At 41.8% G+C, this 48,609-nt stretch carries 41 protein-coding genes and 1 pseudogene; 17 read left to right on the forward strand and 25 right to left on the reverse strand.

From position 1 onward, the window contains the following. The 7 genes from A5875_RS18630 to A5875_RS18660 all read left to right on the forward strand — a co-directional run. Window positions 1-1,420 (forward strand): BglG family transcription antiterminator (locus tag A5875_RS18630; RefSeq protein ID WP_217809355.1); only part of this gene is annotated, 1,420 nt, incomplete at its 5' end. 21 nt (window positions 1,421-1,441) lie between these two features. Further along, window positions 1,442-2,062, forward strand: a complete 621-nt coding sequence (locus A5875_RS18635; RefSeq protein WP_088935077.1) for a bifunctional 4-hydroxy-2-oxoglutarate aldolase/2-dehydro-3-deoxy-phosphogluconate aldolase — start codon at window positions 1,442-1,444, stop codon at window positions 2,060-2,062. A gap of 20 nt (window positions 2,063-2,082) precedes the next feature. After that, the gene (locus A5875_RS18640; protein WP_176244752.1) at window positions 2,083-2,535 is read left to right on the forward strand and encodes a PTS sugar transporter subunit IIA; all 453 of its coding nucleotides are present in this window, start codon (window positions 2,083-2,085) and stop codon (window positions 2,533-2,535) included. A 19-nt stretch (window positions 2,536-2,554) separates the two neighbouring features. Next, a complete protein-coding gene (locus tag A5875_RS18645; RefSeq protein WP_176244753.1) occupies window positions 2,555-2,857 on the forward strand; it encodes a PTS lactose transporter subunit IIB in 303 nt (100 codons plus the stop codon). 19 nt (window positions 2,858-2,876) lie between these two features. Next, window positions 2,877-4,154, forward strand: coding sequence for a PTS galactitol transporter subunit IIC (locus tag A5875_RS18650; protein WP_088935080.1), 1,278 nt, complete (start codon window positions 2,877-2,879; stop codon window positions 4,152-4,154). Between the two features lie 20 nt (window positions 4,155-4,174). Continuing rightward, on the forward strand, window positions 4,175-5,320 hold the full coding sequence (dgoD, locus tag A5875_RS18655; protein ID WP_088935081.1) for a galactonate dehydratase: 1,146 nt from the start codon (window positions 4,175-4,177) through the stop codon (window positions 5,318-5,320). Between the two features lie 12 nt (window positions 5,321-5,332). Then, window positions 5,333-6,244, forward strand: a complete 912-nt coding sequence (locus A5875_RS18660) for a phosphotriesterase family protein (RefSeq protein ID WP_088935082.1) — start codon at window positions 5,333-5,335, stop codon at window positions 6,242-6,244. Between the two features lie 55 nt (window positions 6,245-6,299). On the opposite strand, the gene xerS (A5875_RS18665) is transcribed toward A5875_RS18660, so the two are convergent. Further along, window positions 6,300-7,409, reverse strand: coding sequence for a tyrosine recombinase XerS (xerS, locus tag A5875_RS18665; protein ID WP_088935083.1), 1,110 nt, complete (start codon window positions 7,407-7,409; stop codon window positions 6,300-6,302). A 217-nt stretch (window positions 7,410-7,626) separates the two neighbouring features. On the opposite strand from xerS (A5875_RS18665), the gene A5875_RS18670 reads away from it, so the two are divergent. From A5875_RS18670 to A5875_RS18700, 7 genes are all read left to right on the forward strand, one after another. Next, window positions 7,627-8,676 carry a bifunctional transcriptional activator/DNA repair enzyme AdaA gene (locus tag A5875_RS18670; RefSeq protein WP_088935084.1) on the forward strand — a complete coding sequence of 350 codons (1,050 nt, stop codon included), beginning with the start codon at window positions 7,627-7,629 and terminating at the stop codon, window positions 8,674-8,676. 204 nt (window positions 8,677-8,880) lie between these two features. Next, entirely contained in the window at window positions 8,881-11,106 is a 2,226-nt protein-coding gene (locus tag A5875_RS18675; protein WP_088935085.1) for a hypothetical protein, read from the forward strand. Window positions 11,107-11,360: 254 nt separating this feature from the next. Then, entirely contained in the window at window positions 11,361-12,002 is a 642-nt protein-coding gene (locus tag A5875_RS18680) for a TetR/AcrR family transcriptional regulator (protein WP_088935086.1), read from the forward strand. A 115-nt stretch (window positions 12,003-12,117) separates the two neighbouring features. After that, window positions 12,118-13,356: an MFS transporter gene (locus tag A5875_RS18685; RefSeq protein ID WP_088935087.1), complete on the forward strand. Its 1,239-nt coding sequence runs from the start codon at window positions 12,118-12,120 to the stop codon at window positions 13,354-13,356. A 139-nt stretch (window positions 13,357-13,495) separates the two neighbouring features. Further along, window positions 13,496-14,251: an alpha/beta fold hydrolase gene (locus A5875_RS18690; RefSeq protein ID WP_088935088.1), complete on the forward strand. Its 756-nt coding sequence runs from the start codon at window positions 13,496-13,498 to the stop codon at window positions 14,249-14,251. Window positions 14,252-14,498: 247 nt separating this feature from the next. After that, on the forward strand, window positions 14,499-15,083 hold the full coding sequence (locus tag A5875_RS18695; protein WP_088935089.1) for a type IV toxin-antitoxin system AbiEi family antitoxin domain-containing protein: 585 nt from the start codon (window positions 14,499-14,501) through the stop codon (window positions 15,081-15,083). Then, complete coding sequence (locus A5875_RS18700; RefSeq protein WP_088935090.1) at window positions 15,080-15,922, forward strand: nucleotidyl transferase AbiEii/AbiGii toxin family protein; 843 nt, start codon at window positions 15,080-15,082, stop codon at window positions 15,920-15,922. Before A5875_RS18695 ends, A5875_RS18700 begins: the two co-directional genes overlap by 4 nt. 154 nt (window positions 15,923-16,076) lie before the next feature. On the opposite strand, the gene xerS (A5875_RS18705) is transcribed toward A5875_RS18700, so the two are convergent. The 11 genes from xerS (A5875_RS18705) to A5875_RS18755 form a co-directional block, all read right to left on the reverse strand. Beyond that, window positions 16,077-17,219 (reverse strand): tyrosine recombinase XerS, encoded by a 1,143-nt coding sequence (gene xerS / locus A5875_RS18705; RefSeq protein WP_088935091.1) that lies wholly within the window; start codon window positions 17,217-17,219, stop codon window positions 16,077-16,079. Between the two features lie 1,102 nt (window positions 17,220-18,321). Next, window positions 18,322-20,895, reverse strand: a complete 2,574-nt coding sequence (locus tag A5875_RS24380; RefSeq protein WP_088935092.1) for a LuxR C-terminal-related transcriptional regulator — start codon at window positions 20,893-20,895, stop codon at window positions 18,322-18,324. A gap of 47 nt (window positions 20,896-20,942) precedes the next feature. Continuing rightward, window positions 20,943-21,908, reverse strand: coding sequence for an ABC transporter permease (locus A5875_RS18715; protein WP_088935093.1), 966 nt, complete (start codon window positions 21,906-21,908; stop codon window positions 20,943-20,945). Next, window positions 21,905-22,648 (reverse strand): ABC transporter permease, encoded by a 744-nt coding sequence (locus A5875_RS18720; RefSeq protein ID WP_088935094.1) that lies wholly within the window; start codon window positions 22,646-22,648, stop codon window positions 21,905-21,907. Before A5875_RS18720 ends, A5875_RS18715 begins: the two co-directional genes overlap by 4 nt. A gap of 22 nt (window positions 22,649-22,670) precedes the next feature. Then, window positions 22,671-23,606 carry an ABC transporter ATP-binding protein gene (locus tag A5875_RS18725; protein ID WP_088935095.1) on the reverse strand — a complete coding sequence of 312 codons (936 nt, stop codon included), beginning with the start codon at window positions 23,604-23,606 and terminating at the stop codon, window positions 22,671-22,673. 161 nt (window positions 23,607-23,767) lie between these two features. Next, window positions 23,768-24,184 carry a DUF3788 family protein gene (locus A5875_RS18730; RefSeq protein ID WP_088935096.1) on the reverse strand — a complete coding sequence of 139 codons (417 nt, stop codon included), beginning with the start codon at window positions 24,182-24,184 and terminating at the stop codon, window positions 23,768-23,770. Between the two features lie 51 nt (window positions 24,185-24,235). Further along, window positions 24,236-25,129 (reverse strand): helix-turn-helix transcriptional regulator, encoded by an 894-nt coding sequence (locus A5875_RS18735; protein ID WP_088935097.1) that lies wholly within the window; start codon window positions 25,127-25,129, stop codon window positions 24,236-24,238. Between the two features lie 110 nt (window positions 25,130-25,239). Then, entirely contained in the window at window positions 25,240-25,986 is a 747-nt protein-coding gene (locus A5875_RS18740; protein ID WP_088935098.1) for an ABC transporter ATP-binding protein, read from the reverse strand. 5 nt (window positions 25,987-25,991) lie between these two features. Further along, a complete protein-coding gene (locus A5875_RS18745; protein WP_088935099.1) occupies window positions 25,992-28,310 on the reverse strand; it encodes an ABC transporter permease in 2,319 nt (772 codons plus the stop codon). Window positions 28,311-28,343: 33 nt separating this feature from the next. Further along, window positions 28,344-28,976, reverse strand: coding sequence for a TetR/AcrR family transcriptional regulator (locus A5875_RS18750; protein ID WP_088935100.1), 633 nt, complete (start codon window positions 28,974-28,976; stop codon window positions 28,344-28,346). A gap of 177 nt (window positions 28,977-29,153) precedes the next feature. Beyond that, complete coding sequence (locus A5875_RS18755) at window positions 29,154-30,527, reverse strand: M24 family metallopeptidase (protein WP_088935101.1); 1,374 nt, start codon at window positions 30,525-30,527, stop codon at window positions 29,154-29,156. 174 nt (window positions 30,528-30,701) lie between these two features. Here A5875_RS18755 and A5875_RS18760 point away from each other — a divergent pair, with 174 nt between their 5' ends. Then, window positions 30,702-32,255, forward strand: coding sequence for a helix-turn-helix domain-containing protein (locus A5875_RS18760; RefSeq protein WP_088935102.1), 1,554 nt, complete (start codon window positions 30,702-30,704; stop codon window positions 32,253-32,255). 47 nt (window positions 32,256-32,302) lie between these two features. Here the strand turns inward: A5875_RS18760 and A5875_RS18765 are convergent, their stop codons facing one another. The 3 genes from A5875_RS18765 to A5875_RS18775 all read right to left on the reverse strand — a co-directional run bounded on the left by A5875_RS18765 (window position 32,303) and on the right by A5875_RS18775 (window position 34,982). After that, entirely contained in the window at window positions 32,303-33,121 is an 819-nt protein-coding gene (locus A5875_RS18765; protein ID WP_088935103.1) for a class F sortase, read from the reverse strand. A gap of 242 nt (window positions 33,122-33,363) precedes the next feature. Then, entirely contained in the window at window positions 33,364-34,554 is a 1,191-nt protein-coding gene (locus tag A5875_RS18770) for a DUF6179 domain-containing protein (protein WP_088935104.1), read from the reverse strand. Next, entirely contained in the window at window positions 34,551-34,982 is a 432-nt protein-coding gene (locus A5875_RS18775; protein WP_088935105.1) for a DUF6323 family protein, read from the reverse strand. The genes A5875_RS18770 and A5875_RS18775 overlap by 4 nt, the downstream gene beginning before the upstream one ends. Window positions 34,983-35,174: 192 nt before the next feature. Here A5875_RS18775 and A5875_RS23845 point away from each other — a divergent pair, with 192 nt between their 5' ends. Next, window positions 35,175-35,321: a hypothetical protein gene (locus A5875_RS23845; RefSeq protein WP_176244754.1), complete on the forward strand. Its 147-nt coding sequence runs from the start codon at window positions 35,175-35,177 to the stop codon at window positions 35,319-35,321. A gap of 43 nt (window positions 35,322-35,364) precedes the next feature. Here the strand turns inward: A5875_RS23845 and A5875_RS18780 are convergent, their stop codons facing one another. The 9 genes from A5875_RS18780 to A5875_RS18825 form a co-directional block, all read right to left on the reverse strand. Continuing rightward, a complete protein-coding gene (locus tag A5875_RS18780) occupies window positions 35,365-36,408 on the reverse strand; it encodes a peptidylprolyl isomerase (RefSeq protein WP_088935106.1) in 1,044 nt (347 codons plus the stop codon). A 167-nt stretch (window positions 36,409-36,575) separates the two neighbouring features. Next, window positions 36,576-37,106: a ClbS/DfsB family four-helix bundle protein gene (locus A5875_RS18785; RefSeq protein WP_088935107.1), complete on the reverse strand. Its 531-nt coding sequence runs from the start codon at window positions 37,104-37,106 to the stop codon at window positions 36,576-36,578. A gap of 138 nt (window positions 37,107-37,244) precedes the next feature. Beyond that, window positions 37,245-38,993: a thiol reductant ABC exporter subunit CydC gene (gene cydC, locus A5875_RS18790; RefSeq protein WP_088935108.1), complete on the reverse strand. Its 1,749-nt coding sequence runs from the start codon at window positions 38,991-38,993 to the stop codon at window positions 37,245-37,247. Then, a complete protein-coding gene (gene cydD, locus A5875_RS18795) occupies window positions 38,990-40,702 on the reverse strand; it encodes a thiol reductant ABC exporter subunit CydD (protein WP_088935109.1) in 1,713 nt (570 codons plus the stop codon). Before cydD ends, cydC begins: the two co-directional genes overlap by 4 nt. A 636-nt stretch (window positions 40,703-41,338) precedes the next feature. Further along, a complete protein-coding gene (gene cydB, locus A5875_RS18805; RefSeq protein WP_088935111.1) occupies window positions 41,339-42,361 on the reverse strand; it encodes a cytochrome d ubiquinol oxidase subunit II in 1,023 nt (340 codons plus the stop codon). Then, complete coding sequence (locus A5875_RS18810; RefSeq protein WP_088935112.1) at window positions 42,354-43,769, reverse strand: cytochrome ubiquinol oxidase subunit I; 1,416 nt, start codon at window positions 43,767-43,769, stop codon at window positions 42,354-42,356. The genes cydB and A5875_RS18810 overlap by 8 nt, the downstream gene beginning before the upstream one ends. Before the next feature lie 322 nt (window positions 43,770-44,091). Continuing rightward, window positions 44,092-44,985, reverse strand: coding sequence for a diacylglycerol/lipid kinase family protein (locus tag A5875_RS18815; RefSeq protein WP_088935113.1), 894 nt, complete (start codon window positions 44,983-44,985; stop codon window positions 44,092-44,094). 253 nt (window positions 44,986-45,238) lie between these two features. Beyond that, window positions 45,239-45,889 carry a DUF2922 domain-containing protein gene (locus A5875_RS18820; protein ID WP_088935114.1) on the reverse strand — a complete coding sequence of 217 codons (651 nt, stop codon included), beginning with the start codon at window positions 45,887-45,889 and terminating at the stop codon, window positions 45,239-45,241. A 51-nt stretch (window positions 45,890-45,940) separates the two neighbouring features. Then, window positions 45,941-46,324, reverse strand: coding sequence for a hypothetical protein (locus tag A5875_RS18825; RefSeq protein WP_088935115.1), 384 nt, complete (start codon window positions 46,322-46,324; stop codon window positions 45,941-45,943). Window positions 46,325-46,573: 249 nt separating this feature from the next. On the opposite strand from A5875_RS18825, the gene A5875_RS18830 reads away from it, so the two are divergent. After that, window positions 46,574-47,632, forward strand: coding sequence for a nucleotidyltransferase domain-containing protein (locus A5875_RS18830; RefSeq protein ID WP_088935116.1), 1,059 nt, complete (start codon window positions 46,574-46,576; stop codon window positions 47,630-47,632). A gap of 133 nt (window positions 47,633-47,765) precedes the next feature. Here the strand turns inward: A5875_RS18830 and tnpA are convergent. Beyond that, window positions 47,766-48,239, reverse strand: a pseudogene (gene tnpA, locus A5875_RS18835) (IS200/IS605 family transposase). Window positions 48,240-48,609: the final 370 nt, after the last annotated feature.

Consider the following 48,609-nt stretch of genomic DNA (forward strand, 5'->3'; position numbering starts at 1 on the left):
GCTCTATTTCTTGATTAATATTTTTGGACTTCGTTTTCAGATGAAAAAAGAGGATAAGGAAACAGACAAGATCATCCATTCTTTTGAAAATGATTTTGTTGGTCAAGTGATCGAACAGGTAGAGTTTCCGATTCGCGATCAATCAGATGTTTCCTGGATAACCTTAGCGCTTCTTTCAGCTAACACGATCTTTAACAAATCTAATATGACTGATACGAAAATATTCGAAGCGATCCATGAGACGATTACCATTTTTGAAAACAAATCTACCTTGAATCTCTTGAATAAGACCGCGCTGGCTCATCGCTTATTTTTCCATTTAAAACCAGCGTTTTATCGTATTAAATATGGAGTACCATTCGATGATGTGGATTTGGAAAGTATTTCAACGAGCAATTTAGAGATTCGAACAGTCTATGAAATTTTGAAAGATTGCATTGCACCGATTGAAGAATACTTAGGCAGAGAAATGCCGGATAATGAATTGCGCTTAATTTCATTTTATTTCGGCGGAGAAATATTGAATACGCCAATGGTCGGTAATAAAGCTCGTAAACGGGCAGTAGTCGTGTGCAGCAATGGGATGATCGTCGCTAATTTAATGAAGCAAAATTTAGAGGAGCTTTTTCCAGAGATTCAGTTTTTAACGACCTCGTCAATTCGGGATCTAAATAAGTTCTCGCAAGAGTTTGATCTTATTTTCAGCAATATTCCAATAGGAGATGATATTCCTAATTATGTCGTTCAACCATTGATGAGTGACACAGAAAAATCTAGGTTGCGAATCAAAGTGTTAAGAGATTTTTCATTGAACAATGTTGTAAAACAAACAACCGATATTATCTCAATCATGAAGAAATATTCCCAAATAATGAATGAAGAAAATCTGTTCAACGAGCTTTCAAAATATTTGTTCAGTACTTCTAACGCTTTGGAGACAATAGAAAAGCCGAAAGTATCGACGAATTATTTGCCTCTCTCAAGCTACATTACTAAGGAAAATATTATTCATTCTGTGGAAATGACGGACAGTCTTTCTTGGCAGGAAGCACTAAAAAAAGCCTGCAAACCACTTTTAGATCAAAAAATAGTCGTTGAAGAGTATGTCGAGTTTTTATTAGAACAAATGTCAGATGAAGATGCTCACTATTTTATCAACGAAGCCATTGCTATTCCGCATACGTTGCCGGAAAACGGAGTAATTAGTCAAGGTGCGAGTTTGCTAGTTAGTCCAATCCCGATCGAATTTCCGGGAAATCATTCGGTTCACTTTATTATTCCGTTTGCTCTTACAAATTCAGATCAGCATATTTTGGCGATAAACCAAGTAGTAAAACTAGCAAAAGATTCAGCACTTCAGCACGAGTTGCTTCAAGCTCAATCTATCGACCAGATCCATCAGATAATTAAAGAGCTATAAATGTTTCAAAAGGAGGTAAAAATGAAAACAGAAGAATACCCAAAGATAACGGTCATATTGAGAGGCTACTCTTACGAAGAAGCTATGATGATTATTGAAATGTTGAGTAGCTTTGATAAACAAGTTGGCGTAGAGGTGACGACGAACAATCCTGATTATCTAAAAATTATTTCAGAGGGAACTAAAAAGTTTGGCGATCAAATTTTTATAGGTGTGGGTACAGTCTTGGACTATGAAGAAGCTAAAGAAGCAATTGAACATGGAGCGCGCTTCATGCTGGCTCCAGAAAAAATGGATCAAGAAACGCTGGCCCTTGCAAAACAGCACAATGTCATCACCGTTCCAGCAGCATTCACTCCGTCTGAAGTTAGTGACCTGTTCATGAAGGGAGCCGATATTGTGAAGATCTTTCCAGCAACCGTTGTGGGGCCAGATTTTTTTAAGCAGCTGCAGGGTCCTTATGGCAAGCAGCGCCTAATGGCTGTTGGCGGAATCACTATCGAAAATGCTGCAGAATATTTAAACAATGGGGCTGCTTATTTAGGAATCGGTTCTTCTATGTTTCGAAAGGAAGATATAAAGAATAGAGATGTAGAAGCTTTAAAAGATTCTGTAAAGAACTTTTTAGAGTCCATTAAATAAGAAGGAAACGGGGTATGACAATGTTGCCGATTAAACTAGAAAATATCAAGCTTAATCAACAATACAAAAATAGAGAAGACTATTTAAAAAAAATGGGGGAACAGCTTTTGTCAGCTGGGTTGGTAAATGAGGGCTATTCGACTTCTATTATAAACAGAGAAGAAATTTATCCTACAGGTTTAGCAACTGGCGAGATTAATATCGCTATTCCTCACACAGATTATCAGTTTTCGCGAACAACCGATATTTTTATCACTGTATTAAAGACTCCGATTGCTTTTTTTAGAATGGATGAGCCGGAGAAAACAGTCGAAGTAAGCATTATTGTCCAAATTCTTTTTGATAATCCTGAAAAACAACCAGATATCTTAAAAGAATTAATGGAAATCATCACCAATCAAAGAGTTCTAAAAGAAATGATCGCAGCCCAAGAACCAAAAGAAGTCCTACAGCACTTTCAAATAAACAATTAAAATTTAGGAGGAATTAATTATGTCTCAAAAAACTGTTATCGTAGCATGTGCTTCATCAATGATCACTTCAACAATGGCGACAAATAAGATCAAAGAAATTGCCCAAAAAAATGGATTGCCAGAACCTCGTGTCCTGCAAATAAAATTTTCGGAAGTCCAAGGAGCTTTGGCAACGAATGATGTGGACTTCATTGTACCAACAGGGAAACTGCAAGAAAATGTCACTCAAGGGGTAAAAGTCATCTCTGGAACACCTTTTGTTACTGGCGTAAATGAAGAAAAGGCAGCGAATTTAGTTTTGGAGGCTTTAAAAGCAGACTAACTATTGAGGAGGAGAGAAAATGAATGTTGTTGTAGATGGATTGAATTGGATAGCCCAATTGGGTCCAATGGTAATGATGCCCATCATTATTTTTATCTTAGGTTTGATTTTTAGAATCAAAATGAATATATTGCTAAAATCTGCGCTGACAATCGGAGTAGGCTTTGCGGGAGTCAATATTGTAATTAATTGGTTTGTCGCTCAAGTTGGTCCGTCGGTTCAATCTATGGTAACTAATTGGGGAATTCAAACAAGTATCATGGATGTTGGTTGGCCAGCTCGTGCGGCAGCCACATGGGCCTTTCCCTTGGCAGCAGTAATGGTTTTCATTGTATTAGGAATTAATGTTTTGATGCTAGTAACCAAAACGACTAATACCGTAATGGTCGATTTTTGGAGTTACAACCATTATATTTTTGTAGCAGCACTTGTTTATTATGCGACAGGAAAAAATGTTGCATTCGCATTAGTTGCAGGTGGAGTCGATGCAATTATTAGTTTCAAATTAGCAGATTGGACGACACCATTAGTGGAAGATTATTTTGAGCTTGAAGGGGTGAACTTTCCAACGGCCAATTCAGTCGGGTGGGCACCTATAGCATGGCTGCTAAACAAAGTTTGGGATGTTATTCCAGGAATAAATAAAATTGATGCTCGTCCAGAAAAAATTCAAAGTCGTTTTGGTTTTGTTGGTGAACCATTGTTTATGGGTTTTATTATTGGTTTGATCATTGGTATTTTGGCAGGAGAAGATGTTGGGCAGATTCTAATTGTTGGTATGAGTACCGCAGCAACAATGCTTTTAACACCAAAAATGATGCAGATTTTAATGGAGGGTCTATTACCATTCGCAAATTCAGTGAAGGAATTATTAAATAAAAAATTTCCTAACAACAATTTTACAATGGGGGTGGACGCAGCATTGACTGTAGCAAATTCAAGTGCTATTGCCACAGGAATCATTATGGTACCAATAACGCTGGTTCTAGCTGCTGTTTTACCAGGAAATAAACTTCTCCCTATTTCGGATATTGCTTACCAAGCAATGTGGTTATCGGCCTGGCCAGTAGCATTTTCAAAAGGAAACATTTTTAGAGGAATTTTATCGACGACAGTCATTACCGCTTGCGTTCTATTGATTGCGACCAATTTGGCAGATATTCATACCCAATTAGCGATTTCTGGAGGGTTTCAAATGCCAGAAGGAATGACAGCGATTTCGACTGAAGATGCAGGAGGTCATATCATTGGGTTCATTTTGATGAAAATCTCAGAATTCCTTAGTAATTTATTTTAATCAGAAAAAGGTGAATTTCATTGAAAATATCAGCAATTACTGTTTATAAAGTTAAGCCAAGATGGGTTTTTGTCAAGATTTCGACAGATGAGGGAATAGATGGTTGGGGCGAAATGATCTCTGGTACGAAAACAGAAACTGTCGTTGCCGGTGCTTATGAAATCGGGAATCGTTTATTAGGAAGAAATCCATTCCAAATCGAGCGATTATTTCAAGAATTGCATCGTTCATTTTTTAGAGGCGGTCCTATTAACGGAACGATTGTTTCAGGATTAGAAATGGCCTTATGGGATATCAAAGGTAAAGCCTTAAATTTACCGATATATGAATTCCTTGGAGGAGCTGCCAGAGATAAGATCAAGGTATACTCGTGGATCGGAGGAGATCGTCCTCAAGACGTTTTAGAACAAGCACAAGATCGTGTTGATCGAGGGTTCACCGCTGTTAAAATGAACGGAACAAGTGAACTACATTATATTGATTCCTTTAAAAAAATAAACGAAGTTGTGGACAGAGTGGCTTCTATCAGGAATAAATTTGGTGACGCGTTGGAAATCGGCATCGATTTTCATGGCAGAGTGCATAAGCCGATGGCGAAGGTACTGGCTAAAGCTTTAGAAGAATACCATCCGATGTTTTTAGAAGAAGTTGTATTACCAGAAAATGAAGAATATTTTAAAGAAATCGCTGATTCCATCTCAGTTCCATTGGCCACAGGAGAAAGATTATATACGAGATGGCAATTTAAGAATATTTTCAAACAAGGTGCTATCAGCATTATTCAACCTGACGTAGCACTTTGCGGTGGAATTCTAGAAGCAAGAAAAATCGCGGCTATGGCTGAAGCTTACGATATGGCGGTTGCTCCCCATGCACCATATGGGCCAATTGCATTAGCGGCAACTTTACAGCTTGACACTTGTGTACCAAATGTTTTCATCCAGGAACAAAGTCTAGGAATCCATTACAATAAGGGGTTTGATTTATTAGACTTTGTAAAAAATAAAGAAATCTTTCAATTTAAAGATGGCTTCGTAGATATTCCAGAAAAACCAGGACTGGGTTTAGAAATGGACGAAGATCGAATTAAAGAAATTGCACGAGAGGGACTCGTTTGGACAAATCCATCATGGAAAAACTATGATGGAACGATTGCTGAATGGTAGAAGGTAAATAGTATGTATCGAACAGTTTTAGGCTTAGTTGAAGAAATAGGGACCACATACATTCATGAACATCTTTATGTAGTGCCTAATGAGTTACCTAAATATCAGGACTATACTCTTGATGACATTGACAGAACGATTGAAGAGGTAGGGCGTTTTACCAAAGCAGGAGGACATACATTGGTAGATTTAACTCCTGTTAATTACGGACGCAACCCGATTGCATTAGAAAAAATTGCTCGTGAAACGGGAACTAACATCTTGTTTGTGACTGGATTTCATAAAGAGGAGTTTTTACCAACTTGGGTGGACGAACTTTCTAATCAAGAAATTTATGATTTTCTGATTCAAGAAATTGTTAATGGGGTTTCATCGCATGAACTTCTTCCGTCAGCTATGAAGATTGGTACCAGCTTAAATCAGGTGACAAATAAGGAAAAACGGATCATCGAAATTGTTGGAGAGGTTCAAAGGGACACGCGTATTCCAATGATTACTCATTGTGATCAAGGATCAATGGGGTTGGAACAGCTTCAATTACTCCGAAAAAGTGGTGCTGATATTGAACAGATTTGTTTAAGTCATTGTGACCTAATGAATGACGTGGAATATTTAAAAAGACTTTGTGATCAAGGAGCAAGTCTAAGTTTTGATCATGTTGGACGTGATTTAGAGAATAAAGATGAAATTCATGCGAATTTACTTACTGAATTAGTGAAATCAGGATATGAAGACTTTATTTGTTTAGCAGGGGACATGGGTAGAAAAAAATATCACAAGTCCTATCATGGAAGCCCCGGACTAGATTACATCCTAACTGATTTTAAAGAAATCATGTTAGATATGATACCTGAGAAGAGCTTTGAAAAAATGATTACTCTAAATCCGCAAAGGCAATTAAATTGGAGTTTTGACTGCGTGTAAAAAAAGGATCAGCTGACTTCTATAGCCAGCTGATCCTTTTCATTTTCTTTCAACTTCACGTCCATAAATCATTCATCGCATCGCGTTTTTGCTTACCTGCGATATGTGTGTAGACGGTCGTCGCCGAAGTGCCGGATTGTCCCAGCTGTTCTGCGACTTGAACGAGCGAGTTGGTTTTGCTGTATAACTGGGTCGCTACTGAGTGGCGCAATTTATGGGGCGAGATTTTGATTTTGAAGGCTTCTGAATATTTGCCCACCATGGCCTCGACGGCACCACTGGCAATTCGTTTGGCCTTGCCGCGATAGCGAGTCAGAAAAAGCGCCGTTTCATTCTCGTCTGGCTGATAAAGCTGATTCCGTTGTGTCAGATAATCGGTCAAATATTCGATAGCGATGGAGGAAATGACTACCATATCCCACTTTCCGCCTTTACGATAGACTCGCGCTTCTCCGGCATTCAGATCAAGATCCGACACATTCATGTTCACCAGTTCAGATAGACGCATGCCGGTTCCCAGAAAAAGCCCGATAATCGCCAGATCCCTCACTTGGTTTTTCTTAAAAGCAGTGATCGCTTGTCGAGATTCCAAGGTATCGATATAACGCTTTTCGACAAAATCCAGAAAATCCAAGGCTTCTTCATCCAAGAAGAGTTTTTTCTCAATTGCCGCCCCGCGTTCGGCCATCGTTTTATTATCCTTGACATTTGCGACTTTTCCCATCATATTGTGTTCAAGATAAGGTTTGCCGGTCTTGCGGTCAATCGCTTCACTTAGATAGCTGAAAAGTGAGCGCAAAGCAGTAACGCCTCGTTGAACGGTAGCATTTTGCCGCAAGGGGAGAGCCTGTTCGCTTTCTTCCAGTCTTTTTTTGGTGGATTCCTTTAAGATTTTCGGCGCCTTCACCAGATGGGCTTTATAAAATTCCAAATCTTCCGGCCAAAGTGCCGCAAATTCTGCCAAAGTAATCTCGGACAGCTTTTCGGCTGAGGAAAAGCCTTCTTGGATCAGCCAAGTTAAAAAGCGCCGGTATTCCTTGGCGTATTCATATAAGGTGATGGAAGAATATTGATCACCGCTCTTTTTTCGAAAATAATTTTGGACGAACCAGGGGAAAAATTGGATTTCCTCCTCCATCCGTCGATTGGCTTCTTGTTGATTCATGGCTGCCAACTCCTTTATAACTAAAAGTATAAGACAGCGACGAACCGTTGTCAAACGACAGTTATTTTATGGATGCCAATTATCCATGAAACAATCCGATAAATCTATTGTTCGTTATTTAATGCATACTGGAAATAAAAATAGTTGTTCATTTTTCGAAAGATATTCTAAAAAACCAGACGTATACTTTAAGAGTAAAGCAGGGGAGGGAGTACTCATGATTACTTCAAAGAAAAAACAGGAAGAGTACTATCAGGCATTAAAGGAAAAGGACCGAAATTATGATGGCATTTTCTTTGCCGGCATTAAAACGACCGGGATTTTCTGTCATCCTACATGTCGTGCCAGAAAACCAAAGTTCGAAAATTGCGAATTTTATCCGACAGCAGAGGAGGCCTTGTTAGCAGGCTATCGGCCATGTAAAATTTGCCAGCCGCTCTCGTTTCCGCAGGCGATCCCGGAAGAGGTCCAATTATTGGTCAATGCAGTGGAGGAACATCCGGAAAAGCGTTGGAAGGAAACTGATTTTTCTGCGATTGGTTTGAACTCGGCGACGGCCCGCCGAAAATTTAAAGAGGTCTACAATATGACCTTTGTTCAATACGCACGAGCTCGCCGGATGGGCTTGGCCTTCAAAGAGATTAGCCGCGGCAGCAAAGTGATCGACCAACAGCTTGAATTAGGTTATGAATCTTCCAGCGGATTTAATGATGCTTTTACCCAGATTATGGGAAATCCCGCGAAAAAAGTCGCGGCACGACCATTGAACGCGTCGTTTATTTCGACACCGATTGGACGAATGCTGAGCCTGAGCGATGATGAATACTTATATTTATTGGAGTTTGAGGATCGTCGCGGTTTGGAACGAGAGATCGAGCAGCTGCGGGTAAAATATAATTTTCGGATCATCTATGGTCAAACGATTATCAACCAGCAAGTGGAACAACAATTGGACGAGTATTTTAGAGGTGAGCGAACAGAATTCTCATTGCCGCTGTTTTATGATGGTTCACCTTTCCAAAAAGAGGTCTGGAAAATCTTAGAAACGATCCCCAGCGGTGAGACTTTGAGTTATCGTGACATCGCGCTGCGTTTAGGTGATAAAAATAAGGTACGGGCAGTTGGACGTGCGAATGGCACGAACAAAATCGCGATTGTCATTCCTTGTCATCGCGTCATCGGCAGTGACGGAAATCTGACCGGCTATGCGGGCGGCTTGGAACGGAAACAATATTTGCTGGAGCTGGAAAAGAAAAGTAGAAAATAGGAATATCGTTGGAAGAAAGATGGGCGCTCAGACTGTCTTTTCTTTCAACTTTTTTTATGGCTGATCCTCGAATCTTTACTTAAGATTTCTTTAAGGGAAGTTGGTTAAGTTGAGTTTAGAAAAAGTAACGCGAACAACCAACGTATCATCGCTTGTGAACTCAGATACGATTTTCTGCGATGATCATCCTGAGGAGGAGAAGTAATGAATAAAAAAATAGCTTTAATAGGTATCACGGTTATCGCAAGCGTCTTATTGCTGGGAGGCTGCAACAGCGCCGATACGACCACGGTAAGTACCAGTGAAGAAGAAGCAAAGACAGAAGAAAAAGAAGAAACAAAGGCGAGCACGACCGAATTGAAGGATGCGGCAAGCAAAACGAGCATTGAAGAAGCCTTGAATTTGAAAAACAATGAAGGGCAGGAGTGGAGGTATACGAAGGATGATGATGCCTGGGTCTTGACTTCGGTCACTTCGGTCACTACGGTCACGAATCCTGAGATTGAAGATCAGCAAGGCGTGTCAGTCTGCATTCCGGGTGCTTACGTTACAGGGATCGACACGAATGATGATGGAACCGCCGATGTTACTAATGACAGCTATTCCGAAGCGGTCAAAGGCTCATTGGTGATCGACTATGACGCTAAAGTCACCAGTACCAATGGACAAGTCTACACTGCCAAGACAGCTCCGGTCATTTTAAATACTGGGGCAGCCGGCTACAGCTCGTCCACCAACTCTGACGCCGCGACTACCTATGCCAGTGACGGCTACATTAATGTAGCCTGTGGGAATCGTGGAAAACAGGATACTGCCACAGATGAAGCGGGCGAAACGTATTATACTGGTGATGCGCCATTATGTTTAGTGGATCAGAAAAATGCGGCTCGCTATGTCAAATACAATATTTTGCTGGGAAATCTGCCCGGCAGCGCTGACTATCTCGTTTCTACTGGGGGATCGGGCGGCGGCGCTCATGCGACAATGTTTGCGGCGACTTCGAACAATTCTGATTATTACGATTACGAGATTGAAGCGGGAGCAGTCGGCGTTTACGAAAACACGGACGGCACTTATTCCACCACAGTCAGTATCGATGGAAAAGATCAAGAACTGTCAGACGGGGCTTGGGGCTGTATCGCATACAGTGCTATCACGCCTTTAGCTGAGGCTGATGCTGCGATGGGCTTTGAATATTTCTTAGATAGTACGTATGAGTTCGGCAGCACCTTCCAAAGTCAATTAGCCGAATATCTGTCAACAAGTTATATGGATTATATCAATGATCAAAACCTCTCTGTGTCAGAAGCTGAGATCGGCTTTGATCTAAATGGTGACGGTGATAAGAAAGATACTGTGAAATTATCGATAAAATATGACTTAGAAAAATACCCTGAAACAAATGGCTATTACGGGACTTATTTGGATCTGTATCTGGCGGAATTCACGGAAAATCTTCAATGGTATTTAGACAATCTTGATTATTCGGAGGGCTGGACTTGGTTCAACGAAGATGGAACAGCGCTAAGCGATGAAGAAGTCGCGGCCATGAGTTCTGAGGATCGATCAACGGCGTTTATTGAAGGACGCTATGCGAAGAGTACAAGTACCGAAAACGGACCTGGCGGAATGGGCGGGCCTACAGGCGGCGGACCAACTGGAGGAATGCCTGGTGGAGCTGGCATGCCGAACATGCAAGGTGGGGCAGGTGCAGTCGGAACACCCGATGCAGGCACTTCACAATCCGCAACAGGCGGTGTTGATTCTGCTAACTATGAGACCTTTGAAGAAATGCTGGAAGCTTATAAAACCGATATTGCAGAAATCAAAGCAGGGGACAAATATGGAAACAATCTTGTCGATCTGTACAATCCGCTGAATTATATTGACGCAGAGGACACTGAAAATCCAACATGGTCGAAGATTGTCATGGGCGCTGCTGAGGGCGATATGTCAATGTTTACATCCTTGAATTTGCAAATTGCTTGGTTGAACGCAGGAGTGGATGCGACGATTGAATGGCAATGGGACGGCGGGCACGTACCATCTGAGGTGCTAGGTAATTCCTTCAGTCTCTACGTTGATCAAATGTATGGAGAATATGTCGACGGCGCAGCTGAAATTAAAAAAGCTCAAGCAGAACCGCAAACCGAAAATGGCACCGATACAGAAGCAACAGGCACTGATATCAGCAGTTGGGTCAAGTATAGCGATACGAGCAACATTTCCTTCTCATTAGCCGATGCCGCTAACTATCGAACGGAAAACGCTAAAAAAGCCATTCCAGGTTTTGATGCGATTGATTATGGTCAAGAAGATTATGTATTTGGCAGCTCAACCAAGGATGCGCGCCACTGGAATAAAACCCTATTAGATATTTTCACTGAAAATAGTGAACAGCTTTCTCCTTTATTTAATAAGAGTGAATAATAGAAAGATTCCTCAATAATTATTTAGGTAAGAAAGTAGAGCTAGTTGAAGGATCACTGTTCAGCTAGCTCTTTTTCATGTAAATCTGCACGGGGAATGAAAGGGACAGTAGAAGGTTCCTGCAAGAGATAAACGGACTATTAATATCGCAAACAAGATATTTCAAAAAACAATTATTAAAAACCGTTTGACAATTAGCCCAAACCAGTCTATAGTCTTAAATAGATACCAGTGGTATGTTAGGAGTTGAGAAAATGCCGCGAGGGAAAAATCCGGAAGAAACCAGACAGAAAATCTTAGACGTTTCGAAAAAACTATTTTTAGAAAAGGGCTACGACAATACCTCCATCCAAGACATTGTGAATGGTTTAGGGGGAATGACCAAAGGAGCGATCTATCAGCATTTCAAATCCAAATTTGAGATTTTTGAAACGATCATTGAGCCGGCCGAAACTGCCGAAGAAAGCTTGAGGAAGCATAAGGGGAACACCGGGATGGAAAGGCTGCAAAGTGCGATCTTAGATGCCTTTACAGATTATTCCCGCATGAAGCTGAATTATTCAGCCGCTGTGACACTGCGCAGTCCGCGTTTTATCGGTGAACAGTTTATCGAAATGTTTCAAGTAGTGATTCCTGAAATCAAGAAAATCGTGGAAGAGGGAATAGCAGACGGTTCGATTGAGACAGAATATCCTGAAGAGGTTGCAGATGTTTTGATGATGAATCTGAATTCCTGGATTGGGCTGCATCTCACCGTTTTTACCGAGGAACAGCTTAAACGAAAGGTTCTTTTCACCAAGAAATTGTTCGACGGTGTCGGTATTCCGATTTTTAATGAAGAGATTATGACAGAAGCCTACAAAATGTTTGAGTATATTAAAAAAGATAGCAAATAATCAGCTATTTTTTTTAAATAAATAGATACCAACGGTAGGTATGTAAATGTATTATTTGAAATATCACTAGTTTTTGAGGTTGTCGCTTAAGTATCAGGAAAGCAGGGAGTTTATTATGAGAAAAAATAAAAATTTTAATTTACTAATCGGGAGTCAATTATTTTCTGTTTTAGGAACGACGATCGTTCAGTTTGTCATTTCTTTGTATGTATTAGATATTACGAAATCGGCTTTGACATTTAGCGTGATTGCTTCACTATCGATCATCGGACGACTGATTTGTTTACCATTTTGCGGAGTATTAGCAGATCGTCTGCCAAAAAGAAATTTAATGCTGCTGATGGATTGTCTGTATCTAGTTTTATCCGTAGGGCTGTTTTTAGTCACTCGACTAGCTGACCCAGTGACAGCGATTGGCATTCTGACTGTCATCATCGGTATGGTTTCGGCTTTCGAAACACCGGTTGTACAATCGGCTATCCCAGTGATTTGTTCAGAAGAAGAAATTCCGCGTGCTAATGGCATTATTAGTTCAATCGGAACGTTAGGGACTGTATTGGGGCCAATCATTGCCGGAATTATTTATCGATTTGATGCTGTTTATCAAATTTTCGCAATTACTGGGGGGCTATTTTTGATAGCAATTCTTTGTGAAGTCGTATTAAATATCCCTAAGCAAACGCAGGCTGCTATGAACGGTACGCTTTTGCAGGTCGTGGTTGGGGATTTAAAAGAAGTGACTCATTATTTAAAAGCCCAAAAGGTCATTGTTAAAGTAGCCATCGTGGCTTTTCTGTTAAACTTTTTCTTAGCTTCATTCATTCAAGTAATCATTCCATATGTTTCACGAATCCAGCTGGGAGTCAGCGACGCGCAGTTTGGTTTAATGAATACCATCTTAGCTATCGGAAGCTTGCTGGGGACTGTCATTTACGGCATCATTGCCAATCGACTAAATGAAACAAGTATTTCTAAAAATTTGATTTTAGTCGCGATCCTATTTGGCTTATTAGTGATTCCATTTGGTTTGATTCAAGATCCGACAGTAGCTTTTTGGATCATGACGATCATCGTCGCAAGTGCAATGGGTGTGGTCACAGTCGCTTCAGTCCAATTGATCGTTTATATTCAATTAGTTTCTGATAAGGCGTTGCTGGGCCGCATCATGTCATTGGTCATGATCGTAACAACATTGGCAATTCCTTTAGGGCAGGTCATGTACGGTGGTTTTGCGGCCGCGGCTTCGACAGAAATGCTGCTGGTTTTGATTGTTGCCACTTCACTTGTCACTGTTTTGATCGCAATCTTTTCAATCAGAATCTTCAAACAAATGCGGGTAGAAAACGAAGTGTAATGGGACTCGCAGCAAGAAAAAATCTTTAATTCATTTTTTTAATATTTCCTAAGAATTATTACTGAAGCCAATGATCCTTATCGTTGGCTTTTCTTGCTATACTAAAAATGAATGGATTAAGCTTTAAGGAGGGATTGTAATGAGTTTCTTTAGCTACAAAGGAAAGAAAATTTTTTACGAGACAATCGGAGAAGGAAAGCCGCTTGTATTTTTGCATGGAAATACCTCGTCTTCAAAGTTATTTACTCCTATGCTGCCTCTTTATAAGAACTTTCAAGTGATTTTGATTGATTTTTTAGGCTATGGCCAGTCCGATCGGTTGGATAAATTCCCCACAGAACTTTGGAAAGATGAAGCCCGTCAGACGATTGCTTTACTGGAACATTTAAACCTGCGTGATGCCAATTTAGTCGGAACTAGCGGCGGCGCTTGGGTAGCCATCAACACAGCTTTTCTAAGACCCGATCTTATTGCGACCGTCACCGCCGACAGCTTCGACGGGCGAACATTTCATGACGGCTTTGACGAAGCATTATTAGCCGAACGTTCATCAACAATGGCCGACCCTGAAGCCTCAAAATTTTACCATTGGTGCATTGGGGAGGACTGGAAGGAAGTGGTCGAAAGAGACACAGACTCTATGTGGCGCTTGATCATTTCCCGAAGAGAGCTGTTCTTTGATTCCCTGCAAATTTTACAAGCACCATTACTTCTGACCGCTACAAAAAGAGATGAGATGATTCGGCCCAATATCGAAAGGGAGTACCAAGCCATCGTTGGCGAAGTTGTTCAAGGACAATTCAAAATCTTTGAAAAACCAGGGCACCCAGCCATCGGCTCCAGTGCCGAAGAAGTTGCAGCGACCATCAATCAATTTATCGCGGAATATAGTTGATTAACAAGCATTAAAATAAAAGTTCCAATTTTACTATATATAATAGTAGAATTGGAACTTTTTTTATTCAAAAATTACTGTCAACCTTGTGTCTGGTCGTTGAGCCAGCCAATCAATTTTTGATGATTATAACATTAAAAATCTTCTAAAATTATGTATCGAATTTTATAAAGAAAAGTAACAAAACACTAACCCTACTTTTATGCTATAATATCAGCATGAATATAGCACGAAAGTAGGGTTTGCTATGACCAAAAAAGAAATGGTTTTAAGAATGGCTGCTGACAATAACGGTATTATATTAACAAAGCAGCTGACTGAGGCGGGAATTTACCGAAGTGTATTGAAAGACCTTGAAGATGAGGGTAAATTGACCAAAGTACAACATGGCGTTTATGTTACCGAAGACGGATACGTTGATGACTTCTTCCTCTTGCAACATCGTTTTCCAAGCGGTATCTATTCGCACGAAACCGCATTGTATCTATTAGGCTATTCTGACAGAGCACCGATTAGGATCACAATGACTTTCCCGCAAGGAACATCATCGAAGCGTATCAAAGATGAAGACATTCGTCCAATCTTGATATCGAAAAATCTTGATGTTGGAAAAACAGCGTTGTATCGTAATGGGAATGAAATTATCGTTTATGAAATAGAACGCACCTTAGTTGATCTGATCAAGCCAAGATATGAAGCCGATATGGAACAACTAATCCCAGCTTTAAAACGTTATGCCAGGAATAAAAACGATATCAATAAACTGTTTGAATATGCCAAACTTTTTGGTGTTGAACAAAAAATGCACGATTACATGGGAGTTTTGCTATGATCTTTAAAAATGCAATGAGCTATAAAGCGAAAATTAAGCAACTTGCCAAGGAAAAGGGAGTATCTGCTCGGCAGGTTCAACAAAATTACCTAATCGAAATTTTTTTAGAAAAAATTGCAGCTTCGAAATACAAGGACAACTTTATAATTAAAGGTGGTTACTTGATCGGCAGCTTGATTGGTCTGGATCTGCGAGCTACTATGGATTTAGATGCAACTATAAAAGGATTTGAACTGACACCAGAAAAGCTACTTGAGATCGCACACCAAATCGTGAACATACCTACAGAAGTCTCCTTTAAGCTTTCTGTCATTGGGGTTGAAGAGATTCGAGAAACAGATGATTATCCTGGTTTTAAACTAAAATTAGCAGCTGATTTTGAACGCATACATGAGATCATAACAATTGACGTTACAACGGGAGATGCTATTACTCCAAAGGAAATCGATTTTCGCTTCAGACGACTTTTCGATGATCAACGTATTGAATTATGGTCGTATCCTGTCGAAAATGTTCTTGCGGAAAAGCTTGAAACAATTCTTTCCCGTGGCGTAGCAACAACTCGTCCTCGTGACTTTTATGATGTATTTATCCTAAGTAAAATGAAAGCAGATCAGATTGACTACACTATTTTAACAACTGCGCTCATCAATACGAAAAACAAACGAGGTTCCGTGTTCGATATCAAGCAGTCCTTAGAAATTTTAACCGAAATCAGTCTGTCAGGATTCCAGCAAAAACTATGGGCGAATTATCAATCCCAATATCACTATGCCACTGACATTTCCCATAAAACTGTTCTTAAGGCAGTCAGTGAGCTTGTAGCAATCATAATTTAGAACTATAAGAAGAAATATATTAGCAACATTTTTTAAAGGCAAAGCAAGGTCTTCTCGATCTTACTTTGCTTTTTTATGATGAGAGAAAATAGGCTTTTACGTGTAATCTCGACAATAAACGAAGGACATTCCGGGTGGAATGTCCTCTTTGCTTTTACGTCCACAAATCATCAATGACTGAACGTTTTTCTTTTTTGACGATATGGGTATAGATTTCTGTCGCGGATGTGCCGCGCTGGCCTAAGATTTCGCTGACGGTTTTGAGATTTTTCGTCTTTCGGAAGGCCATCGTGCCGACACTGTGGCGAAGCTTATGGGGAGTCGTGCGTTTGCCAAAAGCGGTGGAGTACTTGTCGATCATTTTTTCGATTGAGCCGCCTTCCATTCGTTTAGCGACATTTTTGTGTTTGGTTAGAAAAAGGACCGGCACGGAATCATCTGCATTGTATAGATTTTTTCGCTGATCGATATATTCCTGAATATAATCGATAAAAATCGGTGAGATCATCGCATGGTCCATAGTATCGCCTTTGCGCTGAACCTGAATATACAAGCCATCGTAATTGAGATCACTGACGTTGGTATTGACTAATTCAGACAAACGGATGCCTGATCCAAGAAACAGTGCTAGAATCGCCGTGTCTCGGATGCGATTTTTTTCATAAGCAGTCTTAGCTTGACGTGAGGTCAAGGTGTTGCCGTAGCCTGAATAAACGTAGTCGACAAAATCGATCGCATCAGAATCTAGGTAGAGCATTTTTTCTATTTTGTCTTTTCTCACAGCATCAGAAGCATCCACACCGCCATTTTCAATATTAACCATGATATTTCTTCGAAGCATTGGCCGAATAATATATTCACCGGTCCTTTCATCAAATTCTTCGATCTCTTCATTTGCTAAATATTTAAAAAGGGAACGAAGGGCAGTGATACTTCTTTGCACAGTAACCTTCAAACGATGAGTATTTCTTTCGCTCAAGGGAGATTGAGAGACATCATTTTCTGACTTTCCTTCAAACGTTCGTTTAGGGGATTGATTTAAAAAGGACTTGTACAAAACAATTTTATCTTTATTCAGTCTTTCAAAATCTTCTAAGCAAATCTCTGAAATATCATTCACACAAATTATATTTTCGGAAGAAAGCCAACTGAGAAAGCGCCGATATTCTTTGGAGTATTCATACAACGTATTGGTTGAACGAGGGATGGCTTCCAAATACAAAAGGTATTTTTGGATGAAGTCGGGGAGCTTTTCGAATTCTTTTTCATATCGTTCTCTTAATAGTTCACGACTCATGGGATTCAGTCCTTTCGATTTTTTTAGTAGGAGAGAGGTGAAACTCTCTATCTATACTATAATAGGTATATACCAATTTGTCAATTATAAAATAACTTAAATTGAAAGAAGGTTAGGCGATAGGCATTAAACAACAGTTTATATATTGCTGAAAAATGGTTCTTTTTATAAAGCATAAAGAACATTCAAAAAACATAAAATAACTAATAACCAATAAAAGGAGAGGCGCAGCGAAAAAAAAATCGATTGATAGCAAATTTAAAATTGGCTTTGCTCGATACATTTTTATGAATTAAGCGATTGATTTGATTGGAATTTTCGCCAAAAAGCATTGATTTAACAGCAAATTTTATGAAATGAATGATTAATAATCGTTGAACTAAGGTTGATTTACTTAATGATTAAGGAATTTCGTGCATTCAACAAAAGCATTTATCAGTCCTTAAAAAGCGTATTTAAGCCATATTTGGCTCAGCTAGACAAATAAAAATCTATGCTTTCGGGAAAATAGATATTGTTACGAAAACATGATTTCTCATTAACACCGGCTTCAACCGCTGAATCCAGGATAACTTGCTGCGTTTCATCTAAGGTTGCTTCCTTTATTACAGTCCGATTATTGACGGCCGTCAGATGTATTTTCGACCTTAGTCAGTCTCGATTTGCTGTCAAACGTCGTTCTGTGATCAGCTGATACGCGCACGATCGTACAACCAATCAACTGAACTCGTGTTAGATTGCTCGTGTCGATACGTCATTGATATTGCTGCCGCTTAACGTTTTAAAATTGATTTGGACTTTATGTTTCATCGATCTCAGCTAAAAAATAAACTGCTGAAGCTTTTTTGTAATACACAAAATATATTTCATAAAAACTATGATCATTGATTTAATCGAATCCGCGGTTTAATCAGCTCTTCTATTTTACTTAGTTTATGGTTTGAGAAAAACTAACATTATTCTCAAACCATAAACAAGCACTATCATCTCTTCATAACCAATCAACTAACCGAATTAGCTGGTAAAACTTTTTAATCCGTAAATGCAGAAAAAAAAAACAATCCATAAAAACATAATGAAGCTTACGTTCTTATGGATTATTTTAAAGTATTTGCAGTTGTTTAGCTTTATCGACTGCGGTGACTCGTGAGTTGACTTCTAATTTGCGATAAATGTTCAAGATATGTGTTTTGACGGTTGCTACCGAAATAAACAGCTTATCAGCGATTGCTTTGTTCGTAAGTCCTTTTGCCATTTCAGCTAGAATCTCGATTTCTCGTTCGGTTAACAGCGAATGCGAACTGGTACAGCATAAGTCGATTATCTTATGATGAAATGCTCGTTCTCTTGGTTCTAGATTGGCTTCAATCTCCGTCTTCATGCGCTTTATAAGCTCCTCGATTTCTTGCCGGAAGAGAAAAAAGTCATTAAGGATCTGATTTTCACTACTATAATAGAGGCATTCATAATAAATATTGAGCAGCTGTCTGGAATGATTCCCCTTCAGCTTTAATAAGACTGAAAGTTTTAACAGATTTGCTTCAATTATTTTTGAATAGATCCGCTGCTTTCGACTTTTTTCCAAAATTTGATCCGTTATTTGCAGACAATCTTGATAGTCCCCTCTTTTTAACAAGATCATGGCATAGAATAATTGATAAGCCATATTGTGAAGCTCGGGATGCTGTTGGAAGGTCTCGATAAAATTTTCCTCATAATAACCAGGCAGCTGACCTGCTTTTAAGGCATATTTCATAATCCCAGATTGCGTAAATGGATTACTATAGCTTCCGGTTGCACCAAATTCCATTTCTTTAAAGGTTTTCCAGCCCTGTTCTTCATCGCCGGAAAGATAATATAGTTCTGCCAAATTATACAAATAAGACGCGCGCACATGGGGATGTTTGTTCGTATTCGCCTTTTTCAAGGTTTCTGCTGCGGCGTCTAAATTAAGCTGCTTCAAATGAATGCCTGTGATGGTGATATAAAAACTGACTTGATAGTTCTCCCTCATCTTTGAATTAAAGCCCATGCCGTCTAATTTCTGGTGAACCTTTGTCAGGATCGCCAAGCCCTTGTCCAACTCCCCCGTCTCTTCGTAAATTTGAGCGAGCAGGGTTTGATTGAAGTACATTAAGAAATTATTTTTGCTTTTCTGATTCAGTTTTGCACTCGCCTCAATAAATTGTTTGGCTTGCTGATAGTTTTCTTTAAAAAAGAGAATCATCGCACTTTTCAAAAAAATCAATGCCTTGGAAACATCATCCAATTTCAATTGCTCGATTTCCTGAATCGTATTCGGAGTTTGCGACGTGGTGGTATAATCAGAACCCAGCATTAATTTAATCCCGCTCAACGCCCGAATTTCTTTTTGATCTGGATATTTCGTTTCCAGCTCATCGATCAATTCATAGCAGTTGTCATATTCAAGATTCGAATAGTAATAAACGAACTTTTGAAAAGCAAAATCAATGTTCGTCAAGGCGACTTCTTTAGGGATCTGCTCGATATAATAGATTCGCCGAAAGGATTGTTCGTTTTCCACGATCAATTTCATCAACGGCTGATATTCCCCCAGTTCAAATAATAAGGCCACGCCTTCATCTAAATAACCATCCGTGATAAACACTGACGCGGTTTGTTTTTTTACGGCGGTCCGCTGTTGAATAGGCAGTGACTGGAATTCTTTCACCAGATACTCTTTAAGGATCGGATGAAAAGTATAGCGCTGCTCTTCATTATCAATACAGGTGATCATTAGATTCTTTTCCTGCAGGCTCTCGATCATTGACGAGAAATCAGTCGTTGGAAAAATTTGCTGACTTAGATTGGGATAGATAAAGGGAAAATAGCCGGAGATTACTAAAAATTCCTGTTCTTCCTCCGATAAATCCCCTAATATCTCTTTTGCTAAATAATCCGAAAGAATTTTATTTTCAAAGCTGATCTTTTGCGCTTGCGGCTGATTGATTTTTTTAATGGCGATCAACAGCTTTAAGCCGCCGATCCAGCCCTTCGCCGTTTCAAGTAAATAGCGGGTGGTTTCCTGCGAAAGCTTTTCACGCGAATTTTGCTGAATAAAGGACCGGCCTTCGTCATCAGATAAAAGAAAATCTTCTTCGCGAATATACTGAAGCTGCTCCGCCAACAAAAATTTCGTTAAGTATACATCTGGCTGATATCTGGTGGTTATGACCACATGTAAATTTTCGGGCAGCTCTTCTAGGAATAGCTCGAATGAACGAAGAACTTCCTTGTTTTGGATCGTATGAAAATCATCCAAGACGAGATGATCGCTTGTCTCCAGCGTCAAACTATTCACTAAATAAGAAACAAATTCTTCGATATTTTCAGGATTCATACTGGTTTGAAAATAGACCATCAGTTCTTCTCTCATTGAACCTAATTGCTTCTTCAACGCTTCAATCAGGTAGCTCCAAAAAACGACAAGGTGGTTGCAATCCTCATTAAGTGTCAGCCATTGCCAGTGATCCGCCGGCAATTGGTTAAGTGCTTCTCGAATAGCGGTGGTTTTTCCGTGCCCTGCTCCGGCCTCTAAAATCATCAGCTTTTTTTGCAGTCCTGTTTGGATTTTATCGGCCAAGATTTTTCTAGTAACAGATTTTTCAAGCGTTTCTGGTGCTTTCACGCGATTAGCTGATAAGTGTTTTCCCATAAAGGTTTTCCTTCCACGAATAAATTACCCTTAGTATATCAGTTAATTTAGCTGCGAACATATTCTTTTCTGGTTTTAAAGACTGCAATACTCATCAATACCAGACTGAAACCAACCAAATAAAACAGCCGCTGAATGTTCCCGCTATAGCTTTGCCCAGCTTCAATATTATGGACAAGCTCCAAAAATTGTTTTTGCGGCAGCCAATGAATCAAGCTGTTAAAGAATTTATTGCCGTTATCTAGTGAAAAGAAGCTGCCCGATAAGATGGTGGTGATCATCATGATCATCGACCCCAGCATGCTTGCGCTATCGGCTACTTGGAAAAACGAAGCGTTGCAAATCGAAAAAGCTGTCGCAAATAATGCAATCACGCCGAGCAAAATCGCGTAATTCACTATGGAGAGCCCGATATCAGTCAAGCCAAAGAGGGAAATCCCTCCAATGATCAAGAGATTCGGAATGAAAAGCAGCAGCCAAGAAAACAATGAATAGTTCACGAACAATTTAGTAAAACTGATCGGTGTGGTAGTGATTCGTTCCATAATATGCTTTTCTTTATCCTCACTGAACAGCAGCATATTAGTCACGCTGGACATCAGCACAAACATCAGCATATAGCCGATGATCTTACTGCCGATCCCCTCCCCGCTTTTTTCACTGGTTTGGACAGCTTGCGGATTTTTGAGATACTCTGCTAACTCTTTTTTATATTTCTCACCCTTGAATGTTGAGATTATCGGTGTGCCGCTCCGCATGTCAACGACCGCATCATAGGTACCTAAAGCGAGAGCGGACTTTTCAGGTTCTTTGGATAGGTGCTCGATTTTGACGGTATCGGAAACAAGCTCCTGCTTTTCGGCACCAATCATTCCGATTTTTGTCGAAAAATTCCCTTTACTGCTGACAAAAACGGCTAGAAAAATCGAGACTAAAACCAGCCCTAGCATGACGAATAGCCGTGCTTTGTTTTGCCAAATTCTGGCCCAATCATTTTTCAGCATCGCGATCATACATATTCCTCCCCTCTAAAAAGAATGATTGACAGCCCTAAAATCAAAATAGAACCAATCAGCAGCAGTGAAAATACTGGAAAAAAGCTTGCTGTGTTTTGATCGTAAATCATTTCAAAGACAGCTTGTGCGACTTTTGCGGTAGGCAGCCACCTGCTGATTTTGACAAATGTCTCTCCCAAATTGGCGATGGGAAAGATAAAGCCTGAGAGCATTGCCAACGCCGCAGTCAAAGTGCTGAGAATTTGATTGGCAACTCCTTCACTTTTAAAGATGCAGCACATCAAAACACCGATGCAGCTGAACAGCAGATTCATTCCTATAAATAAAAGCCAGATTTGCAGCAGGTTTTCCGAACCAAATCTGATATGAAACAGCAAATGACAAATCACAGCGGCGATAGTATAAAAGATCGTCGTGAAAATAAAGGTCGCCACAACCTTAGAAAAGGGAATAAACCAATTGAGAATGGGTGAATAAACGATGCGCAGGTTCGCCTGCTTGATTTTTTCTTCCATAAAACTGTTCGCAGAAAAAGTCGCCGCATACATTGCCGAAAACAACATAAAAGTGACACCGTAATAATCATAACTCGTAAAATAGTCGCCATATAAGCCTTCCGTTAGAAATCCTAAGATGGCCACCAGTAATAATGGGAACATCAAGCTGAAGAATATCCACATTGGATTTGTTAATAGATTGAGCGTGTCACGCTGAATAATTCTAACTAGTCGATACATCAATTTTTCCTCCTTCAACCACTTAATCTCTTAAGGAGCGTCCCGTTAAATCCAAGAAGATCGTTTCCAGATTGGCTTCTTGCACAACGATGTTTTGGATTTTCTGCTGCAGCCTGATCAGCTTAGCGATGATATGATCGAGATTCTCAATTCCCTTGATCGAAGTAATCATCAGCTCGTCCTCATTCAAGGAGACCTCTTTTACTCCTTCAATTTGATAAAAGGCATCTGCTGAAATTTCTTTTGAATCACTGATCTCAATCGTGATTTTTCGTTCATCATTTTTTTCCTTTAATGCTTCCTTGGTTCCTTCTGCAATGATTCGGCCGTGATCCATAATAATGATCCGAGAAGATATTTCCTCTACCTCTTCCATATAATGGGTGGTATAAAGGACGGTCATTCCCTTCAGCTGCATTTTTTTGATTGCATTCAAGATGTGATTTCTGGATTGAGGATCAATTCCTACCGTTGGTTCATCCATAATCAGCAGCGCCGGCCGGTGAGCGATCGCACAGGCGATGTTCAATCTTCGCTTCATCCCGCCGGAAAAAGTCGCGACCTTTTCCTTCCGATGTTCATTTAGTCCGACTGATGTTAAGGCAAACGCAACGCCCGCCTCCAGCTCTTTTCCCTTTAGCCCATACAAAGATGCAAAAAACTGCACATTCTTTTCAGCCGTCAAGTCTTCATACAGAGCTAAGTCTTGCGGAACAACCCCCAGCTGTTGCTTAAAGCCTTGCAAATTTTGATCGATCGGTACACCATTACAGGTCACTTCTCCGGCATCATACCCAAGCGCGCCGCACAAAATATTGATCGTTGTACTTTTTGATGCGCCATTCGGTCCTAAAAGACAAAGAATTTCCCCTTCATATATCGCAAAGGATATTCCGTGAATAACCTGCTTATCTTTGTAGCTCTTTGCTAAATTTTTAACTTCTATTAATGATTTCATAGACGCTCTCCTCCTTACATACCTATTGTAGAAAAAGCACCTCTTTAATCCTATCCACCAGGTGGTTGATATTTGAACATGATTTCGGTCTTTGTCTAAAAAAATGCAAAAAAGTGCTGGAGGGTCGATGACTCAAGCTCTCCAGCACTTCCAATTTATGCTTATTTTAGTTTTTTCTTGAAATTCACTAATTCAACGGCTGTTTGCAAACTGGCTTGATCTTGGATCGGGATCAACACCGTGTTTAACTTGCCATTTTTTTGAATGGACGCCTCGTTGGCTTCGAGCTTAGCGAATAATTCATTTGCGACCAGCAGTGGCCACACGCGTTCACTGAAAAAAACGTTGACCTTTACACCAGTCTCCCAGATCGAGATCCAGCCGAGATTTTTCTTTTTGAATAGTATTTTGCTTAACCAGTTATGTCCATCTTTGTAGTAGTTCCAGTCTTCCATATAGGAATTTTCGTGCAGCACCGTTAAAAGCTGCTGGTAAAGACTAAGATTTTCCTTCGATAGGTGCTTGGCTAAGTTCTCAACGGTGGGAAATTCAGCTTGATTCTTTAATATTGGTTTCATTAAAATGCCTCCTTTAATGTCAGTTTAGCAAGTGAAACTCGTCAGCGAATGTCAAGTTCGGTATTTGTTCAACAGCTTTTCAATCCGTTCAGCCATTTTATTGCGATACGTTTGCGGTTCTAATATTTCTAAATGATCGCCAAATGAAAAGAGATAGTTCATGGTTGATTCGTCATCCGCAAATTTAATGACTACGACCGAGCTTCCGTCTTCGTTTTGCACGATGTCATTAAATTCTTCTTGTACTCGATACGCCGCTCCGGCATCAAATAAAAGTGTCAGCTCGACCACCTTTTTCGGCGGTGTTGGTTTTTGTGAGAATACTTTAGCAGGCACGGTTCGTTTGAATGTTTCGTCTAGGAGGTTTAATTCCCGTATTCGGGAAATTTTGAAGAGTCGGTCATTTTCTCTCAAACGACAAAACGCGTAGAGGTACCAAGCCTTATCGCGAAAAACTAATTTCAGCGGCTCCAATTCTCGTTCAGTGAGTTGTCCCTGACTGCTTAAATAATTTATTTGGATCACTTTTTGAGACAGGATTGCTTCTTGAAGCTCGTCGAAGAAATGATTGCGCAAGCCGGTCCAATCGGAAAAATCGATCTCCAGCCAATCAAGTCGTTCCTTTTGAAAAAGTGTGCTTAGTTTTTCAACTAATGAACTCGTGGCAGCGCCCTCAGTCAGATTCAGATTTTGGAGAGCGATCAGGATCGCCTTTTGTTCTTCATCAGAAAATAGCGTCTTGTCCATAACATAGTTTTCCTGAATAAAAATGCCGCCGCCCTTGCCTCTGACTGCATAAACCGGAACACCTGCCGCACTCAGCGCGTCAATATCACGATAAATCGTGCGGGCAGATACTTCGAATTTTTCAGCCAGCTCCGGTGCCGTCACCGACCCATTTTCCAATAGAATAAAAAGAATCTGCAATAGTCTGCTTTCGATCATGTGATGCCCTCCTCTCGTTAACTAGCATATCATGCAGAAGGTAGTTGATAAATGACAAAAAAGAACTGCGTTAGGTGCTTCAACGCAGTCCCTTCTTACTAATCAAAGATTTAAATCTCGATTTCCCGCATTTTCTCGGTAACCTTTACCATTCGTTCCTCCAGATTTTGTTTGTCATCTGGTGAAAAATGGAGTTCGCTCACGATCTGACCGTCGCTCATGAACAGAACACGTTGGGTTTGAGCAGCGACTTTCGCGTCATGGGTCACTAAGCAGACTGCTGTTTCCTGTTGATTGATCTCAGCTAGGATGTCCATGATTTCTTGTGCTGACTTGGAGTTCAAGGCTCCTGTCGGCTCATCCCCGAAAATAATTTGCGGATCGCCCATCAGTGCGCGGCAGATACCGGCCCGCTGCAACTGACCGCCGGAGACTTGCGTAATATCTCTTTGCTCTAAGCCGGCGATGCCCATTCTCTTCATTAATTCTTGTCCTTTTTCCTTCAAGGCCTTGGCTTGCTTTTCATTGCCTTTTTGGGCGGGTAAAACGATATTGTCTAATACATTTAGATTTTTTAACAGCGTCGGCTGCTGAAAAACAAAGCCCATTTGTTTTCTTCGCAGGTCGGCTAAGGCATTTTCAGAAAGAGCGGCTAATTCTTTGCCGTCAAACTGAACGCTGCCGGCATCGATCTCATCCATCCCGCTTAAAGCAAACATCAAGGTAGTTTTTCCTGAGCCGGAAGGTCCCATGATGGAGACAAATTCACCGGGAGCGATCTCCACAGAAACATTGCGCAGGACTTTTTCTTGTCCAAAAGATTTTTCAATATTGGTTCCAACAATCATTTTTTTCATCGTCATCATTCCTTTATATTATCGCTGATTTTTATTTTTTGTAATGAAGCGGTCGCTAGCGTCGTTGCCAGCAAGGTTACCAGCAGCATGCCTAACGGACATAAGACAAAGCTGACCAGCGGATTAATCGTAAAGCGGAAGGTGGTGACACCCATCATAGACATGGCGATACCCGCTACCTGTCCTCCCAATGTACTTGCCAGCAGGGTTCCAATAATCGTCCCTAATACGACGATCACCAAGGAACGCATAAAATATTGCTGGCGAATATCGCGGCTGGTAAAGCCTAGCGCCTGTAAAACGGCGATCTCATGGCGATCTTTTGCCAGCAGCATCTTGATAAACAATAATACGATCAAGGCGGTGATGACTAATGCCACGATCACTGCCACTTTCGCAGCGGTCGCGACTGTTTGAATCGTTGAACCAAACGTCTGCTGCATGTAATGCTTGATATCTGAAACCTTGGCATAGTTGAATTTCGAACTGTATTCTTTGGCTTTTTCACTTGGTGTAACGCTGCCCTTCACATTTCCGCTGATCGTACACCACATTGTCGCAGCTTTTTGATCAGTGAACATGGCTTTGGCGGTCTTGCCGCCATTGGTAACGTCGGAATAAATGCCGCAAACCTTCAGCTTGCGATCGCCTTTTGAGGTTCGTACCGTTAATGTACTATTTAAGGGTTTCTCCAGGTCATCAGACAGCGAACTGGATAAAGCGATCTGATTGGTTTTCTGCGGTGCTTCACCTTCGGCATACTCGACTGGAAAAATCGTGTGATCGCCGAGTTCGATCTTCAACTGATCCTCGGCCTTGCCATTTTTGATCAGCGAGAAGGCTTTGGTAGTCAAAGCAACAGAATTACTTATTTGTTTGTCCTGATTCAGCGTATCCATGATTTCTGCTGTTTTCTCAGGAATATTTTTTGTTTGCTGGATATCTAAACGCAGATCAGATTGTCCGATTCCCATGTAACGCGAGAAGCTTTGAGACGAAACTGTACTATATAGATTCTGCGGCAAAATCAAAATAAACGAAGACAGCAGCAGCACTGTAAACAACGTCACATACAATTTTTTCCGCGACAATACATCCTTGATCCCTAACAGACCATTCACTTTCGGGAAGGAACGTCCAGCAATTTTCAGCCCTTTGCCGCCGCGAACCTTCTCTTGCGAAACGCCAAAACGAATCGCCGATGCGGCTGAAATTTTGCGGAAGCGGCGCAGCACTAGATTGACATACAATAAAACGCCGAAGAAAATCAAAACCGTCCCTAAAAGACCAACAAGCATAGACAATCCCTGATTCCCGCTCTTACCCATATACAGCTGGATGTTTTCCAGCAGAATACCGCGAAAAGCAAACGAAAGCAGATAGCCCAATAAACAGCCGACCAACCCGATCGCCGTATATTTCGCTAAATATAAACGCTTGATATCTGAATTTCTTAACCCGATCGCTTTTAACACACCAATCTCTGGATAGTCGTCCTCAATTTTTGATAAAAGCGTAAAACGAATGCATAAAAAAGCCACCGCTAACATCAATAAGCTGACAAGTAAAATAATAGCGATCATGATGCCGTCGGATAACGCATTCATCATGCGGAATAAGGTATGTGTCAAGGCGGGACCATTGGCTGGCAGTTCTGCTTTGATATACGCCTTTTCAAAATCACTGATTTTATCAAGATCTTTTAAGCGATATTCGATCAGGTATTCGACGTTGCCGTATTTTTCCAGCATTTGATAATCCTTTTGATTCACAATGAAGCGTTTCGACGAAGAAAGCGACGCGTTCATCTGAGAATCCCGCAGGAAGCCGGCGACGATTAGCTTATGTCCCTTTACCTCCAGTAAATCTCCTTTTTTCGCAATTCCTTCACGCTCATAAATGATCGGCAAATAGACCTCGCCGACCTTTGGCTGAATGATCTGATCCTTCGTATCAACTAAAAAATCAAATTTTTTACTTTGAACCGAAAAGCCGTTATCCTGAACGCTGTCGGTCATTGGCTTTCCAGCGATGAACAGCTCTGTATTATCGACATTTAAAAAATCCAAAACCTGCCAATCCGCCAGATTCGGCTGTGATCTCGCAAAGTCCTCCATTTTTCTTTGGTCGATCTGCCCTGAATGCATTTGCATGAAATGCGGTGTCTTTGCCCGCTCCATCATCCCATCGATCGAGCCTGCCAAATTGATGACTAGAATCGCGGCTAACGAGACCAGCATTGCGGTGATCGCAATAAAAATCGTCGTTGCCGCTGTCACCAGCTTACTTTTTTTGATGTCATTTGTAATTAACCTGCCATACATATTACCCGTTCCTCCTTCATTTTCTCCCACATATTAATCAAACATACCCTCCATTTCTTTTGCTAAAAGCCCTTCTTCGACACCTAACATTCGTTCTAAAAGATAAAAGAAGCCATTTACACGCTGCACTTTCATTTCTTCGCTTGATGCTAATTCCTGCGCATCGAAAACGGTGTTGGCATAAATCATGGCCATTTCCACCGCTTCATAAGGATATTCTGTCTGAAAGAGCCCCTGTTCAATCCCCTCTTCCACAATTCTCGTCAGCACTGGCGTAATTTCCTTTACCACTGCTGCTTGAACCTTTTGATGCATCAACGCGTTTTGCGGTCGATGGACAAAATCCATCATGTCTTGGCCTTCCTCCGCTGAAGTATCCAAACGCAGTGCAAGGACGGTTTGAATAAAGCGTTGAAAAATGGGAAGCGATAAATCGTCTGACGCCTGCTTAGCCGCTGTAAACAATTCATTGGTCGTTCGTTCCACTAAGGCATCCATGATTTCTTCCTTTGATTGAAAGTGATAATACAAAGTTCCTCTGGCAATTCCTGCTTGAGCAATAATTTCTCCAGTGCTGGTTTGATCAAATCCCTTTTCGGCAAAAAGCTTACCGGCAATATCCAGAATTTCATTTTTCCGCACCGTTGGATCCTTTGATACACGCATTCTTCTCATCCCTTTTCTTTTTTGACCGACTGCCTGTCTAATTAAACTATAACACATTTATAATGAAATGCTTAAATATTTAACAAAATCAGTCTAAAGTATTAGTCCTTAAACTTTAAAATTTTTGTATAAAATGAAAAAAATCCCCAAAGGACTCTCCCTTGAGGATCTTATAACTTAGACAGCTGATAAAGCTGACTCTTTATTTAGGAAAAATGGGCGATAATAGGCCGCCGCATTGCTCATCGGCAAGACTTCTTCACTTAACTGAATTCCGATTTCTTCTATTAAATAGCTGCGGCGTGCTTGCATGCGGGACCACATCTCTGGATACTCGTTTTGAATAACAGCACGCAGATGTTCATCTGCCAAAACAACACCGCCTTCACAGCTGGCACCAGAATAGCCTGGAACCGAAGGAATGATATCGAATTGGAAAAGCATGCCGTTTTTGATTTTTTCGCTTGAATCAGGATAAATCGGTGAAGCCAGCCACTCTTCATCCCCGCATAAATGACCGGGATTCAAATGCCAGCCATATTGCTCTTTAGGTAAGACCTCTTCGATTTTATCGTATAAATTTGCGCCCTGCATATCGATAGCGATGGTCTCGAACCAAGTCTTAACTGCATTGAAGTAAGGCTTGGCGACACGATCCAAATAATCTTGTTCCGCTTCAGGTAATTCTTCGCTGGTGTGGACGGCGTAACCGCCGCGACTTTGCAGGCCGCCTTTATAGCCGCTGGTCATGGAAATTCGATCCCCCAGCTGGATTTTCTTCTCTGTCGGATACAGGTTCGCTTTCTCAAAACGCGCGCCTGTTGCCATGATCGTTACGACACTCGGCGTTTGACCAAAATCATTCAGATAGGCGCCGATCTCCATTTCGCTTTTTCCGACTGCCAACTGATCCATAGCGTTTAGGATACAATTTCCAGCAAGCATGGCGCCAAATTCGTAGTGGGCGATCTCGTTGGCGTTGTTGGTTGTGCGCAGACCGTTTTCACCGATCATCAAATACGCCGCATTCTTAAAGCTTGCTTCAGGAGCCGCTTGTTTTAGCCCGTCTACTAAAAAGTATGGCAGGTCATATAGTGCGGCATTGTCATCATGCTGGCTGGTGAAGTTCTTCCAGCCGATCAAGCCGATCGAAGCAGCCTGATCAAGCTTAGTTTGCTTCAAAATCGCCGGCACACTTAACGCTGTGTGCATCGGTTGATTCGGCAGTGAAAAATGCGGCAGATGGACTGCTGTCGCTGCGATCCGGGCAAAAGGAACCTTATTCAGATTTTCGTTGCCTAAAACTAAGTAGGCTTCGCCGGATTGATGAATGACCAATAAGGCTTCTTCAAAGCGCGGGACAAAGCCGGTGAAATATTCAAAATTGCCGCCATGCTCCAGATCAGCGTATATCACGACGGCATCAAAATTATCTGCCTGCATTTTCTTTAATAAACTGGCTTTGCGGATGTCCATTGTTTCATCAGTCAGTTGGACTGGCAGAACGTCTTTATCTAATTGGGGTGCTGCTGTTTTTTGTAAGTTAATCACGATTGTTTCGCTCCTCCATTTTTTTCTATCATACCATAGCATTCAGTAAGAAAATACGTGAAATAATTCTTCATTTTTGACAATTTTCCCTATTATCTAACTAAATGACTCGCTTTTTTTGAAGAAAATCGGTAAAATTGTAATGGAAAATAATTATTTTGAAAGGAGTCAAATATGAAACAATTACTTAACTCCTCTACTAATCGACGAATCCAGTTCGTTGAGTTTTTGGATCAGCTGCCTTCTTGGTGCGATATTAAAGAAGCCGCCAGAACCGTTGATTGCTCTGTCAAAACGCTTCTTTCTGACATTGACTTTATCAATGAGTTTTGGGGAGACTATATTTATATCGAGTATTCAAAATTTCAGGGTGTCCGCTTGAACAACATTACCTCCAATAAGCTTGGGAATGTCTATGGCAAGATTTTCCAAGAATCCCTTGAGTTTCAATTTTTGGAAAAAATGCTGTATGAATCGAATCAAGATGCGGATTACTGGATCAATGAATTGTTCATGAGCGAGGCGTCCTTTTATCGAATGGTCAATGCTTTAGAAGAGTTTTTAAAGCGGCGCGGTCTGCAATTGGAACGTTCGCCCTTTCGAGTCGTCGGACCTGATGAACGCTGGGTGCGTTTCTTTTACCAGCAGTATTATACGGAAGCTTATGGGGTCAACCAATGGCCTTTTACACTAAATCATGAAGAAACGACTTGTTTCATCATGCGTACCTCGACGGATTTTGACGTCTCCTTAGACGATCGCGAGATTCAAGAGGCCGCTTATTTATTTATGGTGACTCTAAATCGCATGCATCAAGGGTTCTATTTACCGGAAAGCGTCTATGAGGAAGAAGACGATACGATTGATAAGGTCTTAGATTTCAGCCGGCCCTTTGCGGAGCATCTGCTAGCTGGAACGGACTTTAAATTACCGCAAAAATGGTACAAGGAAATCAGCCGAACGGTTTATCATGAGTTTTATAATTGGGACAATCCGGAACAAATCGTGCGGATCAACAGTAAGATCGACACCTTCTTGAAAAATATCTCGCAGGCGATCGAATATCCGCTGGAGCGTGATGACAAACGAAAAATCATGCAGGAGATGATGTCTTGGTATGTGGAGTATAATTTCTATCCGTATCGCCAGATCATGCTGTTTGATAAGCATCAAAAGTTCGCCCGTGAAATCCAGCTGGTCTACCCGATCTTCTCTTCCTTAGTCAAGATTCACTTGAAGGATATCGAGAAGAAATCGCCGGAGCTGTGGACGGACATTCGTCTGAACAATGTCTTTTTCGTATTAATGAAGGAATGGTCTCATTTGCCGGTGCACTTAGAAAAATTACGCCGAAAAGTCACGATTCTGGTAATCAGTGATTTAGGTCGGAAGCATGCGGAAATGCTGCAGGACTTTTTGATCGCTAATTATAGTAAGCGGATCGTCGTTGATACTTTCAAAGAACCAGTTATTGCAACCGGACCCGATGATTTCGAAAACTTTGCTTCATACGACATTGTCTTGAGCAATAATCCGATCGATGGGTATGATAATGACAATGTGCTGATCGTGAACAATTTCTTCTCGGCCTCCGATCGCGAAAACCTATTGAACCTAATCGTTGCGGTGCAAAAGAATTCGGCCCGCAAGCATCTGAAGGAGCTGGGCAATCTGAAATTAAGGACCGCCCAAGAAATCTATTTCTCTGAGAAAATAATGAATCAATAAAAAAGAGCAGTCCCGTAGAAACTAATTACGGGACTGCTCTTTGCTGTTTATTTATTGGCGAAAACAATTAAGTTGTAGTCGTCGTTGATACAGGTTTGTAACGTGATGCGTTCACCGCCGCCAGTGCCTGTAATTTGATCCCAATAATCAGTGCCGTCTTCGGCGATACCGGAATCATCCACGGTCACGATTTGCGAAACAGTATATGACGTTACATTGTTTGAACCATCGGATACTTCGATCGTTGCGCCAGTGCCTACTGAGAATAAGACATTAAAAATTCCTGGGTTATGACCAATGAAATGAGTGTTGACTCCGTCATTTCCAGATTGTACAGCGGCGCCGCCCCATGTTGCGACTACATTGGGATTGGCATCAATGATCGCTTGACCATTTCCTTGCCCCGCATTTGCATAAGAGATCAATTGTCCATTGACCATTAACTGATCTGCTTGTATTGATGTCGGTGCAGGATTTGCGGCATTTTGATTTTCTTCAGCTGGAGCCGTTGTTTCATTTGTCGTCTCTGCTTCATTAACTGTTGGTGCTGGTCGATCATTCGCTTCCGTTGATTCAACGGTTGGTGCTGCCTGTGCATTTACTTCTTCAGAACTGCTGGCAACCGCTGGAACTTCACTTGCTTGCGTAGATGATTCACTTGCAGCGGTCGAACTGCTGGCTGCTTGACTAGATGAAGCCGCAGAAGATTTTTCTGTCGAAGCTTCGGCTTTTTTGGTTGACGATTGTTTGACTGTTGTTTGACTCGTCGTACTTGATGAACTCGCTTGCGAGTCTGCCAATACGGATGCGGCGCCAGTACTAATGAAAAGCGCGGCGATTACGATAAATTTTAAATAGGTACTCATTTTCCATTGCCTCCTAAGCAAAAAGCTCTTTGCTATTTGCCTACAACTTAATGGATAAATGGCTATTTCCGTTGAATACTGCTCATTAAATAACGTTTGATATTATATTATTTGATAGAAGTTGCTAGTTTAATAGGATTCCAACTAATTATTTCATAACTTTCCATTCTGGAAACAAATCTGGTCGAGCAGATTATTAGTGAATTTATTAATTGTGATGTATTTAACTGGTTCAATCCTATCTAGGAGAAGTCATCAAGGAGTAATTGATACTCATCTACTGCTCTAAATAAGGCCGAAAGTTCATCTTCTGGAAGAGTTTTTATATAATCTTTTAAAAGTTCCGAAAACTCATCGAACTCTTTCGTACCAACGATTTCCGCGTATGATGTATAGTCGAGTTTGTTCATTTCAAAGATTAAAAGAACCTTTATAAAGTCTTTATCGAACTCCTTTAAAAGATTTTTATAAAACTCCATGCTTTCTGCTGATATTTCCACATATTCTTCAAAATCTGCTGGAGCTGAAATTTCACTGGTAATCAATCGGATTTTCTCTTGTTTATCCGCGATAGAATAAGCTTCCATTAGCTGATTGAAGCGGCTGGCGGTCATTGCAGGCGGCAATTCTAGGCGCTTCTTCCTATCCTTGGTCACCACAAAGAAGTGAACAGCGCTCTCAGGCACCAGCAGCCGTTGAACCGTTAGCTGAAAGTGAGCGAATATTCGGCGATAATAATCATTTTGCTGAAAAAGCTGTTCCAGCTCTGGGAAGTCCGTTTGGTCCTTGATCCGGCCTAAAACATATTGAGCTTCAATTTGATTTAGCAATAAAGTATGGATCGCTTTTTTCCCAAGAAGCAGTTTGCCGATCATTTGTTTAAAGACGATCTCGAATAGATTGTTCACATCGGTACGATAATCAAAACCTAAATCCTGCTGATAATGCTCCAGCAGTTCATAAACTTGTGTTTCAGGAATTTGCTTTAGGAAAAAGACTTCAGCCGCTAAATTGTGCAAATAGCGCTCATAGAAATCGAGTCCGACAAAATCAGCCGGTACAGCTTCGGCCAGCTGATAGTCCAAAAAGGCCTGATCGACTTCAGCGGCACCAAACTCAAGATCATACGCCGAGAAAAAGTTGTCGATTTCAGCTAGGCTCTCCTCTAATGATTCGATGCCAAAGCTTTGATAATTCTCCTGAATCGCTTGATATAGTTCTTGGAGCTGGGCTAAGCGCTGTTTCAGCTGATCTTTCCCCTGCTCAAAACGTTCGGACAAGTTCCCTGCTTCTCCGTTGGCTAAGACAAATTCGATGGATTGCTGGATTCTTTCCGCCTGATCCACCGGCATGACGCTGGAACCGCTCAGCCGCTCCTGCAGTTTCTTCATGAAAAAAGGATAGAAAGCCGGATCTAATAATTCATTTTTCATTCGTCCGCCTCCAATTCCGGGAAATCTTCAAATGAGCCCTGCAGCATTTCCAAATCCCCTTGATACTTCTGATAGCGTGCTTCGATTGCTTCCAAGATCTCTTGATCCGTTACACAACCGGGATGATAAGAACGCAAATAATAAAAGAGCGCTTGGCAGACCGACAGATGCACTAGAAAATCGCTTTTGTAAAAAATGGCTTCCTCAGCTAAAAAGCCTGCCAACGCTTGCGCATTCTGCCAACTAAAATCCACTAAATGATGCTCCGTAAAAAGCTGCTTGCGTTCCTCAGCAAGCTCGGTAAAATCTGCCACCGATAATTGAAAACTCTTTTGGTTCGCCTGCAGTGCGTGATTAATCACCGTTCGCGGGTTGTCGTTTTGCTGCGCTAAGAACTGGTTAAATAACGTTAAGTCAAACTGTGCCATTTCTTCATCCGCCCCTTTCAGAGACTAAATAGCACAATCACGAAAAAAAGACAATCTTGAATTGTCTCCAAAAATATGGTATTATAAAGAGAGTTAGGGAAGCTGATTTAAGCATTCCTTAACTTTTTTTGTCGGTATATTGGAGAAAGAACGAACTTCTGTCCTATATAAAATAACTGAAGGAGCGTTTCTATGGTCTATGCTACCTTGCTCTACCTATTAATCGCCGCATTCGTCATTTTTGTCTGGAGTCCGCCTGCGATACTGCGGATGATTATTCTGCTGGTGTTGATTCTGCTTTACTTGCTGACTTCAAAGCGGTTTAATCGAAGTAAATAGCGGGGAGTTACAACTGAATTTAAGCTGAAAAAAGCAAGCCAGATTAATTCTGACTTGCTTTTTTAAAGCTGATTTTCTGGATCATTATTGGCTCTAACGGCGCATCCTTTTCATCGGTCATTTGACTAGCGATTGCGCGCACGACTGGCATGCCTTCAATCACTTGACCAAAAACCGTGTAACGTCCGTCCAGCTCTGGAATGCCGCCGACTGCTTCATAGTGGGAACGAACCTTCAGCGGCAGGTTCATGCGATACAATTGTTCCTGATCGACATGATTGCGCTCCACGATGTAGAACTGATTGCCATTGGTATTCGGTCCATGATTGCCGAAGCAAACCGCGCCATCAAAATGATACAGGCCTTCATCGACCTCATCTTCAAAATAGCCGCCGTAGATCGACTGAGCTTCTTCGCCGGAACCATCCAATGCGCCGCCTTGAATCACAAAATCCTTGATTACTCGTGCAAACGGTGTGCCATCATAGAAGCCTCTTTTGGCAAGCCCGCGCCAATTTTTGACTGCCTTCGGTGCGTCCTGCTGGAAAACCCGCAGAGTGATCGTTCCCGCGTCCGTTTCGATTTGGCAAAGCTCCTCATTCGGTCGAACCGGTGTCAGCTGCAGCAAATATTGATTAGGGTATTTGATGCCATGATCTTGCTGAATGATTTTCTGGATATACCAGTCCAGCTTTTCGCCGTCTGCTAGCCGAGCGACTTGGAGCAAATAGGTGTACTCTTTTTTCGGTGTCGCCACACGATAAGTGACTAACCCCCGCAGATTATTGCGGCTATCGCCTTTGATCTTATATAGACTCATGAAACGCGCTGTTAAAAAGGTTAATTTTTGCCCTTTTAAAGGAGTAAAATGCTTGCCTTCCTTACCCAAAACGAAGGCTTCTAGCACTTCTTCCTCTCCTGCAGCTAATTTTTGAGTGAAGTCCTGCAGCCGTTCCTCGATCTCCTGTTCGTCCCAATGACGCGGGATCAGATGCTTGGTGACGGTTTCATTTCCCAGCTTCTTCTTCATTATGATCGCCGCGGCACCTAGAACGCCAGCAGCTAAAACAACCTTGCTCTTTTTCATATCCTGCCTCCAACCTGCATTTTCTTTAATTGTACCAGAAAAACACATGGTCAGTCATTCGCCTAGAGACAAGTGGTAGGATATTTCTAAATATCTTGTTTGCGATATTTTTAGCTCGTTAAATCAATTCCAAAAAAGAGCAGATCACGCTGCTCTTCATCCATCGTTTATAACGACTTCTTGAACTTTCTGATTTTCTTCGCGGCCCAATCATAGTGACTTGAAGTGGCTGAAACAAAGTAGCTGCCTAGCGGACTGCCGCCTACCCATGGAAAGACACCTTTTGAAAATAGCTCATCATTAGTAAAAGTGTCCGCCAGCTCCATTACCTGCTGATGGCTTTCATCCAACAATTGACGAGCTTCTTCATAGCTGGTGGTTTGGTGCTTCTCCCAAAATTCGATATTCATCGCACCATAGTTTTTCCAGTTATAGCCTTCTTTTAAAAATTGCTGCGCCTTGCCTGCCTGATTCGCCTTGACCCAATTCAGCAGCAGTTGATGCCATTCATATAAGTGAATCAAGACATCCCGCAGGTTTTTGTCCCGTTTCCAATGAGCTTGTTTTTCCTTTTCGACATCAAAAGTAAAGGTCGCATTTAGGCTTTCTGTTGGGAGCGAGCCCAGCAAATCGCTCATTTTCTTGTAGCCCTCGCTGCCTGCTTGCAGTAAATCGTTTTTTGTCGTTGGTCTTGCCATAATAAATTCCTCCTCGTAGCTCTTTCTTTAATACTAGTATGGACCAGCACGTAACGTGGGAGTCAAGGGGAAAAGTGAGATTATTTTACTCACAAATAGCAGAAGCCTCTCCAGACGAATACCGGAGAGGCTTCCACTTTATATAATCCCTTTATCGATTTGTTTCAGCTTTCGATAATGGGCGTTGCTTTGTTCTAAGTCAGCGGGACTGCCTTGCATTGTTAGGTGGCCGTCTTCGATAAAGATGACCTGATCCATCGCATCGATCCCCTGCAGATGATGGGTGATCCAGATGACCGTTTTTCCTTGAAGCTCATGGAAAAAGGTATTGATCAACGCTTGTTCTGTCACCGGATCAAGTCCGACGGTTGGTTCATCTAATAAAATAATCGGTGCCTCCTGCAGCAAAATTCGGGCTAAGGCTAAACGTTGCCGCTCGCCGCCAGAAAAGCGCAGACCGGCTTCATCCACCATCGTTTCTAGACCTTCTGGTAAATTTTCCACCAGCTCTTTCAGACCGACACGAGTCAAGACTTGCCAAAGCTCCACATCTGCCGCCGCTTCATTTCCGATTCGCAGATTATTCGCGATCGTAGTATGGAATAAGTACGGCGTTTGATGGATAACTCCTAAGTATTGGCTGATGTCGTCGCCGAACTTGTAAGTCTCCTCGCCATTCAGCGTGATTGCCCCCTCAGTTGCCCGCAGATCGCCGCGAATCAAATTGGCTAACGTACTCTTGCCTGAGCCGCTTCGTCCTAAAATCGCGATTTTCTGCCCTGGACGCAAGGTCAGATCAACGCCTGATAACACGTCCTTTTTGCTTTCAGGATAATGATAATGCAGCTGATCGATCTTCAAGGTCAATGGACCAGAAACGGTCGGCGCGACTGTCTGCTGCTCCTGAATTGCCGGCAGATCGTTCAAATTTTTGATGGAGTCTTGATAGCTGTTGGTTTCTTGTGCGGCAGCCGGCAGCGGCGCAAAGGCATCGATCAATGGAAAGACCGATAACACAAATGCCGCAATCCAGTTTGCGGCTCCCCCATGATTTCCGGGAAATTGACGACTGGTCCAGAATAACAGCGCGATCGTGATCACGCCAAACATCAATTGCAAAATGAAATTGCGTTTGCGCTGGAAGCTTTGCAGCTTACGATTGACTTCACGCAGGGCTTCTTCGGATTCTTCATGGTGGTTCACATAATCCTGCCCCCGTTGACTAAAAATCCAATCGGACACGCCTAAAACATTATCCGTCAAATCGCTATATAGCTGATTTTTCATTTGCTTCTGCTGTTCCTGCCGTGCACCGTTGATGATCACAGACCACAATGGCAGTAAAAATACCACGATCCCTAAAAGCAGCAGCATCGCCAAAGCGAAGAAGGGTGAAAAATAGCCGATCCCGATAATGATAAAGACATACAGCAGCCACGCGATGATCGTTGGGAAGATCGTCCGCAGATACAGGTTTTGAATATGGTTGATATCCTCAGAAAGCAAACCGAGAATATCACCTGTGCGATGATTCTGTTTGAAAAAGATCGCGTCCTGCTCCAATGAATCATACAGCTTCACTCGTAAGTTCGACGTCATCTTCAAGACCCAGTTGTGACTGACTAGACGTTCGACATAACGAAAGACTGGCCGCCCGATCCCGAATGCTCGCGTCAAAACGATTGGTACATAGATCAGCAGAATATTCTCTGGTAAAGAAGCCGCCCGACTGATCAAAAAGCCTGAGTTGAACATCAAGGCACCGGCACAAAAGAACGTGATGAAGCCTAAGGTCAGTGCTAGAAACAGCGATTTCTTGTACTGCTTGAAAAAGGGTTTGACCCATTCGTCTGTTTTTAAGGCTTGGAATAAGCCGATTCGATTCATGCCTCATCACCTCGCAATGCCTGACTCAATGTTGTAAAGGCGCCATTTTTTTGTTTCAATTCTTCCAAGGTTCCCTGCTCCACCAGCTTGCCATGATCCATCACCAGCAGATAATCCATTTCCGCCAGCCAATGCAGGCGATGAGTCGCAAAGAACACCAAATGATTTTCCATCAAAGGAAGCATTCGTTCCTTTAATTCCACTTCTGTTTCAATATCCAAGTGAGCTGTCGGTTCATCGAACAATAAAATCTTCCGCTCTTGATCCAAGAAGGCTCGTGCTAATGCGATCCGTTGCGCTTGTCCCCCGCTTAACGTCCGCGCGCCTTCGCCTAAAATCGTGTCTAAGCCTTCCGGCAATTCCTGCAATAATTCTGTTAAGCCGGTAACTTCAACGGCCTTCAATATTTCCTCATCGCTGGCCTGCGGATGATAAAAGGCGATATTTTCCCGGACCGAGCGTTGGAAAATATAGGGATTTTGCGGAATATAAATGAGCTGTTCCTGCCACTGCGGCTGGTCAAAAGCCGGTATAGTCTGCTCATTCAAGCTGATCTGACTTTCATCCGGTCGCAAGAAGCCGCTCAGCAAATTAATCAGGGTAGATTTTCCTGACCCGCTCATCCCGATGATCCCGATTTTTTTATAGCCTTGTACGGTAAAATCAACCTCTGCACCTAGTTTTTCCGCATAGTTGTAACGCATATCTACCGTCAATCGGCTATCATTTGACCACGTTGGCAAATCGATCGTCGCAGTCTGACTCTCTGATAATTCCAGAATCTGATTAACGTCATCCATCGCATTTTTCCCGTCCAAAGTCGCATGATAATCACTAGAAAAATCGCGAATCGGCAGAAAATACTCCGGCGCCAAGATCAATACCGTCAACGCTGGAAATAAGAAGATCGCTTCATTAATCAAACGCAGCCCCAACATGACCGCGACCACAGCCACCGATAATGTCGTAAAGAAATCCAACGCGAAGGTCGAAAGGATCGCGACCTTCAACGTGCTCATGGTCGCCTTGCGGAAGCGTTCGCTCGTCGTATAGATGCTCTTGCTGTATTGCTTGCTGATGCCGAAGAATTTCAAGGTGTCGATCCCCCGCAGCGAATCAATAAAGTGGTTCGACAAAATTTGAAAGACCGTGTATTGTTTGTCCGCCTTGCTTTGCGCCGCATAGCCCAAGATGATCATAAAAATAATGATCAACGGAAAGACGATCAATAAGACCACCCCAGATTCCCAGTCCAGCAAAAAGATCGCGACTAATAAAATCCATGGAATGATCATCATATTCAGCATTTTCGGCAGAATCAAATGCAGGTATTCCTCCACCTGATTGATCCCATCCAGTGCGGTGGTGACCACGCTGCCGGTCCCCTGCTTCTGCACGACCTCAGGGCCTAAGCGAAATATCTTCCGCAGCAATTGACTCCGCAGATCTTTGGCTTGCTGGTAAGCATACTCTTCTAAAAAATGCTCCCGCAGATAAGTCATCAGGTGCCGCAGCGCGAAGGAAGCAAAGAACAGCACTAGCCAGTTGATTTGGTTGTTTAATCCTTCCCCGTTCCATAAATGAGTAATCGCCATCGCTAAGCCGTACGCTTGCCCAATTATAAAGATTGCTTGCAGGACAGCAGATCCTGCAAGCAACATCAGAATTTTTTTGATACCGGGAAGTTGTAATAACTTCTTGTCGATCATGGTTGAGCTCCTAATTCCTATTAATGTATTCATTTTTCAAAAAACGAAAAATGAGTTTGATTGTCATGCCGTATATCATCCAGCTAAACTGCTTGCATGTTAGTAAGAGCATACTTCTGTGTTTGATGCTCCTCTTTTTTATTCTGCTAAAAGCTGGACTGACATCCTAATTCCTATTAATGTATTCATTTTTCAAAAAAGACGAAAAATGAGTTTGATTGTCGTGCCGTATATCATCCAGCTAAACTGTTTGGGTGTTTATATGAGCAGAATTATACGTTTGATGCTCCTCTTTTTTATTCTGCAAAAAGCTGGACTGACATCCTAATTCCTATTAATGTATTCATTTTTCTAAATGCGAAAAATGAGTTCGATTGTCGTGCCGTATATCATCCAGCTAAACTGCTTATATGTTAGTCAGTGCAAAATTATGCGTTTGAGGCTCCTCTTTTTTATCCTGCTAAAAGCTGGACTGACATCCTAATTCCTTTTAATGTATTCATTTTTCAAAAAGACGAAAAATGAGTTTGATTGTCATGCCGTATATCATCCAGCTAAACTGCTTGGGTGTTAATTGGAGCTATATTTTGTGTTTGAGGCTCCACTTTTTATTCTGCTAAAAGCTGGACTGACATCCTAATATCCAGATTGTGCTTCAACTTCATGGGGATGTTTGATCCGTTTACGGAAAATGTAGTACGTCCATGCCGTATAACCTAATACGAACGGTAAGATCGTCAATGAAATATATGACATGATCTTCAACGTATACGGACTTGATGAAGCATTTTCAATCAACAGGTCATTGCCGGGGATCGAGCTGATCAAGACCCGCGGGAACAAGCCGCTGAACAATAAAGCCACTAAAGCAATCAAGGTCAAACCGCTAGTAATAAACGCCAGCATTTCCTTATTTCTAAAGACAGAAACATTCGCGATCACTGTAAGCAGCACGATCACAGCGAGTAAAATCAACGTAACCGCAAAGTTGTTTTGGAAGAAATCGGTTTTGAAATACATCAGCACCGCAAATGCCACCAAGCCAACGTACAGTACGCCATATAAGAATTGCGCGTAATTTTTTGCCCGATAACGAACCGGACCTTCTGTGCGCAACGCGATATAATTCAGTCCGTGCAGGTAGCACAATAAAGTCAACGCTACCCCGCCGACGATGGAGTACAAGTTGATGTAATCCGTAAAGGTCGCCATCATATTGTGATTCGCATCTAACGGCATGCCTTGGATCATACTAATGAACAAGACGCCGAAAAAGAATGGGACAAGAAAACTGCCGATACTCAATGTCCAGTTCCAGAGCTGTTTGTGTTCCTTCGGCATATGACTGCGGAACTCAAAAGACACGCCCCGGATAATCAAACCGAACAAAATAATAAACAGAATCAAGTAATACCCACTGAACAATGACGCGTACCAATATGGAAATGATGCGAACATCGCTCCGCCGGCCGTCAACAGCCAAACCTCATTGCCATCCCAAACCGGTCCGATCGTTTCTACGATCTGATCTTTTTCATGCTCATCATGAGCTAACGTCTGTACCGACATGCCGACACCAAAGTCAAAGCCTTCTAAAAAGAAGAAGCCGGAAAACAGGACGCCGATCAATAAAAACCATAATAACTGTAAACTACTCATGAGTGAACGCCCCCTTGTCGAAAGGATCAGTTGAATCCGTGTCCTGATTCATTTGATCAAGTCCTGGTCCTTTGTTTAATTCTCGTTTGACTAAATAAATCATCGTTACCGCCAAGCCTGAGAACAATAGGAAGTAAATGATATTTGATGTTAATAATGAAGCGACCGAAACATTCGGCGAAACACTGTCCTCAATAGTAAACAAGCCATAAACAGTCCATGGATAACGTCCTAATTCAGTGACTAGCCAACCAGCGGTATTTGCCAAAAACGGCGCAAAGGTACAAAGCCCCATGACCCACAGCATCCAGCGTTTTTCATAAAGGATCGGTTTCTTCTTCCGGGTGAAGAACAAGCCCAGAATCGCTACTAACAACATTAGCATACCAAAGCCGGCCATGATCCGGAAATTCCAGAACAAGACATTTACCGGCGGATAATAATTGCGGTCGCCGTATTTTTCGACCAATTCTTTGTTAACAGTATCCATCCCTTTGATGGAACCAGATGGTTTATTATAAGAAAGAATACTTAGCATATAGGGGATTTGCACACCAAATACCTGCTTATGCTCCCGCTCATTGTCCCAAGCGATCAAGGTCCACGCCGCCGGGTCTCCTGTATCCTCGTAGGTTCCTTCCATCGCCGCAAATTTCATCGGCTGACCTTCAATCAAGGCCTTCATTTGCGCATCTCCTGCACCTAAAACCATGATCGAACCAAATAAAGTGATCACAAGGCCGATCCGCATTGATTTCATGAAGAATTCCCGCATCTGAGGTTCTTTGCGTTTTAACAATTGGAAGGCCGCAAGTCCTGCCGCGATCATCCCGCCCATCGTGATCGCTGCTGCGATTACGTGGCCAAATTCATACCATACTTTTGGATTGGCGATCACCGCACCAAAGTCAGTCATTTCTGCTCGTCCGTTACGAAGGGTATAACCGACTGGATGCTGCATAAAGCTGTTTGCCGCTAAAATCCAGAAGGCCGATAACATCGAAGCAATCGTTACTAACCAAATAAAAACCAGATGCAGGCCCGGTTTTACCCGATCCCACGTAAAAATCCAGAGTCCTAAGAATGTCGACTCCATGAAGAAGGCCAATAAAGCCTCTATTGCTAACGGCGCGCCAAAAATATCTCCGACGAACCGTGAATAATCTGACCAGTTCATCCCAAATTGAAACTCTTGGATGATCCCAGTCACGACGCCCACCGCAAAACTCAATAGGAAAATATTTCCCCAGAATTTCGCCAATTGCCGATATTTTTCATTTTTCGTTTTAACATATAAAGTTTCCATAATGGCTACAACCAAAACCATCCCGATCGAGAATGGCACGAAGAAAAAGTGAAAAACCGTCGTCATGGCGAACTGAAAACGGGCCAACGTCACTATATCCATTTTAATTCCTCCCCTACAATTGTGAATAACAAAACTAAAATAAAAACCCTTTCTGTACTAACTATAATCCTTAACAAATAAATTGCCAAATGTTCAGCCTATGCGCTTTCCTTTTACGAAATTTGAGGAAAAAGGAAAAAAACTATTTTAGTGAAAAAAATTGCTGAATTCTGCCGAAAAAATCCGTCCCAATCTGCTTTTACTGATAAACACTCTCACTTTTAGTCGCATTTTGGCGAGAATTTTTAATGAGAAATTTAGATTGGGATTGCCAAAAAAAAATAGCCGCCCGATCACTATGATCGAACGACTTCTTTAAAATTTATTCTCCGCCATAATAAACTTCCAAATGCTGCGGCAATACTTTAAACGACAACGGCAGCGCCGGCCCCTCATCGCCATCAACACTCGGATGCAGATCCGCGTCCTCTTTCACCGTCAAACGGCCTTCCTTAAATGGTCGATAACCGATATTTTCGGTGGATTGATCCACGCCCTTAACAATATCCGGCACACTCTTCAGCCGATCCGCGATGCTTTGATCCTTTAGATACAGCAAATACAGATTGCCGTCATTATTTTTCGCCTCTGGAACGATATGAGTAAAGCCGCCGATCGTCCGCGTTAGCACGATCACCACCGCACTACTTTCGATCTCCGTCTTTTCGCCATCGATTTCTAAAGTAAAATGATAATGTTCATCATTGAAGACCTCTTTGACGCCATTGACAAAATACGCCAGCTTGCCAAACTTCGTCTTTTCCTCCACGTCCACATCGCTGATGGCTTCTGGAATACTGCCGACAGACACGATGTTCATGAAATAGTCGTCGTTGAGCTTGCCGATATCCAAGGCGGTTTTTCGCTCCACATCCAAAGACGCGATCGCCTCTTCAGGGTCCATCGAAATATTCAAGGAGCGCGCCAAATCATTCACTGTCCCCAGCGGGAAAAAGCCGAATTTCGGCCGATACTCCTGCTCAGCCAGACCGCTGATCGCTTCATTGACCGTTCCATCGCCGCCCATCGCAAAGACACTGTCGACCTTTTCCTCAGCAGCTTCGCGGGCAAATTTCGTCGCGTCGCCGCCCTGTTCTGTCTCTCGTACCTCTACTTCATCAAAAAAGCTTTCCAATTTTTCTTGAGCCTGCTTCTTGTAATCCTTCGCCTCTTCATTCCCAGAGCTGGGATTGACAATCAATACTGCTTTTTTCATCGCTGCTTCTCTCCCTTTTTTTGCTAAACTGGAACATGTTGGTATTTTTTTAGTATAGCAGGTAGAAAGTGATTTACCTTCGCAGACGACTTGAAATGAATGTATGCCAAAGAACCTGAAACCGAAAGCCGCTTTTTTTCAAGCCAAACGCTGCTTTCGGATCAGGTAATCAAGTCAAAGAAAGGAATAACGTGCGCACTAGTTATTCCCTCAAGGCAATTTCTGCCATGACTAGTGTTGGATTCAAAATAGTTTATTCTTTAAGCCAGCCTAACATCCGCCTTCGCTTTCCTTTTACGAGGGGCGATTGCGTCGCCTTGGGGGCAGGTTCATCGATCCTGATAGTCAGGATGAAGCGGTCTGGATGTTTCTCATCCTGATCAAGGTCCACAATAGTGCTGTTCTGCGGCTTGAGTGCCATCATTAACGACACAGCTTCCATTTGGTTCATATCTCCTTCTTCGACGCCTTCAGGCAGCTTAAATACAAGGCGCATAAGTTCGGGTTCGATCATTTCCTTTTTCACGATCAATTTTTGCAGATCGCGGGGCAGTTCGGCAGAATTTTCTGCGACTTCGACAACGGGCTCAACGATTGGTTCAACGATTGGTTCAACGATTGGTTCAACGATTGGTTCAACAACCGGAACCTCCTCTTTAATTGGTTCAGAGACTGTCTCTTCTTGCTCTTTATTAAAAACGGGTGTCACGATTTTCTCGATAAATTTCGCACCAGTGACTTTTTGGAATAACTTGACACCGTCTTTTTCAAATAGATTGAGTGTCGTTAATTTTTCTAGCGTCGCTTTGATGGCGTCATTAGGCTTATTGGGATCTGGGTCCTTCATGCGCCAGCGGTGTGTTTTTCCTTCACTGTTTTCAAAAGTTGCGGCTAAACTTAACATGCTTTTCTTCCTTTCGTTTTAGCATTTTTATTCTTCGGCTTGTTTTATCTGTCATGAGCCCGCTAATCCTTGCAGCGGCTCCTTGATGAATTGCGTATATAATTCCTCCAGCTTTTCAGCGAAAAAGGTTTTAGCCGGAAATAGGCGCAGCGTTATCAAACGCCAATCCTTTCCGTCAAAATATTCCTTAAAGTAAATATAATAGCGGCGCAATGCACGGGTTGATTTAGTTTTTAAGAATAGATGATGAACTAAGTCCTTCAAGAAAAAGGAAAAATCCGCTGTCCCCAACTCATCTCGCACCTGAAGCGCGATCAATATCTGGACTGTCCCATTTTCATCGCGAGTCTCTTCGTAATAATCCATCAGACGTTTCTCGATGGTTTTTCTCTTTAATCTGAATATTTTTTCGATTGTCAGCTTCTTGTCTAACATATTGTCGCCTCCTTGTTTGCTTGTGATCACGCTTAAACGATACTCCCAGAAAAGCAGCAAAGTCAATTGGGTTTTGATGGTTGGCACATTTTGTCCAAAAAGTGTGCCATTTTTTGACTTTTTTTAGAAATACGCAAAAATAGCTTGACAAAAATCTCGGATAATTTGCCGATTTTCCACTGGAAAACCGTTCTTCTTATTTTTGATCCATGCTATAGTTAGTTAAAAAGCCTATGGAAAGGAGTTTTTATGAAGCTTCAAGAGCAAGTTTTAACCTATATAACTCAGCGAACGAATCACTTAGCCGAGGAAATCGCTTTGGTCGTGTGCTACGGCTCCTACGTCACTGGAAATGCCACAGCGCTTTCCGATGTCGACGTGTTCTACATTCCCCGCTCAAAAAATCACGAGCTGTCGGAAACCTTCATTTTAAAAGGGATCGGTTATGATATCTTCCCTTTGTCATGGGAAATATTGGAGGAGATTGCCGATTTCAAAAACAGTTTATCGCCTTTACTAGGTGATTCTCGGGTAATTTACAGCTATTCACCGCAGGAACTGCAGCGTTTTGAGGATTTGCAAAAACAAATGCAGCGGCAGCTGGCGGACAAACAGCTAATGCAAGAACGAGCAATTGCGCGTTTGACAAAGGCTGGCAAGCTTAATCAAAAAATTCAGCACACCGATAGTCTCAGCTTTGCCAGAGAATTAGCTGCTAAACAATTAAGTTCACTTTCTGAAAGTATCGCCTATCAAAATCAAACCTATTTCCATAAAGGAATGAAGGAACAATATCAAGAACTGCAAAAAATGGACGCACTGCCTGAGAAATTTTTGCAAGGCTATCAGGCCATCCTACAAGCTCAAACGTTACCAGTATTACAACAGGCTGCTAAAAAACTATTTACGTCAACATGTGCGTTTTTGCATCAACCAGAAGCTCGTTATCCAGAACCCGTTTTAACTGCCGAAATTCCCAGCTCAAAACCCGACTATCATCAAACCGCCAGCTGGTATGAGGAGGTCTGCTCCAGCTTCAACAAAATCTATAGCTGCGAACAAACTGGCAATGCTGCCTTGGCCTTTTTGACCGCCGGCAGCCTGCAAAGCTCGCTAAAAGAAGATTTATCGATCGACTTGGCGACGACTGATCTGCTTAGTTTTTATGATTTCAAGGATTTAACGCGGCTCAGCAAACAAGCCCGCGCCATCGAACGTGACTGTGAGATCAGTATCATAGCCGGTGGAGGGACGATTCATCGCTACGATACCGTCGACGAATTGTATCAGCGACATAAAATGAAATGATGAACAAATCAAAAACACCCGTGAAAACGGGTGGTTTGCTCTGCAGGTAAAACCCCTTGTTGCTATGACTACATCTCAAGACGTTACCCTTCACATTGTTCAGTATCCGTATCTTTGCCACTTTCACAACCAGTTAAACTGGTTTATTTTTTCGAAATCTTCCATCTGAAAATGGATATTCATACTCTCTTACATTCAATTTGTCGACTGCTTGGTCGTGTTACGCCTGCTCTCTAATATACATTCAATCCCACCGTACTTACCAATAACGTTCTGCCCAAAATTTTCGATTTCCATACTTATATCTCAAATTGGCATGTTTTTCGAAGATCATCAGTGCGCTCTTTCCTTTCAGATACCCTGCAAAATTTGATACACTCGTTTTCGGTGGAATACTCACTAAAAGATGAGCGTTATCTGGCATCATATGTCCTTCAATAATCTCTATCCTTTTATACTTGCACAAGCGTTGAAAAATCTCTATTAAATCTTTTCTCACTTGATTGTAGATCACTTTTCGTCTAAACTTTGGAGTGAAAACAATGTGATATTTACACATCCATTTAGTGTGCGCTAAGCTGTTTGCTTTGTTTACAAAAAATACCATTCCTTTCTTTTTGAGCCTGAACACTCTTATTGTAAAGGAATGGTATTTTTGGTGGTAAAACCACTTATCTTTTACCTGTGTAGCAGGTAGTTTATTTGTTTCGGACAAAATACATCCGAAACTGGGTATCTAGGCCATAAAATCAAAATTGGAGCATGAGTTTATTTTGAAAGTTATGAACTACTTCATATAAAGTCTCTATCAATGTAGGCTTTGTAGCATAAAACCTCAATAGCATTGACACATATCACAATACTGTAATAATGGTTACTAAGGTTCACTAATTAACGATTCGGAAAAAAACGCTGAATTACATACAAGACAATTAAGTATAATCTAATTGTAGGGGGCTATTATGTTACAATCGATA

The organism is Enterococcus sp. 3H8_DIV0648, assembly GCF_002140655.1.
Lineage (GTDB): Bacteria > Bacillota > Bacilli > Lactobacillales > Enterococcaceae > Enterococcus_A > Enterococcus_A hulanensis.

Bases quoted from the DNA above. Each gene is read 5' to 3' on its own strand.
- A5875_RS18635 (WP_088935077.1), top strand. From the start codon at position 1,442: ATGAAAACAGAAGAATACCCAAAGATAACGGTCATATTGAGAGGCTAC.
- A5875_RS18640 (WP_176244752.1), top strand. From the start codon at position 2,083: ATGTTGCCGATTAAACTAGAAAATATCAAGCTTAATCAACAATACAAA.
- A5875_RS18645 (WP_176244753.1), top strand. From the start codon at position 2,555: ATGTCTCAAAAAACTGTTATCGTAGCATGTGCTTCATCAATGATCACT.
- A5875_RS18650 (WP_088935080.1), top strand. From the start codon at position 2,877: ATGAATGTTGTTGTAGATGGATTGAATTGGATAGCCCAATTGGGTCCA.
- A5875_RS18660 (WP_088935082.1), top strand. From the start codon at position 5,333: ATGTATCGAACAGTTTTAGGCTTAGTTGAAGAAATAGGGACCACATAC.
- xerS (WP_088935083.1), bottom strand. From the start codon at position 7,409: ATGAATCAACAAGAAGCCAATCGACGGATGGAGGAGGAAATCCAATTT.
- A5875_RS18670 (WP_088935084.1), top strand. From the start codon at position 7,627: ATGATTACTTCAAAGAAAAAACAGGAAGAGTACTATCAGGCATTAAAG.
- A5875_RS18675 (WP_088935085.1), top strand. From the start codon at position 8,881: ATGAATAAAAAAATAGCTTTAATAGGTATCACGGTTATCGCAAGCGTC.
- A5875_RS18680 (WP_088935086.1), top strand. From the start codon at position 11,361: ATGCCGCGAGGGAAAAATCCGGAAGAAACCAGACAGAAAATCTTAGAC.
- A5875_RS18685 (WP_088935087.1), top strand. From the start codon at position 12,118: ATGAGAAAAAATAAAAATTTTAATTTACTAATCGGGAGTCAATTATTT.
- A5875_RS18690 (WP_088935088.1), top strand. From the start codon at position 13,496: ATGAGTTTCTTTAGCTACAAAGGAAAGAAAATTTTTTACGAGACAATC.
- A5875_RS18695 (WP_088935089.1), top strand. From the start codon at position 14,499: ATGACCAAAAAAGAAATGGTTTTAAGAATGGCTGCTGACAATAACGGT.
- A5875_RS18700 (WP_088935090.1), top strand. From the start codon at position 15,080: ATGATCTTTAAAAATGCAATGAGCTATAAAGCGAAAATTAAGCAACTT.
- xerS (WP_088935091.1), bottom strand. From the start codon at position 17,219: ATGAGTCGTGAACTATTAAGAGAACGATATGAAAAAGAATTCGAAAAG.
- A5875_RS24380 (WP_088935092.1), bottom strand. From the start codon at position 20,895: ATGGGAAAACACTTATCAGCTAATCGCGTGAAAGCACCAGAAACGCTT.
- A5875_RS18715 (WP_088935093.1), bottom strand. From the start codon at position 21,908: ATGATCGCGATGCTGAAAAATGATTGGGCCAGAATTTGGCAAAACAAA.
- A5875_RS18720 (WP_088935094.1), bottom strand. From the start codon at position 22,648: ATGTATCGACTAGTTAGAATTATTCAGCGTGACACGCTCAATCTATTA.
- A5875_RS18725 (WP_088935095.1), bottom strand. From the start codon at position 23,606: ATGAAATCATTAATAGAAGTTAAAAATTTAGCAAAGAGCTACAAAGAT.
- A5875_RS18730 (WP_088935096.1), bottom strand. From the start codon at position 24,184: ATGAAACCAATATTAAAGAATCAAGCTGAATTTCCCACCGTTGAGAAC.
- A5875_RS18735 (WP_088935097.1), bottom strand. From the start codon at position 25,129: ATGATCGAAAGCAGACTATTGCAGATTCTTTTTATTCTATTGGAAAAT.
- A5875_RS18740 (WP_088935098.1), bottom strand. From the start codon at position 25,986: ATGAAAAAAATGATTGTTGGAACCAATATTGAAAAATCTTTTGGACAA.
- A5875_RS18745 (WP_088935099.1), bottom strand. From the start codon at position 28,310: ATGTATGGCAGGTTAATTACAAATGACATCAAAAAAAGTAAGCTGGTG.
- A5875_RS18750 (WP_088935100.1), bottom strand. From the start codon at position 28,976: ATGCGTGTATCAAAGGATCCAACGGTGCGGAAAAATGAAATTCTGGAT.
- A5875_RS18760 (WP_088935102.1), top strand. From the start codon at position 30,702: ATGAAACAATTACTTAACTCCTCTACTAATCGACGAATCCAGTTCGTT.
- A5875_RS18765 (WP_088935103.1), bottom strand. From the start codon at position 33,121: ATGAGTACCTATTTAAAATTTATCGTAATCGCCGCGCTTTTCATTAGT.
- A5875_RS18770 (WP_088935104.1), bottom strand. From the start codon at position 34,554: ATGAAAAATGAATTATTAGATCCGGCTTTCTATCCTTTTTTCATGAAG.
- A5875_RS18775 (WP_088935105.1), bottom strand. From the start codon at position 34,982: ATGGCACAGTTTGACTTAACGTTATTTAACCAGTTCTTAGCGCAGCAA.
- A5875_RS23845 (WP_176244754.1), top strand. From the start codon at position 35,175: ATGGTCTATGCTACCTTGCTCTACCTATTAATCGCCGCATTCGTCATT.
- A5875_RS18780 (WP_088935106.1), bottom strand. From the start codon at position 36,408: ATGAAAAAGAGCAAGGTTGTTTTAGCTGCTGGCGTTCTAGGTGCCGCG.
- A5875_RS18785 (WP_088935107.1), bottom strand. From the start codon at position 37,106: ATGGCAAGACCAACGACAAAAAACGATTTACTGCAAGCAGGCAGCGAG.
- cydC (WP_088935108.1), bottom strand. From the start codon at position 38,993: ATGAATCGAATCGGCTTATTCCAAGCCTTAAAAACAGACGAATGGGTC.
- cydD (WP_088935109.1), bottom strand. From the start codon at position 40,702: ATGATCGACAAGAAGTTATTACAACTTCCCGGTATCAAAAAAATTCTG.
- cydB (WP_088935111.1), bottom strand. From the start codon at position 42,361: ATGAGTAGTTTACAGTTATTATGGTTTTTATTGATCGGCGTCCTGTTT.
- A5875_RS18810 (WP_088935112.1), bottom strand. From the start codon at position 43,769: ATGGATATAGTGACGTTGGCCCGTTTTCAGTTCGCCATGACGACGGTT.
- A5875_RS18815 (WP_088935113.1), bottom strand. From the start codon at position 44,985: ATGAAAAAAGCAGTATTGATTGTCAATCCCAGCTCTGGGAATGAAGAG.
- A5875_RS18820 (WP_088935114.1), bottom strand. From the start codon at position 45,889: ATGTTAAGTTTAGCCGCAACTTTTGAAAACAGTGAAGGAAAAACACAC.
- A5875_RS18825 (WP_088935115.1), bottom strand. From the start codon at position 46,324: ATGTTAGACAAGAAGCTGACAATCGAAAAAATATTCAGATTAAAGAGA.
- A5875_RS18830 (WP_088935116.1), top strand. From the start codon at position 46,574: ATGAAGCTTCAAGAGCAAGTTTTAACCTATATAACTCAGCGAACGAAT.